Raw genomic sequence first — 57671 nt, forward strand, 5'->3', positions numbered from 1 at the left:
TGAGAGATTTATTACCTTGTTCAATAAAAGACCCGGCGGCCGCTGCCGGGAGCAATCCTCCCATCACGGTAATAGCGCCGTAGCTGAAGAAGAGGAAAAACATGTTGATGATTGACCCGATAAGCGCGATCGGTATCAGAACAATCATCAGAACCAGAACGCCAACTGTTTCACTACCAACAACGGCACCGGTTCCTCCGAAGAGTTGCCCCATACCATCCTCAAATGTTCCGCCAGATATTTGCTGGACAAGCCACGGCGATACCATGTCAGAAACCTGCAGCAAAATCGTTATTGTAGCTAAACCGGCACCGGAGAAAAAGATCACACGTAGAATCGCAAACGCTCCGGTGATTGTTGCCTCTCGGCTCCGGCGAATAAGAATCGTGGGCAGGAAGATGGCCATTGAAATCATTCCAACAAAAGGAACAAACGCCTTGGTATAAAACATGATGCGTTCGGCCGGGGCAGCTCCACTCTCACCGATCAAGCTTGGTGATGGTACGCTCAACCACCATGCACCTACACCCTTGATCGCTTCGGTGAGGCCTTGAACCATTGCGCCGACAATGGTAGCAAGGACACTGCCCGCAGCAGCTCCAGCGATATCACCGATCCAATCGAAAAGACCGTAAATGACCACTATTACTCCCACCCGTCTTGGGCGCTGGGTCCCCATGGAACAAAAGGTGCTCCGGGAGAAAAGACACCGCCGTGCATCCAATCTTCGGATGTGGCAGGAACGATTCGCCAATCATCCTCTGACCAGGTCAAACGCACACTAACAAAAAAACGGTTATCCATACTTTTATTGAGGACACTTTCATACACCACCTCGATCACCGCTTCGTCCGGAGAATAGGACGCAACGGTGTAGCCGATTGGTTCTACCGCTTTTGTCGCCTGTGTATCAGTGCCAGGACGCTCATGATTCAAAATTGCGGTAACTTTTTTTGCTAACCGATCTGTGAGGTCTCCGGGCACTAACGCGTAGCTGAGTAGAGCAGGAGTACGTGTGGTGGGGGCGTCGACGTTCAGGTTCGATGTGTAGTGGGATGCTGCAACTAATGCTCCTGTCATGGTGTGGGAAAAACCCACGGTTGATCCTTCGTGGCTGAGGCATGGACCAGCCCCAGCCACCCGGGGAACAGGGAAAAACCCGATAATCTCCCACCCTGACGTATTCGGAGGATCACTCGAAATATCGGTTGCTGTGTCGTTCCGGCAGGAGGACGATACAGCAGCTGGGGTAGGTGTGGTTGTTTGGTGTGCTGTGGGAGGTGCTGGGATGCTGTGTGACTCCGGAGGAGTACCTGCCACAACACGCACAGTAACCGCGATCACAGCAAATAATGTAATACCCACGAACATGCCGATGAGTAACCCTTTTGTGCGGTTGCGTTGGGCACCCGTGAGATCTTCAGGATGCTTGACTGCGTTAATGTTTTGCGACCAAAAGCCTGATTTTTTCTTTGCCATGCTTTCCTTCACAGAAGTGGGAGTCTTAAATGTATGAGGGTCTCTAGGGAGCTATTGCATTCCAGATTGCGCCAGAAGCCCCCAGAATGATCGCTAAAATAAGTGGCCATGCTGGGGCTTCGGCATCAACTTCTGCATTTTTCTTTCGTGCTCGTGCTGCTGCAACGAGTCCGCCAATAAAAAATAGAAACAGAATGAATCCGGCGCCCCATAAAGCCCAAGTCACAATGGTGTCGAGGTTTTCTAATCCAGGTGGTCTCGCTCCTTGGAGGTTGCTGTAGTCAGCTCGAACAATTTTTATGAGAAATGTGGACAATGTTTTATTCCTTATCTTTTCTGGGCGATCTTGTTGATCGCGGTGATTGTGCGTGTGAGGCGCACAGATCGAACTGTGAGGTCGCTATCGGGTTCTCGCCACGATGGTTCATACGGAATGGAGAATGATCGAGGAAACATTCGTCCAATACCGGAAGCGAGCCTCACAGTGGCTTTTGAGAGGTCGGGACGATCATGTACAAACACGATTGCAACGGGTTGGTAGTGTGTGCGGGATTGTGCCAATGCGATCCCTAAGGTTTTGGCGCGCGCTAACCCCAATCCATGAGTAGCTGCAACATAAATGATTCGGCCACCACGTAAGGGTGTGGAAAGCATGCTGTCCACAATGAGAGGATCAGTGAGCTGTGCGAGAGTGGATACTCCGGCGCCGCCGGACGTTCCCACGAGCCACACGGTTCCGTGGAGACTGACCCGGTGCGGGGGTGTGGGAACATTCACGGAGGGAGTCTCAATATGTCCCAGGGTCGACGGGTCTAACACTCCGTTGATACTGAGTGCACCTCCCAGAATGGGGTCGTCTTCAAGGGTCTCGATGGCGACGGGCTCTGGGGGAGGTATTACAAAGGGATTATTGATACTCATGACTGCGTTTCCTCACGTGGTACAAGTGCGTAATATGCACTTTGAGAACCTTCAGACGAGCCACGAACAAACGCAGCACCATCCGGAAAAATAAGAAGGGGAACTGGTGCGTTAGGTTCCATCGGAACCGTTTCACCGTCTAAAGAAATCCGCACCCGATTGGATGCACGTTCATTTGAGCTCCACCCAAATCCTCCGGCTAACGCCAGAGGACCAGAGGGCGAGACCACGGTGCGAACGGTGGACAGCTCCATGAGAACCCGCCCAGTGGTGACAAGAACCCCGTCAGAAGAAAACTCCGTAAGATTCACCGCATCATTGGGCACACGGTGGGTACCAACAAAAGCCAAAGAATCATCAACATGGTGCACGCTAAGAACAGTCGTGGTGGAATCGGTTGGATCTGTCCATGCTGAAAGGACGTAATCATGGCTGATACCCAGGATACCGGTCAAGCTTCCTACCCCCGAGGGGGTAGGAAGCTTGACCGGTTCGGGGAGTTCAGCTTTATCACTTCGAAGGAACCACACGTTCTGCGTAACAAGGTTTACCGCCACAATATCGCTGCCCCGTGCAGTAACAATGGATGCTCCGGCTGGAATCATGCGCAATTCCCATGTGTTGAGTGTGAATATGTAGGCTCGTTGGCCAGGGAACTCTACATAAATACCGGAATCGGCTAAAACTACCCGACCTCGGCCTTTGGGTACGTCATGGGCTGTAAAGTTTTTGCCGTCAGGGTCGATGAGGCCCAATGTGGTGGTACCGTCCGTAGCAGCCACGCGTGGCTCGTGATCAATGGTGGTAACGTGCAGAAACCGAATAGGGAAGGACGTTGTTTTTTCCCAGAGAGTGAAACCGGTTGCAGGATCTATACCACGTATCTGATCACCTGATGTCATGACGAGAACCGAATCAACTAGTACGGGAGAGGGGCGTTGATCAGTAGGAGCAGGAGTAGTCCATGTTGCGTAGGTATCCCACCCTGGCGGGGCAAAAACTGGAAGTTGTGTCGCATCGGGAGTCGGTGGCGCTGTGGCGACCGGAGCCTTAGGAACCCGAGAGTTTTCTGCCCACCAGTATGCACCAGCACCGGTCACACCTAGTGATAGCGCGATGATAGCCCCAACGATAACGTAACGACGATTCCTGCGTGGTGCTTCTGGCTCTGGAATTGCATCTAGAGTGCCTGCGTCTGCATCAACGACCATATCGTAGGCAGTGTCTGCAAAAATACCCTGTACTCGGCACAGGTCCAGACCCAGGTTTTGGCACGCATGGACGGTAGCGTTCGCTATCAGGGTTTGAGTGCTCAAATCACTTCGCGGAATGATGTGTGAAACTTGGTGCCCATCATCCAGTAATACGGTTCCGTCATCCTGGTATGTCAGGGTGATAACCGGCCAGGCAGGAGGGATCCGTGGTATGGCCATATGTCACCACCCACCGTTCGGTGGATACAGATACCCGGTTGGCTGTGACGCCGGGATTGTGCGTGTGTGGTACGAATTATCTACTCGACCAGATGAATCAGGCCAGTTATACTCCTCAATAAAAACAGTTCCGTCCTCATTGACCGCCTGCACATACGCTACGTGGCCATATCCGGCAATATCAAACCACGCGATCGCGCCTGGACGTGGGGTATCTCCCTTTGGCCATCCATGAAATGACCACGCACTGCCCCAAAGCTTGCCGTGCCCGCCGGTGGGGGTGAGATCTTTCCATACCCACTTCCACGGGGCAGCTGTCACGCCAGCATCACGATTGATCCGCCAAGCTACAAAATCGGTGCAATTTCCGTAGTAATATCCCAGGGGGCTGAGTCCGGCAGACTCTTTTGTTCCCTTGTATGGGTAATCATCTCCTGGTTCTTGTGTTGTACCCGCACATGAATCCGTAGTTCCTGAAAGAGTGGCAACGATTGACACCGCCGTATCCCACGATTTGGCATAGTGTAAGGGATTCGCATTACGCTGCACCCGATGAGCTGCTTCCGTAGGCTCTAGGTTTTGCCACCCGTCGACCCCTTGTAATCGCTCAAAGAAGAGCCGGGCACTGGTACGAGGATCCATACGCTCTTCGAGTGTGCCCCAGGAATTGCGCTGCTGAAATAGACCACGTGAATCAGGGCCCACCTGGTCACCGTAGCCAAGGACACGCAATGATGACTCACCGATTGCCGTCATCACCCCGATTTTTTGGCCGTGAGATCCCAACCCCATCTCGTGAGCAACATTCATAATGTGTGCAGCGTTTGTTAGCTGCTCTTGGCTATACCCGTGAGCTTCCTCGGGAAGAGAACTCACGGGTATAGCCCGAGTGTCTTCTGTGGAGCATGCGGCCCCGTCGGCGCTGGAAGAGAAAAAGAGCACGATAATCAGAAATATCGATAGTAAGAGTACGATAACGCCTGCGAGAACACTGCCGAGAGAAGTAGTTTCCATTACCACCCCTCCGGTGGGAGTACAGCTGATACCAGCCACGGGTGCTCCGTGCTTTCTCGTAGGAGGTTTACCGTGTACGGTCCAATATTGGTTGGCACACTCACGATGGCAGTGAGGTCAGTGCCTCCCACTATCTCTACCTGGCCGTCGACCCGTGAAACAGGGATGGTTTCGGTATCGATATAGCTGTACGACTCACGAATGCGTGATGTCAAATACGGAGAAATCTCACTAAACCACACGTTTGTGGGAATACCCGGCCGTGCGAAAAGGTGCATGAACCTCTCCGCAAAATCCATAACTGGGATGATCTCAGACTCAGCCAATGCGACAGGCTCAGCCGCACCAGGACCTGGGCTAAGCTCACCCGGGGGAATGGGAGTGCTGCCAGATGAAAAGGGAGGTTGCGGGGGAAGAGCGCTAGAGGTCGCGGAAACGTCCGTTACAGGCTCCGGCGCTGAAGCGCACGCAGAAACACACAACAACACAACCGCGAGAGGTGCAGATACAAGATGTGCAACACGGGTACTCATGCCGCATCACCTCCACTTTGAATTGCTAAATGATTTGCGCGCAGGAACCATAAATCAGCTGATGGTTTAAGCCCCAGGACATGTCCCCGCACAATAACGGGTAAACAGTCTGTAGCCGCTTGCACAGCGATTTCCAACAGATGAGAATCCTCAATCATGACCCACCAACAGGTGTTAATCCCGTTCACCCTCATACCCACGGTCAATAACGCAAACGTATCTGTAGGTTCCTGTACAAGGCTGATGGCATCTCCACATATTTGTGACTCAGACGACATGAGCTTTTTATCTTCCCCTCGCAGAGGCCTATTGACACGGGTCACACACTTTCCTTTCCAGAGCTTTCGTAGGTAATGGGTTCGAGCGAGCTATCTAAGAGTTCATAAACCACTTCTTTTGTAGAAGTGCACAAAAAATATGAGGAAAGCCACAGAAAAAATGATTTATGAACTGCTCGCTCTGGTTTCCGAACCCGTTATAGGCGAGGGAAAGCCTATTTCCCAGTACCTAGACCCTCCTTAGGTGCTTCCCCAAAGGCCCGACCTGCCTCACTCGCAGCGGGGCCACAGGAAGGAAGGACAGTGCACAAACAAAACGGAAATTCGTACCCACCAGACAAAGGAACTGTGCGTCTCATGACACACACTCCGCGGAAAATTCTTAAAAAAATATTTATACGACCACCCGGCACCCTGCCGATGCGTGGTCATTTTGATCAAATTCGTGCACGGCAGAAAGGTCGCATAACACAATGAAACAAAAGCCAAAAGTCCCAAAGATAAAAACTTTGTTCCGGCATAGTACACACGCTGGGAAAAAGAATCTTAAGGACAAGATTAAATCTGTCGCTGCGGCAACGGTAATTGGAGCGGTGCTAGCGGGAGGAAGCATCGTGGGAACAAGCATGCCTGCACACGCGGCTACTACGGGCCCCGGCATCGGGTCGCCTCGCGCTGACGGGAGCGGCTGGGTTGGGGCCTGGGACGTGAATGGTGTGCTGACGTTGTGTATTGAGGTGGGTGCCCCCTCGCCCCTGGGAGCACAAACCGATGGTGGGTGGCACGGTACCATTCCTGCGTACAATCTTTCGGGATGGTCAGGCAGCCTGACGTGGACGGTGAATCAGCCCGCTTTATCTGGAAATGATGTGGGCGTGATTAACGTGCTCGCTGGGTCTTTGAGCCGTACTGATGGGTATCGCAATGCCGTTCTCCAGGTCGCTGCGTGGCTTGTACGGGGTGGCACAGGAAATCCTGACCAGTTGATTAATCAAAAAATTCAGGACGCTGGCGGGTCGCCCGCACAGGTTCGCCAGGATGCACAGAATGAAATTGCTGCTGCTCGAAACGCGGTAGCGGCTGGTGGAAGCACGACAGCCCCCGCTGCAATCCCTCAGCCTGCTCTCGTGTCCGGTAAGAATGACCCCTGGCATGGCTATATTGATCTGCCCGCCGGATACGATTCTTTCACACTGAATAACGCGGTTTTTGATGCAACCGGCACCGCGACACTGACCGCACCTGGTGGTGGTCGAGTAACCTGGACAGGCACCCCGCCGGAGGGCCTGAAAGAATACACGGTCACAATTAACGGCACATATAACCGGGCAGTATGGGAAAACCGCATCAGGCTCTTTCCCGCCGCCACCCCGCTTCAACAGCTCCTTGTAGCGGGAGAACCTACCCGAGTGCAGGGATCTAACTCTAACTACAACTACGACCCTTTCCCGCTGGTGTTCAAGCCTGCTGCGGAAACAAACGTGGTGAATGTCTTTATTGAGAAGGGGCAACAGCTCTGTGACGTAATACGCCCCACTGTGCGGGGAGATGTCCCACACCTGAGAAATATTTTAGGTCAGTGGGTACCGGTGCCTCATCACCTGCGGGCGTATGGGCCCCTCCTTTCCGAACCTATTTTCAACCAGGCCGGACCCCCTCCAGGCACACCCTTTTTTGACGAACTGAAATTTGTGACACGAACAGATTCTGACCCCACACTGACGGATTATCGTGAGTGCTTTAGCAAGCCGGTGGAAGAAACCGGGTACTACACGATCACGGATACTATTACGAGAGCTGAAGCTTCCCCCGCCGCGCAGACGATGATTGATCCAGATGATGGCGACTTCTATAGTGGCTACGGCATCAAGGCGGAAACATCGATTGTGCCTACCCGTATTGAGGGTGAATCACAGGTATCAAAAATCACTGCCGAGCTCTTTGAAGAGGTCACTGACTCGTTCCGCATGGTGCTGCTTGATGGTGGCTGGTTGCGTGACTCAAACGGCGACCGGATCCCGCTTAACCTGCGTCGTGACTCGTATTACGTCCCAGGAGTAACTAGTGCTGATCAGATCGGTATCCACGACACAGTTCCGGCAGGCACAGAGCTCTATGATACGGAGCTGATATCCGGAGTGACAGACCTGAACGAAGCAAAATCCGCGTTCCGGATGCCGGTCAAACCCGAGGGCTGCGTGGTGAATGTGTGGCGGATCCAAGACAGTGATCAAGGCCAATACGCCGGGTTTTTCACTCCGTTCTCGGACAAGTTCGGGTTGCCCTCAGAAACGACGTGTTTGGAGCCGTTCTCAGCCCACACGGTCGCGGAGGCACAGGCCCCGGTACACGGCACCGTGAAAGACCTCTTTATTACGGAAAACGATCTGCCCGCAGAGGTGAAGGCTGAGCTGACATGGGAGGTTTCGCAAATCCCTGTGGATGGTCATGCCAAGATCGATGCGGAGGGAAACCCGCTAGTGACCGCTACCGGGGAGGTAGAACGCTTTACATCGGACGAGGTTCAAACCCGCGAATACTGCCAAATCAACCCGCTATTCACCACGGAAGATAACCCCATCACGGTGGAAAAAGCTGGAACCTACCCGGGTAGCGAATTTACCTCCCGCACCCCGGCCGCCATCCAATGGGTCGGCGTCCTGACAGTGGCTGACCCACGTGACGGAAAGCGAGAGGTCCTGTGGCGAGATGACTGCCGAAATCCTGCTGAGCAATCACGGTTTGATAATCCTGTGATTACTACTGAAGCTCGGCAAGACGTTTGGGCGGGTGATCCGCTGATTGATGCTGCTATTGCGTCAGGAATCCTAACCGGTATCCAGTATGACATTGGCTTTGACCTCTACCGTGTCCCGAAAGACACCATCGAGCTTGCTCAAGCGTGTGTCCCAGAAAATAAGGTTTGGTCGCTCGACCAGCCCATCAGGGTGGACCGAGACGGGCGATACGAATTTACTGAGGAAAAAGCACACATCGCGGAAGCCGGGTGGACCTACATGTTTACTCATACCGGTACACATGTAGAAACTGGTGACGTGATCTCCACAGGTGAGTGCGGTATCGCATCCGAAACAGTAAAAGACGTCAAAGCACGGCCCGAGCCCCCGGCTGAGCCGCTAGCCATGACCGGTGCCGCGGGGACGCCGGTCATTTGGGTAGCGGTCAGTCTTCTCCTCCTGGGAGGAGGTGGTATAGCACTAGCAGCAGTACGCCGACGTAACACAATATAAACCCCTTCACAGGTAAGGTGGGTGTCAAGAAATAATCTTGACACCCACTTTTTGTTTCTAAAGCTCCGGGCTAGTCTTTTTCTTCAACTTGCAGGAATCGTGCATTCGAACAGAAATGACCCGCGTAGTTGTCGGCGGCTATAGTAAGCACATCGCTCTCGCCAGAGCCGTCACACCCTTTCATGGGGCATGCCCAGAGGTAGACCTTGTTATGATGCTTGATCACGCCGTTAGATACATATTTACTGGCATCCCAGACCAGCCAGACGTGATCGTTGTATTGGTTTGTAGTGGTGATGCCGTGTGCGCCGTCAACAGTACGTGTGAGAGAGGATGTGGTTGAGAACGGTTCATACCGCCTGACCCAGAGATCTAGCAGCTGGTTGGCGTAGATCGCATCGCCTGCTAGGTGCGCCTCCCATATAACGTGTGCAGCTGTTTCAGCAGCTAGTTTTTTCGATGTTCTTGGATGAGGGAGGTGATACACAGGCATTTTTCCCAGTCCTCGTGATGGTAACCGCTGCATCGATTATCGGGACAGCCACACACATCACCAAACCACTGGGAACCGTGGCCGTGGATCTTCGCCCAGTCTTTGGGTGTAAGACCATGGTTGGCGAGTTCTGCCTGGGCAGCAAGGCTGAGGTTCATCAGCCTTCTCCTCCACTATTTCGTGTGATTGACATCATAATTTGTCTCTACCAGGGCTCGGAGCAGCCTAACTGCTGGTAGGTCCATGCGCCGGGGCCGCCGCTAATTGTGACGATGTACGGGATTCCCATGGCCTGGAAGTGGACGGTTCCGCCTCCTCCTCCTTGTTGATACTGTCCTCTAATTGTGGGGGAGGTTCCAGCAGGGCATGCACCGACAAGTCCGGGCCCTACCGGTGTGCTTGCGGGAAGGCTAGCAGGCCCGCCTCCGCCGCCTGTGCCCGGAGTGGAAGAACCTCCACCGCTTCCGCCTGAGCTGCCCCCAGGGGTGGGTGCGGTTCCGCCGCCGCCGTTTCCACTAGATGAGCCTCCTGATCTCGGCTTCGGCGCTGTCGGAGTGCCACCTGTACTAGGGCGTTGGGGGTTAAATCGCGGGTTTGGTTTTTGTGTTCCGTCTGGTGCGGTGTAAGCTGGCGCATTTTGAGCTGCGGCCGCTGCTGCGGCTGCTCGCTCAACTTCTGCGGTATGAGCTGCGACGCGGGCGGTAATCGTTTCAACGTACGCCGTGTATGCATCTAAAAGCGCCGTGACGTTTTCGGGATTTGGGTCTGTGTCGGCAGTGATCAGCTCGGTTGATTCAATACTGCTCAGTGCAGCAAGAATGGCTTCATGCGTTGCTGCATCGGCAGAGGTAGTAGCCTCCAATGTTTGCTGGGCTACTGCTCTTATATTACCGGTGGCGGTCACCAGAACTGGGCCGACTGCGGTCCATGCATCCCGGGTGGAATTAGTTCGTGAGTGAAGGTTTGCCCGATTCTCTTCCGTGGCCTTGATCTGATCTGAAACCTTTTGTGAGCGGGATTGCAGCGATTCAATTTCGGAGTCACTTATCTTATCGTCTACTACTGGTTTTATGAGTTCCGGGGCGGTTTCTTCCGCCATGCGTAGAGGATCATTTGTTGCGGTGAGTGCAGCCAGCTCGGCTTCCGTGCCGAGAGATTCAGTGAGTGGAGGAAGAAGAGCAGTGAGTGCCTCACGATCACTCTGAGCCACAGCGGCCTCCGCTGCTGCGATCACGGTTATGGCTGCTGCTTTGCCTCGTCCGTCAGCGAGTGCTTGCTCCAACGCGAGATTCGCCGTATTGACATCGTCCACACTTTTGGCTTCCGATGTGAGTTTTTGATTCAGGGTGTGGAGGGTTGACCTGTACAGGGCTGTGCGATTTGCATCAGCAATCGCGACCCCTGCCGCGGTTCCTGTGCCCGCAAGAACGACACTTCCTGCAATGAGTATTGCTATCACGCGTCCACGCGTAAAAAATCTATTTTTATCCACAATGATTCCTTTGATTGTCTTTCTACTAATAAATACTACTAGCAGCATTACTGATGACTTAAAGGACACAGTAGCAACATAATTGACAATTAGTCAACAATATGGATATGTGCTCTAGTCTGGTTGTTATGGATGACGTCGTAGAGATAGTGCGCGCTCATGTGCATGAACGGATGTATGGGAGGTTTCGGTCAAAAGCTGCTGTCGCGCGGGCTATGGATCTGGATCCAACAGAGTTTCATCGCAAACTCAATGGTCAGCGAGCTTGGTACTTACGAGATGTGATTGTTCTAGCGCGGGTGCTCGACACCACGGTGGGATGGTTGATCGGGGAAAATGAGAGTGGTCGGGGTGGTGAAGGTCTCGGCGGAGTGAATAAAGCTTCGCCCCGTTAACGTGGTGGGAGAAATTAGGAAGGCCCTGGGATAACTCTCGATAAAGTACTTAATTCCAGGGCCGCACAAGAGCTCCATACTAGGTAAGAGTCTCCGCCTCTTCTTGAGTTTCGACGTTGGTTTTACGTAGAACGTGTGCGTGCATAACCCACAGGCCGACACGTTTCCAGTACCCCGCATCAGCAAGAAGTGGATGATTCTTCCAGCGCTGTGCCCCGGCAAGAGCTAGGGCAATCACGGATGAAAGCCCAATCAAGATACCGTAAAAGGGTGATGACTCAGGACCCCAAATCGTAATACTCACACCGATGACGAGTACCACGCAGGTGGCAATAGCGGGCACAGTTTGCGTAGTTGGTAACGTGAGGTAAGCAATCAGCACTCCCACGCTGAGACCAAATAGGCTAGCAATAATGCACAGCAGCACAGTGTTCCTCCCTGTTAGCGACAATCACCGTCTTTATAAACCATTGCGAGGGGCACAGGTACAATAGAGATAAACAGACATTTCTTGGCTGACTGGGCAATGTTAGCCTGAGTGAAAAAGTAAGCACCGGCTGCGCCGCATGCGCCAGCAAGGGGCGGCGAAAACTTCGCCAACGCGCCACATATTCCGGTTGCGCCGCCTGCCGCAGCAAGACCTTTAGTTTCAGCTCGGTTGAATTTTGCACCCCATGCCGCCGCATACCAGTTCCACTGAGGATCCGCTACTACGGGATAAACCGTATCACGGGTGGGAATCACTACTTGCACAAGAGCGTCACCGCGTATCTCATAGCGTGTTTCAACCTCTCTTCCGTTTGCGTCACGAGCCCACGCATCTCCTACGCTGAAGGCGGTGAAGTCTCCAGCAGCGTTGAGGCCAACAGCCCACAGTGAGCCGTCTTCAGAAAATACCAATTGAAATTCCTCTCCAATCGCATAACTGAATTCATGTGCCGCTGAGGGAGTATTGATAACTGTCTGAACTCTCACTGATCCGTTATGCATAGCTTGAATAGCAGCGTCTACCTGGCTGTCAGACGACTTGTACACGACAGTTCCATCAGAGGCAACCTGCCCACTCTGTAAACCCAGATTCTGCGGCAGGATAATATTTAGCTTTGTTTCGTCACCTCCCGTAAGTTGCAGGGGATCAGTAGGATCTGACGGGATATTCACCTCGCTGCCATTATTCGCTTCCCAGGTTTGACCATCTATTTCTTTTACCTGCACCACATCACCCTGATGAGGGGCAACCTGATCAATAAGTTGAGCGATATCATCGCTAAACGGTGAACTAGCTGTGGCGGAACTCGTAGTAGCTACAATAAGCATAAAAGATGCGGCCAACGCAGTAACGCATGGGAACATGATCAACTTCTTCATCAAACAAAACTCCTTCAAAATATCAACATCGATTTTCGGGGGTTACTAAAACTTAGCAGACGCGAAAGAAAGATTAAAGGGTAGCTGCTCTGAGCGCATCACTCCGAGTCGGTGAGGCTGACGAAAATGTAGTTTCTTACTCAGCTTTTTCTTCGTAGTGCGTTGGTAGGATCATCCTACGTTTTGGGCGGTTAGAACGTTTAGAACGGCCAAAAAAGAGGACAGAGCCCCGGAAAATCAACATTCCCTAGTTGAGCCAGGGAGTAAATAGGGGTTCAAATCCCTCCGTCTCCGCCACTGTGATGAGTCGCGACTGAAGCGTACTGGGTTTTGTTCCGTCATTGGGTTTCGTCATACCCGTGTTCTCACGGGCTGATATGTTTCAGCATAGTACGCTGTTTCGACCTCGACCGGGGTACGGTAATCGAGCGCTTCATGGAGACGTTGGTTGTTCCACCACCACACGTATTCCAGGGTAGCGAGTTCAACTTCCTCGACCGTTTTCCAGGGTCCTTGCCTGCGAATCAGTTCAGCCTTGTAGAGCCCGTTCACGGTCTCTGCGAGGGGCGTTATCGTAGCTGTCGCCAACGCTCCCTGTCGAGGGTATCGCGCCGAGCTCACGTACTCGTTCGGTGTAGACCACAGACATGTAATTCGACCCGTGACCCGAGTGCTGCCTGACCCCACCTAAATCACCGCCAGTATTCCAAGCAGCCATATCGAGTGCCTGTAACGGGAGTTCTTCTGTCTTCAAGGTCGAGGCGACACTCCAACCAACGATCTTGCGGGCGAACACGTCAGTGATGAACGCAACATACGCAAACCCAGACCACGTCGCGACATAGGTGATATCCGCAACCCACAGGCACCGTGGCGCGGCCGCAGCGAACGCACGATTCACCAGATCTCTAGGAAGGCCTTGTGCACGGTCGCTTCTCGTTGTGAATGCTTTAGCGCGGCGAGTAACGCCCTGAACTCCAGCAAGGCGCATGAGTCTGTTCGTCTGATCACGACCAATCTCCCAGCCCTCACGCTTCATCAATGCGTGCATCTTCCGTGCCCCGTAGACGCCATAGTTCACGGTGTGGAGCCGACGAATTTCAGGTACCAGCAGTTCATCGCGTAACTGCCGCGCTGACGGTATTCGTTGTTTCGCTGCCCGATACCCGCGGGAAGTAATAAATCCACGAACTGCCGCACGCAGGGTGCGACAGAGGAACTCAACCCCGAAATGATCACGGTATTGATCAATGAACCGGATCATTTCGTTCGTGGCTGATCGAGTTCCTTCGCGAAAAATATGCTCGCAGCTTTGAGTACTTCATTCGCTTTCTTCAACTCCGCAACCTCACGCCGTAAACGCCGGTTTTCTTCAGCGACATCGGTCGTGATGCCAGGTCTGCTGCCGGTATCGATCTGGGTTTGGCGATACCACCTCCGAAGAGTGTCCGGGGCTACACCCAAAAGCCCACCGATATGCCCAGTTACCGCGTGAAGACTCGTATACTCAGGCATCGCCTCCACGATCATACGCAACGCCCGCTCACGGAACTGCGCATCATATTGTTTAGTCATAGTATTCCTATCCTTATACAAAGACCGGAACAAAACCCAGTACGCTTCACCTGCCGACAGTAGTGATAACTACTCGCCCCGATCTTCAGCAGTTGCAACAGAATCTTCAACGGAAACGTGAGGCGAAGAGTTTCAATGATCTGGGTCTTGTGAAGGTTTGACAGTTGTCCCGGGATGACGCCCTCGTCTTTTTTTACGAGTCCGAGTTCTCGTTCGAGCACCGCTTTCTCAACCAGGAGTTCAGCCGTTAGTCTCCTCAACTCAGTGATGTCATCGGGCAGGGATCGTTCAAGACTAGCGCGGGTGGGAAGCCCGTCAGCCTGTTTCTGTTCGCGTCTACTCATGAGCCCCCGGTCTCCGTGCTCTCGCCAGCGTTTCAATTTCCCGACCGAGCAGGCTGCGCTCAAAACCCTCTACCTGATAACCCGGTCACTTGACCCTACCGGGGATGGTAGGGCACGCAGGGTACAGTTGTGGAAGCCTGCGTTAAACGTGTTCGCGATTACCTTCGCTAACCGTTTCGAGCAGACCATTAACTAACAACGAACGACCGGCCTCACACACCGATAATCAGACACTCCCATCTCAGGGTGTTTCAGCGTGCAATACGGTAACGGTTGATCGTGAAACCTTGAGGGGAAACGACGAGAATTCGTAGTGTGTGTAGATCAAAACTGAGGCTTTGGGTGGTTTCGAACGATCCGTGTATATTGCTTACAGGCAGTGGGCCGTGTGAGAGTGCGTTAGAGCCGGTGGCTTTATCCTGTAGTGAGAGAGCCGCATATATGTTCTCAGTGGAGCCTTGTGGGAGGATCTCTATTTTTCCATCGGTCGTCACTGACTCTACATAGAACTTTACATTTGGTGGTGTTCCAACGGAAATATACCGTGGGCCGCAAGTGACACAATTCCCAGCGACTACTGTTGGGCCTCCTGTATATGAAATTGTTCCCGCACTAACTGATAGAAGTGACCCGCATCGAACGCAGGTCTCGCCTGTTTTTATTGGCTCAAGCATCGCCATTCCCTCGATAATGTCTTCTAGCCTGTAGTCAAGGAAAGGATGAAATGCTGACACAATTCGTGCGCTAGCAAGTTTGTTGAGTCGAGCAGCAAGTCTAAGCTGTTGCTGTCCCGTGCTATCTCCAGAAAGGACTCTTGCTCTGCGCCAGGAATGAAATAAGAGAAGCAAGTTGCGAAGTCCATTACGAACTTCCTTCAGGAGGTGCTGTGCTCCATCGGTTTCTCGTGAGCGCTCATTCAGCGAATCTAGTATAAGAGAATATGTCTGAGACAGAGCCAGTGCGTCACCAAGAATCTTTTCTGCGTTTAACGCATCTTCTGTGATGTCTTTGAGGATGAGCTGGGAAGGAACTGCCTGCTCGATGAATACCGTTTTTTCCGTGGCTGCAACACTTCCTTGAGTGTGACCTTCAATCTCGTAGAATCTCCCCGGAACTGTGCTTTCTGGTAGTCGTCTTACATTATGGCGGTGAGTTCTCAGGTTTGCAGTGACGGGATCCCCGAGCAATAACCAGGGGCGCGCACCGCGAAAACGCGGTGCGGAAAGCGTGTTCAAAAAATTGCACGCGGCTATCAAACCTTCTTCGGAAGCGATCAGAAACGCTAAACGTACTTCGTCACTCGTCAGGGGGACGGTACGGTCGTTGCATATAACTGTACGTACGGAACTGCTCGCAATCATAGACAGAGCGGCACTTGCCTGATTTGAATAGTGCTCCCTTCCTGCCGAAAAGCCGCTGCAAGAAAGAAAAAGTATTTCTTCAGCAGCAAGATCGCTAAAATTTCTAAAGCGACCCCCTGCGTGTCCTGCACGCTTGCAGTAGTTCTGATTACAGTCAGGGAAAGTAGTAACTTCCGATTTTACCTGACCGCAAAGTACGGTATTTCGTAAGTTTGCATGAGCACCTTCGCCGTGTGCATGCAAGCAGAGAATGCGCCAAGCGCGAGTCAAATCTGAGTGGTTGATCTGTTGTGGGTAGGGTAGGGTCTGAGTTTGATAACCCTTTATCTGCACGATAGAGCCATAGAGTTCATCAAGCAGAAGATCGCCGGAGGAAGAGCTTTTTGGACTGACCTGACGAGCGAGAAAGGCTTTGAGCTCTTGGGGAGACTGTGCCGTAGCTATGCCGCAACTGCCTGTGAATGATGTTGTAAGGTGATTGAGAAAGGGTCTTTTAAATAAATCGGGTTTACCAATAATAAAGGCGTTATTTGTCTGATGTGAGGTTAGCTCGCTGAGTCTATATAATTTCCGTTCCTCAAAATTTTCTAAATATTTAATAGCAATTTCCCAATAGTCTTTATCAGAATAGATTGGAACGTCGCGAGACTGGAGTGGCTTTGCTGCTTGAAGAGGAGAAGAGTTAGTCATGATCGTCTGAGCTGAGGTAGGTGATGGTAATAGACTTCCTACGAAATTGTCCTGTTCCTGGTGGCTCCACAGCGTGCCACGAATTCTCGGTCGGAGCGAAAAGTACTGAACTTCGGTAGGTCGGTTCAATTCGTTTGACAGTCGTAGCAGCATCGGCTGACCGGAGCAACGCGAGATGCCCACCATGTTCAGGAACCCAGTCAGGCGACAGGTACAAAATTTGAGTGAGCTTCTTTTCGGGTTTGTCAACATGGGGTGAGAGCCAATCACCCTCACCATAACTCCACGCATCCACCCGCACCACAAGTGATTTCACATCAGCGTCAAAAGCTGTAGATAACGCAGAGCGATAGTGAGGGGAATCGACCGCATCAAGAAGCGCGGATGTCGCTGGAGCATCGGCTGTTTCGTTCCGTTGTAAACGTGTAGTTCGGAAGCTATAAGTCTTATCACCGTTGTCGCGTCGAGCGCGTTCCAAGCGGCTGTCGAATACTTCGCGAACTAGTTGTGATGCGAATTGATCGGGGAGCACTTCCATAACCTGTCTGTGTGGCCACGGATCCCGAGAAAGGTTCGTGTTTTGGATCTGTGTAACCATCCAGTCAACGAGGGAATCAAAAGCGGTTGTAGACATTATGTGCCGTTCCTCCTTGGCTCGTTAGAAAACTCACATACTTCAAGAACTCGTGCAAGCAGGGTATCGGCGTTGTTAACCTGCCCTAAAAAGTAAGGGTGCTCAGGAGCAACCGCGCGGGGGATGTCATCGTGTCTGATCATCTGTAACGCCCAGTAACCGTGGCGAAGTGGACCAAGTATGTCTGGTTCGATCCTGTCTCCAACAAACAAGGTTTGATTTGGTTCGGCACCTATTTGCTTAAGTTCACGATACATGCGCTCGTTAGGTTTGAGTGCTCCAACTCTTGAGGAAGAAATGATGCCGATGGGAGCCGGAATAGAAGTGCCAATTTTATTTACAAACTTTTCGATCACGTCTGGTGAGGAATTTGAGCATACCGCCCATTTAAATCCAAGCTGTGTAAGCGTGTAAATCATTGGTATTACATCGTTATAGAGGGTAACGTTGCGATGTCGTTCGGCTTTTTCACATAGCTTTAGTATGGAACGTTGGTTTTCAATTTTTGCAATATTCATTGTTGTAATTATGCGGTTGCGTCGTAAGGTCCAAAAAGTCTCATCGTTGAGAGCTTGTGGTGCGAGTTCTTCGCCATCGGTTCCATCAATAAGTGCGATGAGCTCAGCCAGGCATAGTTTTTCTTGAATTGGTGATCGAGCCCAGACCACGTGTGCAGCACTGGGAACTGAATTCGAAGACCAATGACACAGAGTCTGGAACAGATCAAAAACAATCACTTCAAAGGCTGGCATGCGCACTCTCATCCCACATCACGGTAAGCATGTACTAAAACGGTGGTGCGATAGGACGGGCACAAATCAGTGATCGGAGCCACCTCATGCCAGGAGTCTAGGGAACGTGCAAAAGCAACCCCTGTTCCTTGAAAGGGGTAAGCTTTGCAGGTTGGCTTCACTGTGTCTGCTGACTCGTATAGACGAAGATCTCCACCCCAACTCTCTCGCCAGTCAGGGCTGAAATAGTAGATAGCTGAAAATACTTTATCGGGACCGTCTGTGTGGCGAGACATCCAGTTTGATGCGCCGTATGCGGCCAAGCGAACTTCAACCTCGGTGATCTCGTTCGAGTCCACTCCAAGGTCATTTGCTATGCGTTGGGTATTGGTGTCGTCCCCTAAAATACGTACAAGAGATGCCCAATCTTCCGGTAGTTGGGTAGATAAGCCTGACGATTTTCGATACGCTTCGAGCATCCGTGTGCTGTACGTCTTGTCGCTTCCATTGTTCCTTGATGTGTGATCGAGCAGGTCTACTGGAAAAGACGAGAGTGAGCTTGGCGGCTCGAAAGCTATATGTATGTGGGCGAATGGGTCGGTGTGTAGGGTATGTGAGATCATTTTTGTTCCTTCCACGCTCCTGTCAGCTCTGAGATAAGCTGTCCCATGATCTGATCTAAAGCAATTGAAAACCGAATGCTTGTGTGCCAATTGAGTGCAGTATTGACTTTTGTTCGAATGCCTAGTTGTAATAGGTGTTGTGCGATACGTTCGGCCTTTTCTTGTGTAAGAAATACGTGAAGGAAATTAGCTTCGGACGTGGGAACTTCCATACCGATACTGAGGAGTTCTTGGCGGACCTTGTCGCGTTCTTGTGTGATGTCATTCCAGATTGGCTCGTATTGCGAGTAAGACGCGAAACACTGCCTCATCAAATCCAGTGCATGCTGACTCACTCCATTTTCGATACCCGCCACAGCTAAGTGCGATATGTTTTCGGGTGCTCCCGTCACTATTGCAGCACGTGCTGCTGCAAGGCCAAAAGCTTTCGAGGATGTAAATACTGTATTCAGTGACGACATAATCTGCTTGAGATCGTGTCGAGGAGCAAAGAACGGAGCATAACAAAGGTCGACGACAAGTTCTGAACCTTGCTCCCGACACCGTGCGTCTAGTGCAAAGAGTTCGTCGACTGAGAAGCTCCCGTGCGCTACAGGAGCATTCGGCCAGGTCACCGCTACGATTGTTTGAGCTCCTATTCGCGAGACAAGATGCTCAAAGTCCTTTTCGCGTTCACCAGAAATCACAACCGTGTCAAAAGGAAGGTTGTAGAGGGTTGCGGCTTGTTTCCAGGCTGGATACGCAGGGGATAGGTACAGTAACTTTTTAAAACCACGTGACTGTGCAACCCCGACGATTGCCCGTATGGCCGCATCGGATCCGGGTGAGAAGATTAACTGCTCCTCGGGTCTGCCGATAAAAGCTGCAATCTCAGTGGCGGCCTGGGAGTGAACGGGATAAAAGTTAAGGGGAGTAACTCGGGGGTTAAAGAGCGTGTGTAAATTTGAAAGCTGTGGATGTTGAAGCTCGTTAGAGCCAAGATTTATGCCCGACCTCACACCGCGGCGTTCAAAAGATAAAAGCTCGAAATCTGGAATGGTGTAAGAGGGTGAGTGTGGATTCAAACTCGTTCCATCACATTCTGAGGGATTTTATTCATGACGGAAGTGACGTGGGGATCTACACCGAAGAAAAACTCGTACCACGGGTATTGTTTATTACTACGCTCATTGCTGGAGAAACCCAAAAGCTGTCGATTAAATCGCCATAGATCCTCTTTGTGCTGACATCTTCGTAACTCATCCAGGTCGGCATATACAGTAGGGCGTACTCGTGCGCCCACTTCTTGTGCTGCTTTGACTGTCGCACGGGTTCCTTCAAGTGTGGTTCCAGGGAGCCCCACCATGATAAAAAAGTTTAGCTCGATGCCAAACTCATGAGCGTTGTTATTGAGCTCTTCGAAGCGCATAATCTCAGTCCGTTTTTTCCTGGGAAGAGTTTCCAAGCCGCCGGGTTCAAGAGTCTCTAACCCTACGCTTATCCTGACGCAGCCTGACTCAGCCATTCTTTTCATAAGCTCCGCATCCAGATGGGGGATGGCGGTGGCGCACTTCCAGGGAAGATTACAGGATGAGCGTTCCATCTCCGCACAGAACTCCAGCGTCCATTTCCTATCAAAGGTGAAAGTGGGTGCATAGAACGAGACGTAGTCGAACGGTCTAGTTTCTACGGCTGTTTCGATGTAGTCAACTATTCTTTTGGCGCTCAAGCGGCGATCACGCAAACCCTGTACGGTTGGTACTTCACAAAAAGAGCAGTTGATGGGGCAACCTCGCCCCACGGGGACAACTAATTCGCGTCGCTCGGGGATTCCGCAAAACTTATTTTGATCCCTTGAATACAATCGATCATAGTCATGATATGGAATTTCAGACACATCAGGTAGCGGCCAGGTTCCGGGCAAAAACCTACGTCCCGCAGAAGCCTTGATCCAATGAGTGCCGTCTCGAACATCTATACCGACTAATTGTGTGGGTGATTGCTCACTCAGCATCCAAGAGACATACTCGTAAAACCCTAGCTCAACATCGCCACCAGTGACGATACCGTCAAGGTCGAACTGTCGAAATACGAGGGGAGCTTCCATGCTGAGCCGACCTCCCGTGATGACGTGGCAACCGGGCGCGAGCGAGCGAATATACTCAATAAAACGATCCAGATTATCGACCGTGTCAAAATCATTAATGATAATTACGAGATCGGGAGAGCTTTGATAGATCTGTTCTCCGATCTCTTTCCACGTCAGATTAAGCAAGCCAAACTCTGCGGAAGTAAGATCAATTTCTGGAAATTCTGATCGAAGCATTTCGGATGTCGTGTAAACAGTCAAGTGGTGACCCGCATTAAAGTAGCTTGGTACGTGTGGAGGCCAGACGACCAGGACTTTCATATTTTGTCCTCCAATATATATGTAATAAATGCTTTTTTAGCTAGGTTATTTCGGGCCTGGAAGTCTAGATAGGTTTCATCGCGCCTGGTAAGGATTTCTTCGAGCCAATCTGGCCTCGTGTCGAGCAGGGAAAACGTTTCTTGTGCTTCTCGTACCCGCACGGATAGAGGCGCCCCAAAGCCTTTGAGTAGATTGTCTATGACTATGCCTGTGCGGTCTCTTCCAAGCTGGCACATAATAACAAGATCGAAACCCTCAAGAAGGAGTTCCCGAGCCTTTAAGTAAACCGGTTCAGAAAGAACTTTTAACTGTTGGTAGTGAGATAAAAACACATTTTCATCTCGATGAATCCTTGGAATTGCAGCGAAATCAGGGTCGTTTAGAGAGTACCGAAGTGTTTGACAGTTTGTTCGCTTGTGTCTGATTTCGTTTGATTTTCGTAGGTCGATAATATAGCCAAGAAACGGCAGTGGAAGCGTAGGCAAGCTATCAGTTCCTGCAGCTGCGCGGTACAGGACCCCTTGGTGATCGTTTGCTCTGGTTCCGCTTATGGGTATTTTTCTAGCGAATTTCAAAGTATCTAAAGTTTTCACTGCGCTTTAGCCCCAATGACGCGAAGAAACTGTGCAATTGCCATAGTTGCGTATGAGCCAGAGGGCAAAAAGAAACTTATCGTTGCGCAGTATTTTCCAGGATGCAGGGAATCTTCTTTGGGGGCTTCAAGATGGAAAAGCGTGTTTACACGTACGGCTCGTTCTTGATGAAGCGCAGTTGGTGAACTATTGACTAAACGTACGGTTGTGTAGGGGGAGGCCAGGGGTAAAGACGCAAAATTATCTTCCTGTGGGAAGCTGTATTCAATACCGTCCCTGTATACTTTTTCAACAGGTGATATCTCCCGTAATCTGTCTGCGACTGATGAGTTCCAGAGGAAAGAATAATGTGCAGACCGATAGAAACTAGTAATACGTTGGTCCAGGGAGTCAAAAAAGTCAACAGCAGTTCCTGTATGCTGCTGTGCCGCCAGAGCTTCCGCTGATCCCGAGGCTGCTACTAACGGGAGAGCATTATCAAACTCTTTGTCTTGAAGATATTTTCCGATTAAATGTGTTTGTGATGGTCCCGTTGGAACACCAAATCTTTGAGTATCGTAATAATTAATAAATTCAAAATGACGCTTTGATTCTGTTGGCCAGTAGGCCAAGTCGCTCTCGGCGATGTTTCGAACCGTAATGTTAAAACTGTTGCCAAAGAGGTCTCCTACGCTAATTGGCTCGCGGCTCGTTCCTATAAAGGTCACCCGAAGATACTTATCCTGGTCAGTGAAAAGCTCATCTTTGTGTAGTGTGGAGGTCTCGGGAATACTGAAATACTGATGGGTGATTGCGTTTTCATCTTTGAGTCCGGCATACCCAATTTTTTCACGACCTATATTGAGGGCATCGGCGATAAACCCTATCGCCTGGAAGGTGGTCAAATTACGTTTTGATACAAGGAAAATGTTGTAGCGAGAATCAAGGCTGCTGATTTGTTTGTTGGCGCTTGTTCTAGATTCCAGATGAAACCGTGGCGTTTCATGCACAACAAAATCTTCAGGTGTTGTTTTCAGTGCGGCGTCTGCAAGGGGTGGAGTGAATTCTGGTGGTATTCCAATAATTGAATCAGGAGTAGGACTCACGTTATATACCTATCGTCGTTGATGGTTCTGGCTTAGGAACTCACCTTAATCTGGTTAAGATTTTGCACACGTATGCCCAGAGGTTTTAGACTTACACAATGCCATCATATAATATCAAAGGGGGAAAACCTTTGATAGGGGCTGTCCAACCAGAAGGCTTTAAACATGCTTTTGTAACCGTTCTTGCGGCTTCGTTCCTTGGTCAGCATGACGTTACAATCGCTGGGGCTCCAACGACACAGCTAGAAGCAAGTACTCTTTTAACGTTGCTCGAGGCTGTTGGGGCATCTGTTTCAGTAAAAGATGATAAGGTCTCGCTTGGAATTAATCAGGTCTCAGGGAGTTTCCCTCAACCCTTATACCAATCAATCCACGGTAGTCTCTATCTCGTCCCTGGTCTGCTCGCACACACGGGAGAAGTGACAATGCACCCCGCAGGTGGGTGCGCCATAGGTAATGGTGTTGCCGGAGGGCGTCCAATGAGTCACTATTTTGAAGTGTTAAGGCGATATGGTGCAATAGTGGACGTAACGACTGGCTCAGTCCGGATGCCTGTCGGAGGTCTTCGTGGCACCGTAATTGACCTGGTTGATTTCGTAGACGATCCCCAACTTATGACCGGGCCTTTGTATTCAGGTGCAACTAAGTTTGCGATCCTTTGCGCAGCGATCTCTAGTGGTGTTTCAATAATTCGGAGCGCGTATCCTAAAGCTGACGTGACAGAGATGGTTCGAACGCTTCAACTTTTAGGGGCAGATATCGAAATAGATAGTGAGCAGGATATCATGCGCATCCAATCAGGCAGTCTGCTTTCCGAGCGCCGTAATGTTGTCCATCATCTCATTTCAGATCCGATGCAGACGCTTACTTGGCTAGTAGCTGGTGTTATGACGGGAGGGGATGTTCATATTGATGCTCATGATGTCCGCATTCTCAGACAGAGCATGCAGGCAGAATGTGAAGCTCTCACGAGAATGGGCTTTGAGATCCACGAGTCAGCTAGAAGTCTCTCGATTGCCAATGGTGCTCGACCCATTAAAGGGATTGACCTTAAGATTCACTCACGTGGCGTGTTTAGTGATGCGCAACCAATTTTTGCGTTACTTATGACAAAACTGTCTGGCTTTTCGACCATTATCGACACAGTTTGGCGGCGACGTTATGAGTATGTGCAAGGCCTTAACGCATTGGGGGGTAGTATACGAAAGACTTCATCCGGCATTCGTATTGCTGGAGGGTACCCTCCGTCCATATCAGATGTTAGGGTCACTGGAACTGATTTGAGAGCTGCTGTCTCATTGGTTCTTGCTGGAACAGCTATTAACGGTACTACTATGGTTTATGGAGTTGAGCATCTTGATCGGGGTTTTACGAATTTTGCATCGGTCCTTGAATCTTTAGGTGGTTCGGTGACTCGAGAGGGCTTTGAGTGAAAGTTCGAAGAATTCTTGTACTCGGCTCTCCAGGGGTTGGGAAAACTACTATCTCCCGCCTGCTATCAAATAGATTAAGAATTCCGTACATTTCCCTTGATGATGAGTATTGGCAAGCTGATTGGGAGCGTCCATCATGCCAGGAGTGGAGCAAAACGCTTAAGGCCATTACAGAGCGTTCGTCGTGGGTTATAGATGGAAATCATGCACGAACCCTTACAGTACGTGCAAGCAGGGCGGAAGTCGCAGTAATTGTTTCAGCACCGGCGCTGCTTTGCTGTTACCGAATATTGTATCGAGTAGTCCGTATACGCCGAGGGGAATATAGCTTGGCACCCAAACGTGTCGCTGCTCAATTAGAGGTCGGTGTAAAAACCTCAGCAAGTAAAGACCTTTTTGAGCTCCTTGTGCTTGCTTTGCGTTTCCAGAAGAAGACTCTTCCGGAGGTTCTTGGTGTGCTTGCTGACAGTGGAGTTCGAATTGTGCGGGTAACTTATAAGACTAGTGATCAGGAGATAGAGCGTTTATTACGGGGATAATCTACAGGGTTTTGGGCCGCATTCGTAGAAGAGCTGATCCTAGAGTGCAGAGAACTGCAACTTCTCCGATTGCAGCAACCCATAGCGCTGCTGGAATACCAAGCTTTTCCCCGATAAAAGAGATAATCAGGGCGCCGAGCGGCAGGCTGCTCATTATTGCGACTCGGGCGCTTGCGTTTACCTTTCCCAGAGCTCCCGGAGGCGTGAGTTTTTGTCGAAGGGTTACGAGGGCAATGTTGATGATCGGGGTTCCATAGCCGATCAAAACTTGTGCGGCAAGCAGAGTAGCCAGTGGGATGCTGGTCCAAGCTGAGAGTGCCAGCAGAATCGTTCCCAAAGCCATTGATGTAAGCCCGAGAGCGACACACTGACCCTCGTGAAATTTTTTAGACCAATATGGGTAGGTTGCTGCTCCACAGAATGCACCAACACCTAAAAGTGCGACGCTAATACCAAGTATTGTGGGATTATAACCCAGCGTGCGTGTCACAAAAAGCACAAAGAGCGCGCTTGCTCCTGCTACAAAAATATTCAAGAATGCCCCGGATGTCACAACTAGTCGAATCTGGCGTGATTGCCAGACGAGTCGAAGTCCGGATAGTACGTCTTCAAAGATTTTTGGATTAGGTGAGTCTTTTTCCGTAGGAGGTTGGGGGAGGATCCTGTAGCGCCCCGGTAAAAAGAGCAGTGCGACAAGGGCGATCAAAAAGGTGACTGAATTTATTGAAATGAGGTATTCAGGTTTGTAGGCGGTGGCGAGTACTCCTCCAAGAAGTGGGCCTGCGAGTTGTGCGATGGAGCGGATAAGTTCCAAACGGCTGTTTGCTAGGCCAAGGAGGTCTGTCGATACGAGGTCCGGAACGTAGGTTTGGTATGCAATATCAAAGAATACGTTACATATCCCAACGAAAAACGCAATAATTATCAGGGCAGGAATTGTGAGTTGATTTATAAAAGCCAGTATAGGAATTATAGTAATTAGGATACCCCGTACCACATTGCAGATCACCATAATTACCCAGCGGCTGGTGCGATCCACGATCGTTCCGGCTAGAAGACCAAAGATGATGATGGGCAGCCAGCCGGCTGCGCTGAGTACACCGATCATGAACTCACCGGAGTGCAACGTGAGAACAGCGATGATGGGTATCATCATAGAAGCGATCTGAGTGCCAAAAAGTGACAAAGATTCCCCTGCAAGTACAATGCGGAAGACTCCGGGTAGCCTTAATCTCTTTGGGATTTCCTCAGGAGTGTTTGGATCCCCCATTTGTGGGGGAGTAGGAATTGTCATACTTCACTTTGCTTATCGTAACAGGGCTGATCTCTGCGACGTTTTCTTGACGCGCGTGAGTACCCGCCAGGACGATCACTTTCCCTTATACTCATTGCTGTTGTAAACGTGGAAACACTATGAGCTTTTGTGAAGGTATGTTTAAATAGCGATGTGGTCAGCATTTGCCGGGGAAACGGATGGAGAGCGGCTATAGGATACGACGACCTAAACCGCACAGGTTCATCTGTACGACGAAATCTGATATTTAAAAGAATTGGACCGTGCCACCAGTCTGTTTCAGTGATACCGTCAAGAACATCATAGGTAAGAGGGTTAGCGAAGTTGGGCACCGGACGGGTTAACGTGCACCATTCTGGGTCAGATGTACACACGAGGCCTGTCCACAATTGCACGTAGCCAGGTTCTGGCAAGGCAACTATAGCAGGGACGCTTTCTGTTCCTTTAACTGTGCAGCTAAAAGCTTGAGAACTATTTGCCATGTGTCCGAGTAGTAAATTGTTGGCTGGGAGCCATTGGTTCGCCTCCCCGTGCAACCACAGCAAATCATTCCCATTCCAAACTAGACTAAAGTCACATGGGGGATAGAGCCACCACCCCTGACCAGAGGCTAATCTGAACGGTTCGCAATGCGCTGCAGCGCGAAAAGGGGCTGTTCCCCCAACGCTAGTGTCTGCTATGCGTAGTTGTTCATGGTTAGTTTTCACAAAGCTTTCGAAAGCGTGTGTCGGCATTGACTTCCTTTTGCTAGAACGATAAATGTAAAACTAATACTAGTTAGTTGCTGTAGGTAGCTCATCAAAGTTCTCGCTTGGCCTCACTTCCATGATGAGGCCAAGCGAGATTTATAGAGAACGTGGCACGTTTACCAACCGGCACCATGCGTATTGCCACGGTAGCTTCGAATTTCGGCAATTAGCTCTGCGATTTCTTCATCTTGTTTATCGAGATCGTGCATTTGCTTTACACCTCCTCACAGTTCATTGTGTTATTTTGACAATTTTAGTGATTTTTTATAATTTATGTAAGCGGGTCTGCTGCATGTTTGGGTGACATCTGATCTGGCTTGCTTATGGAGGTAAGCCTGGAAGGATGGCATCATGCCTCAGCCTTATCCGAAAGAGTTCCGTGACGATGTTGTGCGCGTCGTACGGAGCTGTGAACCTGGTATCACGATCAAGCAGATCGCGGAAGACTTCGGTGTTCACCCCATGACAGTACATACTTGGATGCGTCGTGCACTGGTCGACGAGGGAACAGCATCGGACCAGTCTCGTGCTGAAGAAGTCGAGAGCCGTGAGCTACGAAAACGAATTCGTCTACTCGAGCAAGAGAACGAGATATTACGACGAGCAGCAGCATATTTATCACAAGCAAACCTACCGGGAAAAGACTCTACCCGCTCGTGACTGAGCTCGCTGTGACAGGGATTCCTGTGACGGTGACGTGCAGCAGACCCCTCGGTTTGCATTAGAGATTGCAATCCCGGCGTATATCCCACCGCCAGTTATTGCTAAGCCGCCAGCAAGAAGAATCGCTAAGAGTTTTTTATGTTTAAATTCAAATAATTTATCTTTTATCATTTTTTACCCCTAAGTTTTCTTTTTGTCAAAAAGCTTTGCTTTTATGTTCTTGCGGTCTCTTGTAAAGGTCAATATGTAATGTAGGTCTTCCGGTTGGCCTAAATGACACATTAGCAATACTATTGATAAATAGTCAATATTGCCGAAAAGTGTCGTATGCTGGTGGGATGACTGAGGTTGGAGAAGTTCTGCGCGCTCGTGTGCATGAGCGGATGTATGGACGTTTCCGGTCGAATGCGGCGATTGCGCGTGCTTTAGGGATGGATCCGAGTGAGTTCCACCGAAAGATTCACGGTCAGCGACCGTGGTTTTTGCGTGACGTTGTGGCCCTAGCCGAGCAGCTTGAAACTACAGTGGGGTGGTTGATTGGTGAAACCGATAAGCCATAATTTTTGCCCTAAAATTCTTATGTGTCAATCACATTAAATCTTTAGTCTGCAATACTATGGCCATTCGCGGTTTTGAGGAGGTTCATAGGGCGCAAATCGTTGGTAGGATCATCCTACATTTTGGGCGCTCTTATCGTTTAGAACGGCTAAAACGGCTAAAAAATAGCTTAAAAAGTCAGAAAATCCAGGGTTCCCTACGGAATTGAGAGTGCACGTCAGGTTCAAATCCCTCCGTCTCCGCCAATCTAGCACCGGAAATCAACCTTTTTGAGCCTGGTGGTCAGACGGAATTGTGATTTAGCAGTGAATGCGGCGATTGGGGCCAGCATGAAGGCCGAGAACTATGTTCGCCGAACACGGTTGAGGTGGGGAACGCTTTGAAAGCGAAGCCTCAGATCGCCGCGTGGCTCTTCGGATTTTGGCGGGGTGTTTAGTGTTTTGTTGTATGTCTGGCGTGGCTATGCACGTATAAAGAACGAGGGTATCGCAGTCTTGAAGTGTGACCATCAAAAACACAAATACCCTCGTCCATACCGATCCTACTCGTATTCTCCACACACTCGTGGGGTTGAAGAAGATTCGAGTACTCGCGTACCAACGCACAGGCCCCCGTGTGGAACTCGTGATCGAGCTAGCCCGGGTGAACCCGGTATGCCCGTCGTGTAACACTCGTGGGCGTATCAAAGACCGTCCCATCGTGCGTTATACCGATCTCCCCGCGTTCGGAACAAAGATCACACTCGCGTGGCGTAAACACCGACTCTGGTGCCCGTCCCCGCAGTGTCCACGACACACCTGGACACTCACCGATCACCGAATCGCAGCCAAGAGTTGTCTGCTCACCACGCGATGCGCGAAATGGGTGACTGAGCAAGTCGGACACGGTCGGGCAATATCAGATGTTGACCGCAAACTCGGCCTCGGTAACCGGTCAGAAGCATTCTGACGAGATTGTACGAAAGGGGTAGCATCAATCAAAATGTGTCGTTGCGGCGGTTTTGGGCGATGGTTGCGTCGATGAGGGTTGCTGCCGCCCGGCGAGCGTGTATTGCGGCTTTGGGGGTGCCGGCGATAGCGGCAGTTGTTTGCGCACCTTCGGCTAGGAGCGCGAGCTGAGCGGCAAGTTCATGTGCTAGAGCAGTATTTGGAACAACATCAGCTGCGAGAGGGATCACGGATTCTTGGAATGATTGCTTGTGTTGCTTAGCGGCGGCGGAGACCGCAGAGGAGGTTGCACCGAGTTCGCCGAAAGCGTTGATGAAGCCGCAACCGCGAAAACCGGTGTCACTGAACCAGGATTCGAGGAAGTCGTACATTGCCAGGAGTTTGTCACGGGGGGTTGTTGCAGCATCGACCGCTAAAGTGATGCCATGTTCCCAAATAGTGTGCCGTTCACCTAGAACAGCCACTATAAGTTTGTCTTTGCCTGGGAATTCGGCGTAGAGCCGTTTGAGCGATACCTCCGCAACGGTACGGATCTCGTCCATGCCAACGGCTTGAATGCCTCTGCTGTAGAAGAGTTCGTCAGCCGTTTTGATAATGCGGGTTCGAACATCATCGGTGGTCGGTTGGGAGGTTGTTTCCGGCATGAGGTGTTCCATTTCTGGGTTTTTCTCGGCGCAGCTTGCGCTGAGAACAATCGTTCTCTATATTTATAATAACCAAGAGAACGATCGTTCTCGCTCAATCTGGAAGGATCATGTGTTATGGGCATAATTACGGTAGGCATCGAGAATAGCCTTGATATTACGCTGCACTATGAAGACAAAGGATCGGGTCAGCCGATCGTGCTGATACACGGCTTTCCGCTCGATGGCAATTCATGGGAAGGTCAGGTTCCCGTGCTTCTTGATGCTGGGTACCGCGTTATCACCTACGACCGCCGAGGGTTCGGACGGTCGTCGCAGCCATCCACCGGGTACGATTACGATACATTTGCTGCTGATCTCAACACGCTCATCGAGACCCTCGATCTGAGGGATGCGATTCTTGTGGGTTTCTCGATGGGTACCGGTGAGATCGCGCGTTACCTTTCGACATATGGGTCAGAGCGTATTGAGAAGGTAGCATTCCTTGCCTCGCTCGAACCGTTCTTGGCAATCACTGACGACAATCTCGATGGGGCCGCGCCGATGTCTTTCTTCGAGGAAATCGCCGATACCGTCAAGCAGGATCGCTACTCCTACTTCACGAATTTTTACCACGAATTTTACAATCTCGAAGAAAATCTCGGAACTCGAATCAGCGAAGAAGCGGTACGAAACTCCTGGAAAGTAGCCGCTGGTTCCGGACCGATCGCTTCCGCTGCGGCACCACTCACCTGGCCGACCGATTTTCGCCAAGACATTCCCAAGATAGATATTCCCGCACTCATCGTGCACGGAACGGCCGACAATATTCTGCCAATTGATGCGACCGGACGTCGATTCCGCGCAGCTCTACCAACAGCAAAGTATGTTGAAATCGAGGGTGCACCTCACGGCCTGCTTACAACACACAAAACCGAGATTAACAAAGTTTTACTCGACTGGCTTGTCGAGTAAAACAGGTAGGGACGTCCAGATCGCGATCAGCGTTTGGTCGTCCGTTTTCCCCGGCAATAGGGAGTGTGCGCTGGGACCGATTGTGTAACACGTAACACAGGCGGTGAAATGGTTCGGAGTCGTGAGGAAACCCCGAATGCGAATATACGGGAAGTACCGCACTAGTAGGGTCTTGGGTGGTCTTACAGTGTTTGTAACACAGCCACACACTCGCGGCTCGGTCGAATCGGCGTACGGGGGCCCGGATTACGACCTTATGATCGGCTAAACCAAGGGAGACCATTTTGGGTGTTCGTGATCTGTGGGTTGCCGTCCGCGGTAACACCAGCTGGCAGTTCATTGAGTATGGGTCCCACAATGGATCATGTCCTTGAGCTCACGGCTGAGGGGTTATTTTTGCACTCAACCACCTTACGGCACCGTCCTTGACCTCGGAGAGGTGACTGGATGTGTGCTGCATACGGATCGTGGGTCGCGGTTTCGCAGCGGGAAACTACAGTGTGTTCTTACGAGTCACGGGATGATTGGCTCGGTGGGACGTGTGGGTGCTGCTGGGGGTAACGTGGTGATGGAATCGTTCTTTAGTGCGCTTCAGAAGAACATTTTGAATCGTCGAGCCTGGTATACCCGGGAAGAGTTGGGGGTCGCGATCGTGATTTGGATTAAGCGTGCCTATCATCGACGGCGTAGACAGGCGCGGCTTTGTTGTTTGACACCGGTCGAGTATGAAGCCATCATGAATAAATAGGTCGCACTCGCTGCCTGACAAAACTGTCACCTAAATGTGCACCAGACCCATCTCTTCGAAATGCGCTTGTGTCTTTCGGTGGTCAATCCTCGCACGGTTAACGAGAGCACCATCTCACAGGTTCCACCTAAACAGCGTTTACGCTCGGGTGCGATCATGGGTTTAAATGATGCTTCCCGATCCCTGGGAACGTCAATCTTGACTGGACCGATCTCGGTGAGCACGGTTTTTGCTCGGGTTCCGTTGCGGTGATTTGTCCTGGTGGGGGTATCACCAGGTTAGTGACCGAGGTGTTCAGTCAGTTCTGCTTCGAGCGCGGATTCCAACACAGTTTTAGTTGGGGCTCGAGAGTAACCCGCCGGGACCTACCAGGCTGACGCCTTGTTCCTGGGCCTGCGCTAAAAGCTGGGCTGCGAGTTCTTTCTGATCAATGATTTCTCCGGCCACTGGATCAATCATCTTGTTATCCGACACGGTATCGGTAATCGTGGTCATAGTCTTTATTCCTTATGGATCAGACCGACCTACCCAACGTTAATCAGACAAGACCCCGAGGCAAAGGCCCCTGTTTGTTATCCCGCAGCGTATTGACTCCGGCGGACATTGTTATTCCTGTGCCAAGGATAGCTCAGAAGGGCGTGGTCTGTTTTCTTTGTATAGGTTTAGGTGGATAATGATAATCTATTCAAATAATGTATATTGCGATAGTTTGATTAGGTCTTTTATTGAAAAGGAAAGTCATGTTGAGAAAGATATACCAGCTTATAGGCGTGGGAGCGCTCGGTGTTCTTGTTGTCGGGATGTTCTTCGGGGTATCGTCTGCACGTGCTAATGATGTGGTTATGCCTAAGGCACAGGTAGCTGATATGCGGGATGTCTCGGCCGATCTGGTGCAGATAAGTGACGATAATTTTAGGGCGTGTATTCACAACGCCCTTGATAAAGGCGAAAACGATGTTATTACGCTGCAGGAGGCAAAAAACCTGGATAGGTTGAGCTGTAGAGGCGCGGGTATTAAAAGCGTTAAAGGGATTGAAGGGTTTACAAATCTCACGGACTTGTATTTGAATTTTAATCAGATTATTGATATAACTCCGTTGGCTGGGTTGGAAAATCTTACGGACCTGTATCTGACTGTTAACCAGATTGTTGATGTTGCTCCGTTGGCTGGGTTGAAGAACCTTGCGAAGGTATGTTTGTCTGGTAATCAGATTGTTGATATAACTCCGTTGGCTGGGTTGGAAAACCTTGCGAAGCTATATTTGTCTGGTAATCAGATTGTTGATGTTGCTCCGTTGGCTGGGTTGGAAAACCTTGCGAAGCTATATTTGTCTGGTAATCAGATTGTTGATGTTGCTCCGTTGGCTGGGTTGAAGAACCTTGCGAAGGTATGTTTGTCTGGTAATCAGATTGTTGATGTTGCTCCGTTGGCTGGGTTGGAAAACCTTGGAGTTCTGGATTTGCGTGATAATCAGATTGTTGATGTTGCTCCGTTGGCTGGGTTGGAAAACCTTGGAGTTCTGGATTTGCGTGATAATCAGATTGTTGATGTTGCTCCGTTGGCTGGGTTGGAAAACCTTGGAGTTCTGATTTTACAGAAGAACCGGGTTGTTGATGTTGCCGCATGATCCAAGGTAACGATGCAGAGTCCTCCGCTTGATATACATCTGCTATAGAAATTTTTGGGAGCCCACATAGTGGCGGGATTTACGTGACTGTTGAGCGAACCCCGTCGCTACAGTGGGGTCCCAGGACGCTGCCTGATTCCCAGTGCCTAAACTCTTCTCATGAATTAACTCTTTAGGGTCATATCATGGATAGATAACCGGTAGTGAATCTGATGTGTGTTCACGTTTTGCCTCTGATAAGGCGGCGTTTCTTGTGTTCCCGAGAAAGGTGCTGTCATGACCTAAGATGCTGCTGAGCCGGGAAGTAGATCCACGCACACACTGTTTCGAGACTGGCTCACGTATGTTTGTCGTAGGGGAGCTTGCGGGTAACCATCCGCTGATTTATTCTGGTGTCCATTTTCGTCGCATCTGTGAGGTCAACCAGGTGATCAACGGGTCATGTCGCATCCGGTGGGGCTGAGGCGAACGAGTGCGACGAATCATCGCGTTGTGGGTGTGCCTGGCTTGCGAGATGAGATGGTCGTGAGGGTTTCTGGTTTTGATTTTGTTCCGGGAATGTGTGTGAAGATTCGCATGATCGTGTTCCGGTTGCCAGAAACGACGCGTGATCTCTCGGCTAATCGTAGAGCGGTGAACACCAAACTCACTGCTGGGTTGAGCATAAGATACTTGATGATCCAGAAGTTTCTTGATCATGATTCTGGCATCAAGCGTGAGATGGCGGTAATGTGTGCAAAAGAAACCACAGCCCTTCGGTAATGGTCTAGACAACTAACTTACACTCTAGTGTTGCACTTCCATTTAGAAGTCAGATGTTCTATATTTTTCTTTGCTCGCAATCTAAGATTGTTCGGGGTTGACGGGACTTTAGCTTCTTTACCTGCACAGGAATCAGATTGGCGATGTTTCTTCTTCTATACCCGCTGGTGGCCCTGGGGACAGAGATTTGGGGATACGGGTAAAGGATCGTTTTGCCTTCTATCGAGGTGGGTACTGATCAGCAGGACCCCGTTATTTGGTGTAGTGCTAGGTCTGACCTGGTTCCTGTGAGCACGCAGAGTGGTCCCACTGAGGTCTCTCCCTGCGGGTTAGGGTGGACGTACACGGCCAGTGATCCGAATGTTTTGGCTGGAACTGGGATAACGCTATTAACCCGCGTTCACAGTGACTTTTTCCGCGGAGATAGCTCAGGACTCAATATCACCCATTAACCCTGGTCTCTGTCCTGGCTCAACCCCGGGTATCCTCCCGGATCTGAGTGTGGGTTTGGGGCAGGGTGGTGATGGGGGCTTGTGTGGTGGCAAACGTGCAAATACCGGTGCTCCCGATGTGTTGCTATTTGGTGTTTGAGGCGGAGCGATTGCTCTTGTCGCCACGGTATCGTGTGGGCAACGCAGACAAATTCGGTGGGAAGTGTAGCGTTCTTGTTCCAATTCTTGCACATTATGCTCTAAAATTATTTGAAAATGACATATTGCTGATGGATTTTATCCAGAGCTTAAGTTTTTCTTGAGTGGTGAATATCACTGTAAACATTGGAAGTAATGTATGAAAATAATGAGTCGTTTTGTGTTGGCGGGAGTATTTATTGTCACTACCACAGCGGGGATGCTGGTTTGTGCGTCGTCGGCGAGTGCTGTCGACGTTGTGATTCCCGACGCAAGTTTTAAAGCGTGTATCAATGAGAGGCTTGGACAAGCTCCGGATGCTGCCATCACGGTGAACCAGGCAGAATCGTTAGATGCCCTAGAGTGCCACGCAAAGGGGATTGTAAGTATTGAGGGGATTCAGTCCTTTACGAACCTTACATACCTCATGCTGGGAAATAACCAGATCAATAACGTTGCTCCTTTGGCAGCACTGAGCCGCCTCGATGCCTTGTCCCTAGCCGGTAATCAGATTAGTGACATCGCTCCGTTAGCAGGGTTGAATAATCTTTTTGGCTTGTTCCTAGGCAACAATCAGATTAGCGATGTTAGTTCGCTCGTGCCGCTGGAAAACCTCGAGCAACTGTCTCTGGCGCATAACCAGATTAGTGACATCGCTCCGTTAGCGGAACTGACAAATCTGGGATTTTTGTTCCTGGACAATAACCAGATTAGCGATCTCGCTCCGTTGGCGCATCTGGTAAACCTCCGGAGCCTGTTTCTCAACGATAATCTGGTGAGTGACGTTACCCCGTTGGCAAATCTAGGGGCCCTCGAGTTTCTGTGGCTGTACAGCAATCAGATTAGTGATGTGTCTTCGCTTTACCCGGCGGCCATCCGGGGTACAGAGATACGAGGACGAGAGCAAACAATTACTCTTCCCCCTATTTCCGCGGGTGTTGTTCAGGAAACTCCCCTCATCGGGTACAGCGGTAGGTTTGATCGGGTTCCAGTAAGCCCGCAGAGCGGTTCGGCAGAGATTCTCCCCGGCGGATTATCGTGGACTTACACAACTAGCGGTTCGAATACTCTGACCTGGGAGTGGGTGAACACTATTAACCCACCGCAGACGATAGCCTTTTCCGGTCAGATAGTGCAGGAATCAACACCGTCCATACCTCCGAGCCCGAACGTTTTGCCGGAGCCGAATATTATTCCAGGACAACCCGGTGCCAACGGCAGTGGCCAGCTTGCCAACACCGGTATTGCTGATCCGTTACCGTCGGGTATTTTGAGCGGTGCGTTGGCTCTTGCGGGCGTGGTGCTGTGGGCGTCCCGACTGAGGGCACGTCGATAAAACAAAAGTCTCAAGTAATTCAACAAACCTTCAGGTTCTGAGGGTAATATTGTCGATTATATAGGTGCGTGTGGGTTGGGGAACCCGGGTTTTACGAGTTATCTTATTGTCTTTGCGTGGGGGTGTTTGAGACATGGCCAGAATTTCTGGTTCAGGTTATGAACTGAAGGTTATCGACAGGGCAGCCACGACTGTGTTTTCTGGGCGCTTTCGTTGGTTGGGACGGGTGTTGGGTGTTTTTGTGGCGGCCACGGTGGCGCTGGTGATGCTGGGGGTAGCCCCGGCCAGTGCGGCCATCCCAAATATCCCAAACATATGGTTCGCCGATGTTTCTGGGTACAAGGGTAATTACCCCACTCAGGTGGCTTTTAGTCCCGATGGAAAAATTGCCTACAGCACCAACGGGCTAACGAACTCCGTATCGGTAATTGACGCGGTAACACACAAGCAGATAAAGCATGTCCAGGGCTTTACGGGGGACGCTCCATACGGCGTAGCGTTCACTCCCGATGGAAAAACCGCATACGTCGCCAACCAATTTAGTAATTCGGTTACCGTGATCGATACGACCTATCACGCTCAGGTGCAGGAGGTCAAAGGCTTTGTGGGAGAGCGACCCACAAACCTGGAAATAAGCCCGGATGGGCGGTTTGCCTACGTTGGCAATATGAGCAGCAACTCGGTTTCTGTGATTGATGTGGCCGAGCACGCTCAGGTGGGCGAGGTGAAGAACTTGGCGGTGAGGTCACCGCTGGGGATCGCCTTTAGCCCCGATGGGAGTACCGCCTACATCGGCAACCGGGATCACAACAATGGTGGTGTCGCTGTGGTGGATGTGGGTACTCATACTCAGACCGCTACTGTTTCTAACTACACCGGGAGAACGCCGTCAGGAATGGCATTTACACCGGACGGCAAATTTGCGTACATCACCTCCTACGGCGTCAGAGGCCAGGTGGCTGTGGTGGACGCTACTACTCACGAGCAGGTGGGGACTATTGCGGGACTCTACACGGTGTTCACGAGTGAGGTGGCATTCAGCCCCGACGGGGACACTGCCTATATTGCTAGTTTTATAGACAAATCCGTTCTGGTGGTGGATGTTCCCACCCACACGCAGAAAAGCATGATTACCGGTCTTTCCTACTCCCCGACCGACGTGGCGGTCAACCCTGACGGAAGTGCTGCCTACGTCACTTCTTTTGCGGTGTCGGTTATTAGCGGCCCCCACACCGCACCGCGGGTGACACATCAACCGACTGATGTAACCGCGGAGGTGGGAGAAGAAGTAGAGTTTGTGGCAACGGCTCGTGCCCTACCCGCGCCGACGGTGCGGTGGCAGATTGCAGAGGCAGGAAGCGAAATTTTCACTGACGTCCCCGGGGAAGCTTCGGATACGATGCGCGTTACGGTGAGCGAGGATGATAATGGAAGCCACTATCGAGCCCGTTTCAGTAACGATCTTGGTGTGGTGACTACCGCACCGGCCGTCCTGAACGTCGCTTCTACACCGGAGATTCCACCCGGAGGTAATCCGGAGCAACCGGGCGCTGTGGAGCCAAACCCAATTCCCGAGGGGGCAACCCCGGAGACTATACCGGAGAACGGTCCGATGGCACTGGGATTCCCGAGTGAGGCCTCGCCTGAGGATACAAAGAACGGGCTAGCGATGACCGGGTTTGAGGGGGCAACGTTGTTCTCTTTTGTGGCGATCATCCTTCTAACGACCGGTGCTCTGGTTGTGATGCTTGCACGGCGACAGCCCAGCGCTGCAAAACGAAGGGTCTAAGCTTTCTGGGAGGCGGCACCCGCAGGTCCCGGGGACGGCCGAGGACCGGTGCCTTTGTGGCGACCCGTCACAAAGTACATCAGCACCACAAGCAGTAGCGTGGGGACGCCAACAATTAGCGTCATCCGAAACTCTTCCGTAAAAATTGTGGTGACCATGGTTGCGAACATAAGAAAAGCGCCGAGCAGAGTTCCCACGGGAAAGCCCGGCATTCTGAAGCTGAGTCTTTTGCCCTCGGCTGTGAGCCGCCGCCGAAAAAACCAGTGCGTTATAAAGACAACCATCCAGGTGAACATCGCGCCGAATAGCGAGATAGCAATCATGGTCACAACTGCCTGATCAGGAATTAGTATGCTGACCACCGTGGCAACGGCGATGCCCGCCGTTGACGCAAGAAGGGCGTTTACGGGGGCGCCGTTTTTTCTCACTCGACCGAGGAATCGCGGAGCATCCCCCGCGCGTGACAGGCTGAACATCATGCGGGTGGAAATATAAAGCTGACTGTTCATGGCGGAGAGCGCCGCAACGATCACGATAAAGTTGAGCACGCTACCCGCGTAGGGAATTCCCACAAACTCCATGACGGTCACAAACGGACTCCCACCCGCCAGAAGTTGTGCGGTGGGAACGATCGCCACGATCAGGGTGATTGTGAGAACATAAAAAATTATCAGGCGCAGGACGGTAGCTTTAAACGCCTTGCGTACAGCCTGATCCGGATCCTTGGCCTCACCCGCTGCCACAGCGATCATCTCGATACCCAGGTAGCTAAAGATCGACACAATAACCGCAAACCACATTCCGGTGAATCCGTTGGCAAAAAATCCCGCACCTTCAAAAAGGTTATGAAAGCCTGCCCCCGGTTCTTGATCGTCAAAAATAACAAAGATCCCCACCACGATAAAGGCCAGGATGGCAAAAACTTTGATGCTGGAGAACCAATATTCTAGTGTTCCAAACGTCTTAACGTTCAGGGCATTTACGAAGATGAGTGCTCCGGCAAAGATCACCACCCAGATCCAAGACGGAACATGAGGGAACCAAAATCCCATGTATTCACCGATTGCTGTCACCTCCGTTCCTACGGCGAGAACAACGCACGACCAATACAGGTAACGTACGAGATAGCCCATGAGGGGCCCTATGTAATATTCGGCATAGGCTCCAAAGGACCCAGAGGTTGAGTGTGTGATCGTCATTTCGGCGAGACATCCCATGAGTAAGAACGCAATAAAACCACCGATGATGTAGCTCAAAATAACGCTGGGGCCGGCCAAACCGATTGCAAACTTGCTCCCGAGAAAGAGACCTGTTCCTATTGCCCCGCCCAGGGCAATCATGCCCATTTGTCTGGAGGTGAGTCGAGGGTTGAGGCCTTGCTCTCGGGCTTGGATATCGCTGAAATCGCTCACAATAACCTCCCTGTCGATAACTCTTATGGGCCGATGTCTTTGTTTTTTGCCCGCTCCTCGATGTGTCTAACGCAGAGGGGTATCTCACAGCGTAATACCATTGGATCGTCATGGTTCCTAATAACACCCTTTTGGGCAAGAGTTGATAGCCGCGGTAGTTATTCGGAAGCTCAAACTTACACAGTTTTGACTATCCGGAAATTCACGTGATAATGAGCAAAGGCTAAAATTGGCGTGGCTTCTCGGCGTCTGGCGAGAAAGTTTCTGGTTGTGATTTCACATTGAGGTGCTTTGTAAGGTAGTATCGTTCTTGGCTCAAAATGAGCCGGCAAAGCATGCGCCCGTAGCTCAGCTGGATAGAGCGTCTGACTACGGATCAGAAGGCCAGGGGTTCGAATCCCTTCGGGCGCACATTTTTGATGAGTCGGGATATAGCTTACGCGTGATTTACAAATCATCTCCTGTGTGGGTGAAATCATGTGCCGGTTTTTGCTGGTCGCTTACCCGATGGTTTTGGGCACTGTCTTGGTGAGACTCCCCTTGGCTTGCGGAACGGGCTTAACAGGGAAAGCTGGGCTTGGACTATCCGAGTGGTGCGAGAGGGTCCTCTGCTGTTGCGGGTTCCTCTCGCACCGTATCGGCAAGTGAATTAGAGTCGTGCAGAGATGGCGCGCGCGACCTCTTCGCCCGTGCGAACTGCTCCGTCGAAGAAACCAGCCCAGCGATCCGCCATCTCGGTTCCTGCCCAATAAATGCGACCGACCGGGGCAGTGAGCACATCGCCGAAGTTGCTCCACAATCCGGGGGGCATGAACGCGGCAAAGGCACCTCCGGCCCAGGGGTCGCGAGGCCAGTCGGCCTCGTCGTAGGTCACGGGTGAGAGCGCTTCTTCTCCGAGGTAGTTGGCGAAGTCTCCGAGAACGGCCGCGCGGCGATCTTCGTCGGAGAGCTCGGACCAGCGGCCATAGCGGTTCCCCACGACAAACGTGGCAAGAACCCCAACACCCGTAGTGGGGTCAGAGCTATCAGCAATGAGCTCAATCCACTTTTGGTTCCCAAAGCCGTAGCCGGAGAGTCCTTTTTCTCGCCAGAAGGGGCGATCATATGAGACAAGAACCTTTGCGCAGGTTCCCATGGGAACGCGTTGCATAAGTTGTTCGCGTCGGGCCGGAAGTGGTGGGTGATAGGAGATGTGGCCGGCGAGGTGCGGGGGCATCGCAAGTACCACAAACTTGGCCCGGTGCGTCGCGTGTGTGGTGGTAACCTCAACGCCGGAAGGGCTGTGCGTGATATCGCGTACCTGCTCACCCAGGCGGACGGAGTTTGTGAGCTCTGCGGCGATCAGTGCGGGAACCTGTCCTGCACCCCCGTGAATGAGGTCTTCTTCTGGGTCCTCCTGCTGTGCGGCGCTCTTTTGGCCCCAGAGTGCGTGCAGAAGAGAGATCTGGTTGGGCTCCGCCGGTCCGAGGTAACCCACCGCTCGGGTCATGTAGGAAAGGTACCAGTTTCCAAACGCGGTTTTTGTGTTGTCGTGAATCCAGCGAGCGAAGGTGTCACTATCAAGGCGTGGGTTATCGCCCTCATTGCCTGGATGGCCGTCGGGAAGTGTCTTGGCGAGTCGGGTGAATTTCTGCCAGGCCTGGTTGGCATCGTGCCATTCCTCAGCGCTGATCTCTCCGGGCGCTCCTGTCGGTTGCTCGGGGAATGTCCCCGCGAACTCGTAGCGGTCATCGCCCCAGAGCATAACACTATTGCCGAGGAGGGGAGAGGGAAAGCGTGGCAGATTGTACTCGTCAAGCAATCTTAAGAAACGGTCCTGTGTGGGGCCTACCCACTGCCCACCCAAGTCTATCCACTGTCCCGAGGGGAGAAACTTGCCCACCATTCTTCCGCCCAGTCGCTCCTGGGCTTCTATTACTAGAACATTGTGTCCACGACGTTGCAGGTCGCGGGCGGTCACCAAGCCTGCCAGACCCGCGCCCACCACTACACAGTCGTATTCTGTTGTGCCGTATGTGTTCTTACTCATATGATTTGCTTCCCTGGGGTTCGAGGAGACAGGAATTTATCAGGATTAATTATTATTTTCTCCTTAAATATTACCGCAACTACGGTGATTTCTCAGGCTGTGTATGGGTGATCTTTGTGTATTTGATGCGGAATTATTGTGAGCGTGGTGCGTGACTAACACGTTTTAATGGGCCATAACGGTATAGTCATTATTAATTATATTTTTTATAAGTGCCCCAATTACTTGTGGTTTGACGGCGCAGCCAAAACTATGAGTGTGGGGTCGCTGCTTGTTATATGGCGACAGTGTGAGTTGTCGTATTGGTGTTAATGAATGGAGGATATTGCAGATGAGTGCTGCAATTAATGCGTTGAGGCTGGCTCAGGAGCGTGCGATGAAGGTTCGCCCCGGGGTAGGTGGATTTCCCGTCCTTGCGGAGGTTCTTTACCGTGCAGGAGTTTACCGTAATGAGTGGTTTCTTCCCGGTGCACAGAGCTTGTATTTTACGGAACTCGGCGTGGTGGTTCAACAGGGAGAGCCGGTGATCCGTGGGCTTGCAGATGTGCCTGTCTTTGATCAGGAGGAACTGGTACGAGTGCTCAGACGTGACCAGGCGGGAAAGACGACGTTTCCCGAGTTCTTAGAGGGTGCCTGGGGAGCCGGAGTGGTTCACTACATCGTGGATTTTCCCGCTCGGATTGTTACCTACCTGGGTAGCGATGGTCAAAAATATGTTGAATCTTATCCCGAGGTGTCTCTCGACTAACGTGTTTAGCGTCTTGGTGTTGGCATCGTCGACGCGGTGCAGGCTCCGACCGTAGGGCTCTTTTACCCACCTTCGTGGTGTAGTATTTTTCCACACACTCCGCCAGGGGAAGCCCGTGCGCTAGAGTGTAGGTGAGTTGCGCTGTTGAGTGAAGCGCTCTCCCGTAATAAGTTCTTGAATAATCAGCGAAGATAATAAAAGAGGTTAAACGTCATGATCACAAAGCGAACGCTTCCACGCGTTTTCTAGCTACTCTGAGCGGTGTTGCAGCCCTGGCTCTTATCGCCGCAGGCTGCTCTAACGACTCTTCGCGGGGGGGGGGGGGGGGGTAATAGCCTCATTGTCGGTACTACCGATAAAGTTGTCAGCCTTGATCCCGCGGGTGCGTACGACAATGCTTCTTTTGTCGTGATGAATCAGGTGTATCCTTTTCTTCTGAACACACCGCTGGGGAGTCCGGATGTTCAACCGGATATCGCTGTCTCCGCTGAGTTCACCTCACCAACCGAGTACACCGTTGTTCTTAAAGAGGGCCTCACCTTTGCAAACGGCAATGACCTCACCTCCGAGGACGTTAAATTTACGTTTGATCGGCAGCTAGCGATTAACGACCCTGAGGGGCCGGCATCCCTTCTCTATAACACTGGAGAGTGTTTCCGCTCCCGACGACACCACAGTTGTTTTTACGCTTAAAGAGGCCAACGATCAGATCTTCCCTCAGGTTCTCTCCAGCCCCGCGGGACCGATAATTGACAAAGACGTCTTCCCCGCAGACAAAATTCTGAGTGATGACGAAATCGTTCAGGAAAAGCCCTTTGCGGGTCAATACATCATCACCAGCTACCAGAAGAACACCCTGATCGGATACGAGAGCAACCCCAACTATCAGGGACTGCTGGGAGCCCCCAAAACTGATGTGGTCAATACTCGCTACTACACCAGTGCCCCCAACCTGAAGCTTGATATTCAGGAGGGAAACATTGACGTGGCTTTTCGTAGCCTCTCTCCCACGGACATCGAAGATTTGCGAAATAACGATAGTGTGAACGTGGTGGACGGCCCGGGTGGTGAGATCCGCTACATCGTGTTCAACTTCAATACTCAACCGTACGGTGCGTCAACACCCGAGGCCGACTCGGCAAAGGCGCTTGCGGTGCGTCAGGCCGTTGCCGACCTGATCGACCGTGACGAAATTGCCCAGGATGTCTACAAGGAAACCTACACCCCTCTCTACTCTTACGTGGCAAGCGGGTTGACCGGGGCGAACGAGTCTCTGAAAGAGCTGTACGGTGACAAGCAGGGTGGTCCCGATGCGGCAGTGGCCAAGGCGCGTCTTGAGGCGGCAGGGGTGCAGATTCCGGTAGAGCTGAGTCTGCAGTACAGCAACGACCACTATGGCCCATCGTCCGGCGACGAGTATGCCCTTATCAAAGATCAGCTAGAGGCCGACGGCCTCTTTTCGGTTGACCTGCAAACAACGGAGTGGGTGCAGTACTCTAAAGATCGCACCTCAGATGTCTACCCCGCCTATCAGCTCGGCTGGTTTCCCGACTACTCCGACTCTGATAGCTACCTCACCCCCTTCTTCCTCACGGATAATTTCCTGATGAACCACTACGACAATCCCGAGGTAAACAACCTTATTGTTCAGCAAGCCACTACGGCCGATCGCGACGCACGCGTTGCCCTCATTGAGCAGATCCAGAAGAGCGTTGCGGCTGATCTCTCGACCGTTCCGTATCTCCAGGGTGATCAGGTTGCTATCACGGGAACCGATGTTCTTGGTGCGGCGGACACCCTCGACGCGTCGTTTAAGTTCCGCTACGGAGCCCTCTCCAAGAACTAATCGCCGGATAAGCGGTTGATACGGGGTAGGCGGTTTTTGGGAGTTACCGCCCACCCCAAATACGAGAACATACACGTTCAGACCGGAATGGAACCCATGTCTTCAGATCACTCGGGCACGGTGGCAACCACGGTTCAGCCACCACAAAAGCCCGTAAAAACAACAAAGAATCACGGGCTTGGCAGATATATTATTGTGCGGGCACTCCTCATCATCCCCACCATTTTTATTCTGGTCACCGTTGTTTTTTTTGCTGATGCGTGCCACGGGTGACCCGCTCACCGCGGCACTCGGGGGGCGCCTCTCCAGCGATCAGCTTGCGGAGCGTATCCACGCGGCCGGTTATGATCGGCCCCTCATCGTGCAGTACTTGGAATACCTGGGGCAGGTTTTTACGGGTGACTTTGGAACCACCCTCAGCGATAATCAACCGGTCACGCAGGTGCTTCTCACCTACGGGCTGGCAACGGTGGAGCTTGCCTTTTACGCCCTCATCGTTGCCCTCATCGTGGGGATTCCCCTGGGCATGCTCGCGGCATATCGGCGCGATCGGTTCACGGACGCGGGTCTACGGATCTTTGCCATCCTCTGCTACGCAACTCCGGTTTTCTTTGCCGGGCTGTTATTAAAGCTGATTTTTTCAGTGTGGCTGAAGGCGCTGCCCGTCGCGGGACGTGCCTCTACCTCCGCCGAGCTCCACATGCAGATGCTGCCCAACAAGACGGGGATATACCTCATCGATGCGATACAGACGGGCAACTCCGCAATCATCGCCGACGTGGTGCTGCACGCCGTCCTACCGGGAATCGCCCTGGGGCTTCTCACTGCGGGGGTGTTTCTCCGCCTGGTACGCACCAATATGATCAGCACGCTTACAACGGAATATGTTGGTGCGGCAAGGTCTCGGGGAGTGGTAGAGTTTCGCCTGGTGCGTAAACACGCCTATCGGCCGGCCCTAATCCCCATTATTACCGTGATGGGAATGCAAATTGCGATGTTGCTGGGTGGTGCTGTGCTCACCGAAACCACATTTGAGTGGAAGGGGCTGGGGTTCCAACTCGCTCAGTACCTGCAAGCCCGTGACTTTGTTGCGGTTCAGGGGATTGTTGCACTCCTTGCGGTTGTAGTGGCTGTGACCAATTTTTTGGTTGACATCATCGCGGCGCTTATCGATCCGAGAGTGAGGTACTAGCGTGTCTCTTTCCCCATCGCAGACAGACGCTGTTTCTGTTCCGTCGTCACAGCCCGCAAAGCCCTCCTTATTTCTGCGCCTCCCGGTGATTCGCCAGTTCGTGCAGAGCATGGGGTGGCAGAGGGTTATGCTGCTCGTAGGTCTCAGCCTCACGGGAGTCTTTGTGCTGACGGCTCTTTTTGCGCCGATCATCGCGCCCTACGGGTTCGCTCAGAGGCGGGACGCCGCAGGAACTTTTGGGCCGCAACAGCCGCCCAGCCCCGAACACATCTGGGGGACAACCGTTGGTGGGTATGACGTTTTTTCCCGCGTGATCTGGGGTGCACAGACAGCACTGCTGGTCATCGTGGTTGCCGTTATCCTCTCGCTCTTTCTCGGGGTTTTTCTGGGGCTGGTATCCGGTTATTTTGGCGGATGGTTTGATCGAATTCTTGTGGTGCTGTGCGACGCCATCTATGCTTTCCCGTCGTTGCTGCTCGCTATCGTGATGTCGATTGTTATTAGCGGTGGACAGTCCAGCATGTGGGGTGGGATTTTTGCCGCCGCTATTTCCATCACCGTGGTGTTTGTGCCCCAGTATTTCCGTGTGATCCGAGCCGAAACCGTGCGTATTAAGACCGAAGCGTACGTTGAGTCTGCGCGTGTTGTTGGTGCGAGCAGCCCACGAATCATGTTCCGCCACGTCTTGCGTAACGCCACCCGCACCCTGCCCCTGATCTTTACGCTTAACTCGTCAGAGGCGATCCTCACCCTTGCAGGACTCGGTTTTCTTGGTTTTGGAATTGAACCAACGGCCGCAGCGGAATGGGGCTACGACCTGAACAAATCGATTTCGGACGTTTCCACCGGTATCTGGTGGACCGCGCTTTTCCCCGGTCTTGCGATTGTTCTTGTGGTGTTGGGCATCACCCTGGTGGGTGAAAGCCTCAACGACCTGGCCGATCCGCGGCTGCGGGGTCGCCGTGCCGTTAAACGGGCGATTGGTCGCAGATCCCCGCTATCTCAGGTTAGTAGCTCCTCTGGGAATAAAGGCCGGGATCCCGTGCAGCACGGGGAGCACAATCTCTCCAACCATAGAGACGATGATCTTCCTGATCACAGGGGTGACGATCCTTCCCGCTACAGGGGTGACGGTAGCGACGCATCGGAAAATAAAGCATCCGCTAGAGAAAACAGTCGAGAGAACGGGGAGCGGTCATGACACAGCCCACCACACCCAACGCGGCTGATGCCTTCGGGGTCGAGCGTGGATCCACCGAAAAAGATATCGTGTCGATCTCTCATCTTTCGGTTTCTTTTGCAACCGATATGGGGGAGGTCACGGCGGTTGACGATGTGTCGTTGGCCGTGCGTTCGGGGGAAATCCTGGCGGTTGTGGGGGAGAGCGGCAGTGGTAAAACCGTCACCGCCAAGACCATTCTGGGGCTGCTCCCTGAAACGGCTACGACTGCGGGCGCGGTCTTATTGCACAATCGTGAGAAAAACATCACCTCTGACGTGATTACACTCAGCAAGAAGAGGTTACGGGAGATTCGCGGAAGTGATGTTTCGATGGTGTTTCAGGAACCCTCTACCGCGCTGAACCCCGTATACACGGTCGGCTGGCAGATAGCCGAGGGAATCCGCGCCCACACGAGGGTGAGCAGAAAAGAGGCGAGGGAACAAGTCATTGAGATTATGCGTCGAGTGGGCATCCCAGAGCCCGAGGAGCGCGTGGACTATTACCCGCACCAATTTTCGGGGGGACAAAAACAGCGCATCATCATTGCGATGGCCCTCGTGCTCAACCCTGGCCTGATCGTTGCCGACGAGCCCACCACAGCCCTCGACGTGACCGTGCAGGCTGAAATTCTTGATCTGCTTCGCCGCTGCCGGGACGAGTTTGGTGCCGCCATTGTGCTCATTACACACAATATGGGGGTTGTTGCCGACCTGGCGGATCGTGTTGCGGTGATGTATCGCGGGGAACTGGTGGAGCAGGCGGGGGTGAAAGAACTTTTTGCCTCTCCGCGGGAGCAATACACACGTGAGCTATTGGCCGCGGTACCCAAGATCGGGGTCGGGCCCGCGCTCGCCGCGGAACGAGCAGCCGCCCGTGAGCCGGGGTGGAACGAAAAACCGCCCCTCGTGGTTGCGCGCGACCTGCACATAGAGTTTCCGGGACGCCTGGGACGTAGCGGCTTTGTGGCGGTTGATGGAATCAGTTTTGAGATCCGACGCGGAGAGGTTCTGGGTCTGGTGGGCGAGTCGGGTTCGGGTAAAACCACGACGGGACGAGCGATAGCCGGGCTGAACCGGGTGACGGGCGGTTCTCTCCGTGTGCTCGGATACGAGATGCGGGGGATGCGTGAGAGAGCGTTTAAGAAGTTCCGTAAAGATATTGGATTTGTATTCCAAGACCCCGCTTCAAGCTTTAACCCTCTGCTTACGGTAGCTGAGTGTGTTGCGGAGCCCCTGGTGGTTCACGGTAGAGCTGCGCACGCATCGGATGCCCGGTCCAGGGTGAACGATCTCTTGGAAGCGGTGCAACTTCCGCGTTCCTACGGCGATCGTTACCCGCACGAATTGAGCGGTGGTCAGCGGCAGCGGGCAAGCCTGGCGCGTGCTCTCGCTCTAGAACCGCAGCTTCTGATTGCCGATGAGCCAACCTCGGCCCTAGACGTATCGGTGCAGGCCCGTGTGTTAGAGCTCTTCTCCGAGCTGCAGAGAGAGCTCGGCTTTGCCTGCCTCTTTATTAGTCACGACCTCGCCGTTGTTGACCTACTCGCCGACCGGATCGCGGTTCTGTATCACGGTAAGCTGGTGGAGGAGGGGCCGGGTTCCCAGGTGCTGGTACATCCGCACCATCCCTACACCCAGCGGCTCTTGGCCTCTCTTCCGGTTCCAGATCCGGTTCTCCAGGCCGCGAGGCGAGAAAAACTGCGGGCCCTGTCTGAATGATCCGAGCGTGGCCGCGGGCCGACTGTATTGCCCCGGTGGCGGAGCGCGGAGCTAGGCGGGTATCAATCCCAAAGCTTTCACCGCATTGTGCTCCTCGAGGAGTTCGTTCACGGACGCCTCAATACGTTCTCGAGAGAAGAGATCAATCGTAAGCCCCTGAACTATCTTCCACGAACCGTCGACGCTGCGAGCCGGAAACGAGGAGACTATCCCCTCGGGAATTCCATACGAGCCGTCGGAGGGGAGCGCCACAGAGGTCCAGCGCTGAGGGGTGCCGGATATCCAATCACGCATGTGGTCAATGGCGGCGTTAGCCGCGCTCGCTGCTGAGGAAGAGCCTCGTGTGTTGATGATCTCTGCTCCTCGCTGCGCCACGCGACGAATGTATTCTCCCCGAGCCCACAGCGGATCTAGCGTGTCGAGTGCCGGTGCGTTGGATATGGTTGCGTGGCTCAGATCGGGGTATTGTGTGGCGGAGTGATTTCCCCACACCGTGATTCCGTTGATTTCGGAGACATGTACCCGTGCTTCCTGGGCAAGAATGCCGATGGCTCGATTGTGGTCAAGGCGAGTGAGTGCGGTGAAACGCTCGGGGGGTACGTCGGGAGCATTGTGCTGGGCGATGAGAGCGTTTGTGTTGGCGGGGTTTCCCACAACGATTACGCGGATGTTATCGTCTGCGTGATCGTTAATCGCCCGGCCCTGGGGCCCAAAGATACCACCGTTCGCCTGGAGTAGGTCTGCTCTCTCCATGCCCGCTGTGCGGGGGCGTGCACCCACAAGAAAGGCTACGCTGGCTCCCTCAAAGGCTGCGTTTGGATCCGTGAAAATATCAACGCTGTGCAGCAGGGGAAACGCGCAATCGGTGAGTTCGAGGGCGACTCCTTCGGCGGCTTGAAGCCCCTGTGGGACTTCAAGTAGTCTCAGCCTGACGGACTGTTGCGACCCGAGGAGAGCACCGGAGGCTATGCGGAAGAGGGCGGCGTAGCCAATTTGCCCTCCGGCTCCTGTGAGGGTGATGGTTACTGGTTGTGCACTCATGGATTTAGTATAGGTAGTCTGCACACTGCCGGGGAATTGGCCGGGTTGCGATGGAGTTGCACCGGTTATCAATCTATTCGGGAGCATCACGGTCGCGGCAGTTGGGCGTGTGATCGCCCGTAGAAGTTGGGTTGCGCGCAGAGGCAAGAGATAAGCATGATAGATGCCGGTTGGTATTATTGATTCATCCCGTGTCTTCTACTTCACGGGGTACTTCCTTGCCCAGATCCATGTGCAAAAGCGCGATTCTGACAGCTCTCCAATGCGGAATTCAGGCTCGCTAGGATGGTATTGACTCGGCCACGTGGACACCTTGCGATGCTGCCCACGAGTAACCCCAATGGCTCATGGCGTTGATGAGCGGTCGTAATGTCTCACCCAGCGGCGTGAGAGCGTATTCGACTCTTGGCGGAACCTCGGGGAAGACGGTTCGACGTACCAGGCCGTCTCCCTCAAGTTCGCGTAGCTGTCTAGTAAGAACGCGGTCAGTGATGTCACCAACTTCGCGGCGCAGCTCTCCGTAGCGAAGTGTGCGGTCAAGTAGCAGTTCGACAATCGTGAGCTTCCAGGCCCCACCGACGACGCTTACTGTTACCTCAACTGGACAGACACTGAGCGCGTGTCGAATTGATTCTCGCATAACACTATCCAATCTGTAAGTATTTGACAATAAAGTGCATACTTACGTCTTCGTCATTTGCATGCTTGAATCGTTACATGCCTTCCTGCGAAACACCAGAGCAAGCTGTGGGGTGTCGACTGCGTATGCTGGTGGTGTTCTTTCTTATTCCTGGTGTCGCGATGGCATCGTGGGTTACTCGAACACCGACGATCCGGGATGAGATCGGGCCTTCGTTTGCTGAGATGGCCATAGCGCTTTTCGGCCTGTCACCAAGTTCGCTTCTCGGAGTACTGGGGTCGAGGCGGCTTGTTGCTCGGTTTGGCACGAAATGTACATCGGTGATCGGTCTCTGGTTCGCTGTCGCATCGCTCGTGATGATTCCTGTAGGCAACGTCTGTGGTAGCGCTGTTGTCGTTGCAACAGGACTCGGCCTGTTTGGCCTTGGTATGGGAATATGTGAAATTGCCATCAATATCGACGGTGCAGAGGTCGAACGTCTTTTGGGGCGTTTAGTGATGTACGTCTTGCAGGTTAGCTACAGTCTGGGCCTATTGATAGGTGCTCGCGCCGGATTCGGTTTGAATGCGTTAAACGTTCCGGTTTCTCTGCATCTGCCTGTCCTTGCAGGCGCTATCGTGCCAGCCATCTTCGTCTTTCAGCAAGATATTTCTCGCAAGCTTAGTGTCCGTCACGTCAACGATGAGCACAATGTCTCCCATTCAAGTGCGTGGCGTGATTATAGGTTATTTCTCATTGGTCTTCTTCTAACTGACTATTTCACCTCTTTATTCCGTACATCTTTATTCCGTACATCTGAAACCCAAGGAGATAATCATGTCCATTTCATCCGGTATCAACGACGTCCCCTTCTCTGTTGGTGTTGACTCAGTCGTTCTCGAACCAGAGCTCACCTTTCCTGGTGAGGTTCTTGAAGGCGACCCGAGGATGACGATTGGTGAGATTTGGGAGTCTGCAGACCGCACCCAGTGGCGCGGTATCTGGCAGGTCGAGCCGGGGAAGTTCACCTGGACATTCCCCGGAGACGAGTTTTTCGTAGTGACCTCCGGTCACGCCACCGTCGAACGTGAGAATGGTGAACCGCTAGAGCTGGTTGCCGGGATGGTCGCCATTTTCAACCCAGGAGACGTCACCACTTGGACAGTGCACGAAACTCTTCGCAAGGCACTGCATCTCGGCGGCCTCCCCGAGACTGCCTGATCACTGCACACGTTCCGACTAAAGACAGGAAGCGCAACGTAGAAATGTCCACTAAACACGTCCTCGTAGTCTGGGAGCACCCTCGTACAAACTCACTCACCTCAGCAATTGCGGGTGACGTCATTGCAGAACCCACCGTCAAAGGTCTAGAAGTTGATGTACTTGACCTCTATCGTGACTGTTTCAATCCCGTGCGGGCGACGGGATCAGAACGGTGTTACGAGCTCATCGGGGGATGAGCGAGAGTCGCATGAAGCGAGCCGCGGAATGGTTCCTCACACTGAGAAGAAGACACACTCGACCGGTCATCCACTATCTTGTGCGATAAGCCCCTCTTTTAATACCAAGAAAGGAGCCGGGGAATGTTCCCCGACTCCCATCCTGCACCAAGAGGGTCTTGCAATCACTAATCGCTGATAACACTTTAAGCGTTCAACGTCCCACAAGAATATAACAGAATCATAACGGACACCAGTTATGGTCTTGTGATCTATCGATTTTCTCAGGGACCTCTCGGTTAGTGAGGAGCTTGGGGGTAAGACGTTGGAATCATCCCGAAGTAGGATGCCTCTGGTACGTTTGATTGATGTGGGGCAGGGTTCCCCGATGCTGAACTTAGTACTATGAATCTCTACGCACCTGAACCAGCAGTCCAGGGTTCTGAGGCCCAGGCATCTAACCCAGCAAACATTGTATTCACCGGAATTGTCTCAATTGATGTAACCGATGTGTTCGGAGTGAACAATCCGGTACCCGAGTGACCGGGCAGGTTTTCACCGTATAAAACCGTGTGAAGAACGAGCAGACAGCGGGATAGGATTCTGGTCTCTTGAGGAGGAAAACTAGAACAGATCTGGGCTGGGGGTGCTGCTGTGTCGGATTGATACGTCCGCGTGGCGGTCAAATCGATAACCTACGCCACGAACCGTGCGAACGATGTCTTGGTAGTCCCCCAGCTTAACTCGCAGGCGTCGTACGTGAACATCAATGGTTCGTTCGCTGGGAATCTCCTCGTCTTTTGCATCGTCCCACAGCCCACTAATAAGTTCGTGGCGTTCTATCGTTTGGCCCTCGCGAAGCACCAAGAACTGAATTAGTTCAAACTCTTTGTAGGTGAGTGAGACGGGATTGTTATCGAGCAACAAGCGTTTGCGGGAGAGATCGATGACAACACCGTCACGGGCGCGATCCAGATCGAGATCAACCTCGGGCTTGCGGTGGCGGGCAACTGCTGCCGGATCGCCGAGAGCAAGCCTCACAACGTCAACATCGCGACCACCCGTTTGTTCTGGGGCCAGTGCAACTGCCGCATAGGTTTCTGACCCGGGTGCAATGTGGGCGGTGAGCTGCTTGAGAGCCTCAACAATCGCCCCGAGGGAGGTTTCTGCGTCTGCGGCTTTATCTTCGTCAAAGCCGACATAGAAGGCAAATCCCCTGGCTTCCGTTCCGGCGGGTACTGCACGGATGTTGGGGGTTGCTGGGGCGGGTGATGCGAGGTCGGGACGGGCGGAAGCTATGCTTTGTGGGCGGAAAGCCCTGGTTTTTTCGTGGGTGTGTGAAGTGGTCTGGGTGGTTGTGGTGATGAGTGACATGAGAAATCCTTAGAGGATGTGTTGAGACCGTTGCCTGGGTACTACGGAGTAACCACACGGTGCTCAGGTGCTGTGCGAGAACGATATCTCGAGAAGGGGCAGCGTAACGCTGGACGCTAGATGCGTGGGGGTTCTCTTGTTTCCACCGCAGATCGGATGATACCGAAGGGGGAGTGTGAACCGGCAGCTGGGTAAGAGAGTTAGCTGCACATTCGACAACACGGAACAACGTTACCGGCCATCATCATGCCGGCAGTCCTGGGGGCCGCCGGGGCGATCAGGGCATACACGTTGTCAGTCATGAATGATAGTAAACCCAATATGTCGCTGTGTGTCAAGGGTTATGTTGCGTTGGCCTCGGTGGTGTAAGGATTTTTATTGCCTCATCGTTCTGTAATTCCGCGTAAAAACAGGGCTTTTGTCTGTTTTATGCTGGAAAAGTATTTTTAGAAATTGCTTCTGGGGGAAGGGGTTTCGAGGTGTGACGGGTAGCTTTACGGCAAGAGGACGGGGTGTAGCCGAGACCTGGGTCATCGTTGATGAAAGTTGTACCCCGATTGATGATGCCACGGTGCCCGGTCGCTGGTGCCGAGGCTTAGCTGACGGCGTTGAAAGACGCCCGGTCGCTGCTGCCGACGCTCAGCCCACGGTGTTGAACGATGCGTGAATGACGATGCCGAAGCCTAATCGATGGTGCCGTAGAGGCGGTCCCCCGCGTCGCCCAAGCCGGGAACGATGTAACCGTGCTCATTAAGGCGCTCGTCAACGGCACCCAGAACGAGCGTTACGTTACGACCCTCGGTCGTTTTACGAAGCCTCTCGATTCCCTCAGGGGCGGCTAGTACGCACACGGCAGTGACATCGTCTGCGCCGCGATCGAAGAGAAATTGAACGGCTGCCGCTAGTGACCCGCCCGTGGCAAGCATGGGATCAAGAACGTAGCACTGGCGGCCCTCGAGATTTTCGGGTAGCCGCTCCGCATAGGTGAGTGGCTGAAACGTAGTTTCATCCCGAGCCATCCCTAGGAAGCCCACCTCGGCGGTGGGCAGCAGCTTGACCATTCCCTCAAGCATCCCCAAGCCGGCCCGGAGAATTGGCACGACCAGGGGAACAGGGTGCGCGAGACGTACTCCCACGGTTTTACGTACGGGGGTTTCGACCTCGATCTCTTCGACGATAACTTCGCGCGTGGCTTCGTAAGCCAGGAGGGTAACAATCTCCTCGATCAGTGCCCGAAACGTGGGTTGTGCTGTGTCTTTGTCACGGAGAACCGTGAGCTTGTGTGTGATCAATGGGTGGTCTGCAACAAAAACTCGCATAGAGTAAATCTAGTAGATTTTTTCCCTCGAGTTGATCAGCACACACAATTGGTATGGAAGAGGTTGCCGTGTCTCAGCCTGGAATAGCGGTGAGCCGTAGGTATCGAGGGTGGATGCTCGAGGCGTTGGAGGAGGCCAAACGCGCACTTGTCACGGGTGATGTTCCCGTTGGTGCCCTGATTTTTGATGTAAACGGTGTGCTGATTGGCTCCGGGCGCAATATGCGCCAGGGCACATACGACCCAACCGCTCACGCAGAAGTTGTGGCGATCAAGCAGGCCGCACAGCATGTGCAAGATCGTGTCCTTGAGGGCTGCACTCTTGTGGTCACCCTGGAGCCGTGTGTCATGTGTGCGGGGGCAATCGCTACTGCGCGTATTCCTACGGTGGTTTTTGGTGCCTGGGATGAGAAGGCTGGTGCTGCGGGTAGCGTTTATGACGTGCTCCGTGATCGTCGTTTACCGCATCGCTCTGAGGTTATTGCGGGTGTAGAAGAAGACGCTAGTGCTGCTCTGCTCCGAGAGTTCTTTGCGGGGCAGCGCTAGCCGTTTTCTGAGCCGAGAGTTGAGCGGTTATTCAATCGGGCGAACTCGTGTGAGAGCTGCTGCCGTTCCCAGGGCAATAAACATGCCTGCCAGATACCAGGAGGCCGTGTTCTTCTCTGTTCCGGTGTTTGCAAGGTGCCCGGGCCCGCCTGCCGTGGTGAGCGCTTGGGGAGCGCTTGGCGGTGGGTCTACGGGTGTGGAGGGAACGGGGGCGGCTGCGACCGTGATGCTGTATTCTCGGGTTGCTTCCGGTTCTATCCCATTGGTAGCAACGACCGTGAAGGTGTATGTTCCGGGTTGTACGGTGGGGATGATGGTTCCGGTGAGGGCTCCGGTTGCTCCGTCGAGGCTGAGTCCGCTGGGAACGCTTGAGGCTCCGGGGGTTGTTGCCGCGGTGTTTGTTCCGAGGGCAAAGCTGATTGTGGGTGTGGGGTACCCGGTTGTAACAAACGTATAGCTGGTGTACGCGGCCCCGGCGGCCCCGGTTGCCAGTGCTGCGGGGGCGAGTGTGGGTGCGAGCGGCAGGGCAAGAACCGAAACTGAATTGCCGGGGTAATTCGCAACGTACGCTTTATCTCCGCCGGGTGCGATTGCAATTCCTAGGCCACCCTGCCCACTATAACCCGTTACGGTACCAATTTGTGTGTGGTCGGAGACGCGGATGATGGCTACGCCTCCCTCGCTGTAGTTGGTGACGTAAGCTGTGGTTTGGTCTGGTGAAAATGCTACAAACTCGGGGTAGACTCCGACGCTGTCAATTGTGGTGACTTGGCTGTGACTTGAAGCGTTGATAACCGAAACAGAGCCACTGGTGGTGTTGGCAACATACGCAATGCTGCCATCCGATGAAAAGGTCACGCCCTCGGGGTAATTCTGGTCGTAACAAGCGACCTCTCCCGTCTGCGTGTGCGTGGTCACGTCAATAATGGCGATGTAGTCATTGGTGAGGCCTATGCTGGTAACGTAAGCCTTACTTCCGTCTGGTGTAAAAGCCACGTCATTGGGAGCGCTTTCAACATCAAAATTGTGAACCGTTGCAATTTGTGTATGATCGGACACCCTAATGACAGAGATGGTGCCACCACTGTAATTAGTAACATAGGCATACTGTCCATCGGGAGTAAAAGCTACGCCCCAGGGATTTGTTCCGGTGTAGCCAGTAACTAGCTGGGTTTGCTTGTTTTGAGTGAGGTCGATAACGGATACTGTGCCACTGCTCCAGTTGGTGACGTAGACATACCGTTCGTCGGGGGAAATTGCTATCTGTTCTGGGCTATTCCCTGCGTAATCGGTGATATCCCCGGTTATTGTGTTGTCGGCAACGTTGATGATAGAGACAGAGTTGCTGCTCTCGTTGGTGACATAAGCAGTGGCCCCATCGGAGGTGAAGGCTACACCCACGGGGCCGAGGCGGCCCGTATATCCCTGTACAGTGCCTATTTCTTGAGCAAGAGGGGGAAGAGCTAAAGCACTTTGTGCTCCTAGCGGGACAAGTGCCACGGAAAGGAAGGTTGCGAGGATGCTGACTTTTCTCACGCAGAACTTTTTTGCGCCATTTATTGAATTATACGAAATGTTAATTTCAGTACCTCGCTATAGTAAACAATGCAGTCATTTTGTGTTAGCTTACAAATCTTATTGATTGGCGAAAAGAGCTTTTTTGTTCATTTTGTTCCAGTGGTGTGGAAAAATGAGGGCCAGTATGATCTAACGAACTGAGCGAATCCGCTTTAAGAGGGCTGTGGCGCCGAGAGTAATGAGTATCGCCGCTAGATAACCGGTCATGTTATTTTCCCCGCCGCTGTTTGCAAGTACTCCTGGCATTCCTGTTGCGGGCGGTTGGGATTTTTGTGTTGGATTCGCGGGACTGGGCGGCGCGGCCAGAACGGTGAGGCTGTACTCTCGGGCTGCGTTTGGCTCTACCCCGTTGGCGGCAATAACCGTGAAGGTGTAGGTTCCGGGTTGAACAGCGTTGAGGATCGTGCCGGTGAGAAATCCGTTTGTGTCCAGGGTGAGGCCGCCGGGCACGCTCGCATTCCCTGGAACTGTTGCCACGGTATTAGTGCCGAGAGAGAAGCCTATCGCGGCGGTCGGGAATCCGGTTGTTGTAAATGTAAAACCGGAGTAGGCTGCTCCGACTGTGCCGCTTGTTGGTTGTGTTGGATTGAGCGTAGGCGCGGTTGGCAGGCTAAGAACCGCGATTGAATTACTCTCAAAGTTAGCAACATAGGCAGTGCTTCTCTGTGGGTTGATCGCAATTCCTACCGGACCCAGCTGGTTGTAGTTTGTGACCAGGCCAATTTGGGTGTTACTGCTGACCTCGACGATAGATACAGAAGCGCTGTTGTCGTTGGTGATGTAGGCGGTGGTTCCGTCAGTGGAGAAAGCTACGGCCCAGGGCGTCAGCTCAGCGTAACCGATGACCCTACCGCTTTCGGTGCCTGTGGCGACGTTGATAATGGAGACAGAGGAATTCCCGGAATTGGTGACATAGGCGACCTGTCCGCTGGGCGAAAATTTCACGTCCCAGGGCCCCGTGCCCGTGTAGCCGACAATGTCTTCCGTTCGTGTGCCCGAGGCAACATCAATGACTGAGACGGCGTTGCTGCCTATACTGACGACGTATGCGATGGTTCCGTCGGGCGAAAAAGCCACGTTCCGGGGTGCTTCATAGGTGTAGTTTGCAACGGAACCAATCTGTTTGTGACCAACCGTATCGATAATGGAGATTGTGCCGTTGCCCGAGTTGGTAACATACGCGATATTTTCGGTCGGAGAGAACGCAACACCAGAAGGGGCCACCCCAAGGTAGTCTGTGACCGTTGCGATTTGCGTGTGGGTGGCCACATTGATCACGGAGATAGAGTTGCTGGCTATGTTGGTAACGTAGGCAACGGTTCCGCTTGGTGAAAACGTTAGGTTCCAGGGTTCGACTCCGGTGTAGTCTTTGACTCTTCCTGTCTCTGTGTTGGAGGCGAGATCAATGATCGAGACCGATCCGCTACCCGAGTTGGTCACGTAGGCGGTGTTTCCATCGGGTGCTATGGTCACCCCCAGGGGTCCGAGTCCGATGTGGTCTGCTATGATTCCTGTTTGCCCGGCGAGAGGGGTTGTGGCCGAGGCGCTTTGTTCCCCTAGAGGCAGGACGAGTAGGGATAATGTTGTTATGAGAGCATAGATAAACCTTGGGAAGCGTTTCTGCGCTCCAAATAATCTGTGATTTAAGGTACTAATTTTGCGACCTCTCTCACTAATCAATAGTGCATTTTCTGGTTTAGTTAGTCATTGACAACTATTTGGCCGCCGTGCGCCGTGCCACGATTGCTATGGCTCCGAGGACAACCAATATGCCGGCCAGATAATGGATGCTGTGATTTTGGACACCGCTGTTTGCCAGTTCTCCTGGCATACCAACTGTGGGGGTTGGTGCTGGCGGGTTTGGGGCGGCAAGAACGGTGAGGCTATAGCTTTGGAGCGCGTTCGGCTCGGCGCCGTTACTGGCAACAATCACAAAGTTGTACGTTCCGGGTTGCACCGTGGAGAGTATGGTGCCGGAGAGAACCCCCTCCGTGTCGAGGCTTAATCCGCTGGGTACGCTTGCGTTTCCGGGGACTGTTGCCGCGGTGTTTGTGCCCGCGGCAAAGCTTGTTATCGGGGCGGGGAAACCCGTTGTTGTAAAGGTAAATCCAGTATAGGTTGCTCCGGCAGTACCGTTTACAGGTTGCGCTGTATTGAGTGTGGGTGGGACCGGTAGGCTCAGAACCGAGATTGAATCGTTTCCGGGGTTGGCGACGTAGGCCGTGGGGTTTAGT

49 protein-coding genes, 1 tRNA gene and 5 pseudogenes (2 of these 55 only partly in view) are annotated in these 57671 nt (G+C 52.5%); 22 read left to right on the top strand and 33 right to left on the bottom strand.

The window, feature by feature from the left end:
• The 7 genes in view from FrondiHNR_RS01230 to FrondiHNR_RS01260 are tightly spaced (at most 43 nt apart) and all read right to left on the bottom strand, a layout consistent with a single transcriptional unit that may run on beyond the window.
• On the bottom strand, nt 1-643 hold the 5' end (the start) of the coding sequence (locus FrondiHNR_RS01230; RefSeq protein WP_279353443.1) for a hypothetical protein. Its footprint begins 746 nt before the window's first position; the window shows 643 of its 1389 coding nt (coding positions 1-643); the start codon lies at nt 641-643; its stop codon lies off the left edge, out of view.
• Nucleotides 644-645: 2 nt separating this feature from the next.
• Nucleotides 646-1479 (bottom strand): hypothetical protein, encoded by an 834-nt coding sequence (locus FrondiHNR_RS01235; protein WP_279353444.1) that lies wholly within the window; start codon nt 1477-1479, stop codon nt 646-648.
• Between the two features lie 43 nt (nt 1480-1522).
• Entirely contained in the window at nt 1523-1795 is a 273-nt protein-coding gene (locus FrondiHNR_RS01240) for a hypothetical protein (RefSeq protein WP_279353445.1), read from the bottom strand.
• 11 nt (nt 1796-1806) lie between these two features.
• The gene (locus FrondiHNR_RS01245; protein WP_279353446.1) at nt 1807-2400 is read right to left on the bottom strand and encodes a DUF6668 family protein; all 594 of its coding nucleotides are present in this window, start codon (nt 2398-2400) and stop codon (nt 1807-1809) included.
• The gene (locus FrondiHNR_RS01250) at nt 2397-3833 is read right to left on the bottom strand and encodes a hypothetical protein (RefSeq protein WP_279353447.1); all 1437 of its coding nucleotides are present in this window, start codon (nt 3831-3833) and stop codon (nt 2397-2399) included. The genes FrondiHNR_RS01245 and FrondiHNR_RS01250 overlap by 4 nt, the downstream gene beginning before the upstream one ends.
• 3 nt (nt 3834-3836) lie before the next feature.
• Nucleotides 3837-4847, bottom strand: coding sequence for a CHAP domain-containing protein (locus FrondiHNR_RS01255; protein ID WP_279353448.1), 1011 nt, complete (start codon nt 4845-4847; stop codon nt 3837-3839).
• A complete protein-coding gene (locus FrondiHNR_RS01260; RefSeq protein WP_279353449.1) occupies nt 4847-5125 on the bottom strand; it encodes a hypothetical protein in 279 nt (92 codons plus the stop codon). Before FrondiHNR_RS01260 ends, FrondiHNR_RS01255 begins: the two co-directional genes overlap by 1 nt.
• A gap of 1042 nt (nt 5126-6167) precedes the next feature.
• Between FrondiHNR_RS01260 and FrondiHNR_RS01265 the strand changes: the two genes are divergently transcribed.
• Nucleotides 6168-8909: a hypothetical protein gene (locus tag FrondiHNR_RS01265; protein WP_279353450.1), complete on the top strand. Its 2742-nt coding sequence runs from the start codon at nt 6168-6170 to the stop codon at nt 8907-8909.
• Between the two features lie 447 nt (nt 8910-9356).
• On the opposite strand, the gene FrondiHNR_RS01270 is transcribed toward FrondiHNR_RS01265, so the two are convergent.
• The 6 genes and pseudogenes from FrondiHNR_RS01270 to FrondiHNR_RS01295 form a co-directional block, all read right to left on the bottom strand.
• Nucleotides 9357-9560, bottom strand: coding sequence for a hypothetical protein (locus tag FrondiHNR_RS01270; protein WP_279353451.1), 204 nt, complete (start codon nt 9558-9560; stop codon nt 9357-9359).
• A gap of 47 nt (nt 9561-9607) precedes the next feature.
• Nucleotides 9608-10894: a hypothetical protein gene (locus FrondiHNR_RS01275; protein ID WP_279353452.1), complete on the bottom strand. Its 1287-nt coding sequence runs from the start codon at nt 10892-10894 to the stop codon at nt 9608-9610.
• A gap of 474 nt (nt 10895-11368) precedes the next feature.
• Complete coding sequence (locus FrondiHNR_RS01280; protein WP_279353453.1) at nt 11369-11716, bottom strand: hypothetical protein; 348 nt, start codon at nt 11714-11716, stop codon at nt 11369-11371.
• Nucleotides 11717-11730: 14 nt separating this feature from the next.
• Nucleotides 11731-12657 carry a hypothetical protein gene (locus tag FrondiHNR_RS01285; protein WP_279353454.1) on the bottom strand — a complete coding sequence of 309 codons (927 nt, stop codon included), beginning with the start codon at nt 12655-12657 and terminating at the stop codon, nt 11731-11733.
• A 351-nt stretch (nt 12658-13008) separates the two neighbouring features.
• A pseudogene (locus FrondiHNR_RS01290) lies at nt 13009-14232 on the bottom strand (IS3 family transposase).
• Complete coding sequence (locus FrondiHNR_RS01295) at nt 14229-14576, bottom strand: hypothetical protein (RefSeq protein ID WP_279353455.1); 348 nt, start codon at nt 14574-14576, stop codon at nt 14229-14231. Before FrondiHNR_RS01295 ends, FrondiHNR_RS01290 begins: the two are co-directional and overlap by 4 nt.
• Before the next feature lie 22 nt (nt 14577-14598).
• Here FrondiHNR_RS01295 and FrondiHNR_RS01300 point away from each other — a divergent pair.
• Nucleotides 14599-14772: pseudogene (locus FrondiHNR_RS01300) on the top strand (IS256 family transposase); the annotation flags it as partial.
• A 55-nt stretch (nt 14773-14827) separates the two neighbouring features.
• Here the strand turns inward: FrondiHNR_RS01300 and FrondiHNR_RS01305 are convergent.
• The 7 genes from FrondiHNR_RS01305 to truD all read right to left on the bottom strand — a co-directional run bounded on the left by FrondiHNR_RS01305 (nt 14828) and on the right by truD (nt 22682).
• A complete protein-coding gene (locus FrondiHNR_RS01305) occupies nt 14828-16627 on the bottom strand; it encodes a hypothetical protein (RefSeq protein ID WP_279353456.1) in 1800 nt (599 codons plus the stop codon).
• Complete coding sequence (locus FrondiHNR_RS01310; protein ID WP_279353457.1) at nt 16620-17261, bottom strand: 2OG-Fe(II) oxygenase; 642 nt, start codon at nt 17259-17261, stop codon at nt 16620-16622. The genes FrondiHNR_RS01305 and FrondiHNR_RS01310 overlap by 8 nt, the downstream gene beginning before the upstream one ends.
• On the bottom strand, nt 17261-18013 hold the full coding sequence (locus tag FrondiHNR_RS01315) for an HAD family hydrolase (protein ID WP_279353458.1): 753 nt from the start codon (nt 18011-18013) through the stop codon (nt 17261-17263). The genes FrondiHNR_RS01310 and FrondiHNR_RS01315 overlap by 1 nt, the downstream gene beginning before the upstream one ends.
• Nucleotides 18014-18611: 598 nt before the next feature.
• On the bottom strand, nt 18612-19679 hold the full coding sequence (locus FrondiHNR_RS01320) for an aminotransferase class I/II-fold pyridoxal phosphate-dependent enzyme (protein ID WP_279353459.1): 1068 nt from the start codon (nt 19677-19679) through the stop codon (nt 18612-18614).
• Complete coding sequence (locus FrondiHNR_RS01325) at nt 19676-21004, bottom strand: radical SAM protein (protein ID WP_279353460.1); 1329 nt, start codon at nt 21002-21004, stop codon at nt 19676-19678. The genes FrondiHNR_RS01320 and FrondiHNR_RS01325 overlap by 4 nt, the downstream gene beginning before the upstream one ends.
• Nucleotides 21001-21597, bottom strand: a complete 597-nt coding sequence (locus tag FrondiHNR_RS01330; protein WP_279353461.1) for a tyrosine-protein phosphatase — start codon at nt 21595-21597, stop codon at nt 21001-21003. The genes FrondiHNR_RS01325 and FrondiHNR_RS01330 overlap by 4 nt, the downstream gene beginning before the upstream one ends.
• The gene (truD, locus tag FrondiHNR_RS01335; protein ID WP_279353462.1) at nt 21594-22682 is read right to left on the bottom strand and encodes a tRNA pseudouridine(13) synthase TruD; all 1089 of its coding nucleotides are present in this window, start codon (nt 22680-22682) and stop codon (nt 21594-21596) included. Before truD ends, FrondiHNR_RS01330 begins: the two co-directional genes overlap by 4 nt.
• A 98-nt stretch (nt 22683-22780) precedes the next feature.
• Here truD and FrondiHNR_RS01340 point away from each other — a divergent pair, with 98 nt between their 5' ends.
• On the top strand, nt 22781-24115 hold the full coding sequence (locus FrondiHNR_RS01340; protein WP_279353463.1) for a hypothetical protein: 1335 nt from the start codon (nt 22781-22783) through the stop codon (nt 24113-24115).
• A gap of 329 nt (nt 24116-24444) precedes the next feature.
• Nucleotides 24445-24654, top strand: a complete 210-nt coding sequence (locus FrondiHNR_RS01345) for a hypothetical protein (RefSeq protein ID WP_279353464.1) — start codon at nt 24445-24447, stop codon at nt 24652-24654.
• 1 nt (nt 24655) lies between these two features.
• On the opposite strand, the gene FrondiHNR_RS01350 is transcribed toward FrondiHNR_RS01345, so the two are convergent.
• Nucleotides 24656-25948, bottom strand: a complete 1293-nt coding sequence (locus FrondiHNR_RS01350; protein ID WP_347567112.1) for an MFS transporter — start codon at nt 25946-25948, stop codon at nt 24656-24658.
• A 1100-nt stretch (nt 25949-27048) separates the two neighbouring features.
• On the opposite strand from FrondiHNR_RS01350, the gene FrondiHNR_RS01355 reads away from it, so the two are divergent.
• Both FrondiHNR_RS01355 and FrondiHNR_RS01360 read left to right on the top strand, forming a co-directional pair.
• A complete protein-coding gene (locus FrondiHNR_RS01355) occupies nt 27049-27357 on the top strand; it encodes a transposase (protein ID WP_279353465.1) in 309 nt (102 codons plus the stop codon).
• Between the two features lie 341 nt (nt 27358-27698).
• Nucleotides 27699-27920 carry a helix-turn-helix domain-containing protein gene (locus tag FrondiHNR_RS01360; RefSeq protein ID WP_279353466.1) on the top strand — a complete coding sequence of 74 codons (222 nt, stop codon included), beginning with the start codon at nt 27699-27701 and terminating at the stop codon, nt 27918-27920.
• 974 nt (nt 27921-28894) lie between these two features.
• Here the strand turns inward: FrondiHNR_RS01360 and FrondiHNR_RS01365 are convergent.
• The gene (locus FrondiHNR_RS01365) at nt 28895-29509 is read right to left on the bottom strand and encodes a TetR/AcrR family transcriptional regulator (protein WP_279353467.1); all 615 of its coding nucleotides are present in this window, start codon (nt 29507-29509) and stop codon (nt 28895-28897) included.
• A 117-nt stretch (nt 29510-29626) separates the two neighbouring features.
• Between FrondiHNR_RS01365 and FrondiHNR_RS01370 the strand changes: the two genes are divergently transcribed.
• Together FrondiHNR_RS01370 and FrondiHNR_RS01375 are read left to right on the top strand one after the other, a co-directional pair.
• Nucleotides 29627-30463: an alpha/beta hydrolase gene (locus FrondiHNR_RS01370; RefSeq protein ID WP_279353468.1), complete on the top strand. Its 837-nt coding sequence runs from the start codon at nt 29627-29629 to the stop codon at nt 30461-30463.
• Nucleotides 30464-30914: 451 nt separating this feature from the next.
• Nucleotides 30915-31211: pseudogene (locus FrondiHNR_RS01375) on the top strand (IS3 family transposase); the annotation flags it as partial.
• Between the two features lie 26 nt (nt 31212-31237).
• Here FrondiHNR_RS01375 and FrondiHNR_RS01380 read toward each other — a convergent pair.
• Together FrondiHNR_RS01380 and FrondiHNR_RS01385 are read right to left on the bottom strand one after the other, a co-directional pair.
• Nucleotides 31238-31435, bottom strand: a complete 198-nt coding sequence (locus FrondiHNR_RS01380) for a transposase (RefSeq protein WP_279353469.1) — start codon at nt 31433-31435, stop codon at nt 31238-31240.
• Nucleotides 31436-31544: 109 nt separating this feature from the next.
• The gene (locus tag FrondiHNR_RS01385; RefSeq protein WP_279353470.1) at nt 31545-31706 is read right to left on the bottom strand and encodes a hypothetical protein; all 162 of its coding nucleotides are present in this window, start codon (nt 31704-31706) and stop codon (nt 31545-31547) included.
• A 245-nt stretch (nt 31707-31951) separates the two neighbouring features.
• Between FrondiHNR_RS01385 and FrondiHNR_RS01390 the strand changes: the two genes are divergently transcribed.
• The 3 genes from FrondiHNR_RS01390 (at nt 31952) to FrondiHNR_RS01400 (ending at nt 37355) form a co-directional block, all read left to right on the top strand.
• The gene (locus FrondiHNR_RS01390) at nt 31952-32839 is read left to right on the top strand and encodes a leucine-rich repeat domain-containing protein (protein WP_279353471.1); all 888 of its coding nucleotides are present in this window, start codon (nt 31952-31954) and stop codon (nt 32837-32839) included.
• A gap of 1551 nt (nt 32840-34390) precedes the next feature.
• Nucleotides 34391-35566 carry a leucine-rich repeat domain-containing protein gene (locus FrondiHNR_RS01395; protein ID WP_279353472.1) on the top strand — a complete coding sequence of 392 codons (1176 nt, stop codon included), beginning with the start codon at nt 34391-34393 and terminating at the stop codon, nt 35564-35566.
• Between the two features lie 133 nt (nt 35567-35699).
• Nucleotides 35700-37355 (top strand): beta-propeller fold lactonase family protein, encoded by a 1656-nt coding sequence (locus FrondiHNR_RS01400; RefSeq protein WP_279353473.1) that lies wholly within the window; start codon nt 35700-35702, stop codon nt 37353-37355.
• Here the strand turns inward: FrondiHNR_RS01400 and FrondiHNR_RS01405 are convergent.
• On the bottom strand, nt 37352-38767 hold the full coding sequence (locus FrondiHNR_RS01405) for an amino acid permease (RefSeq protein ID WP_279353474.1): 1416 nt from the start codon (nt 38765-38767) through the stop codon (nt 37352-37354). The genes FrondiHNR_RS01400 and FrondiHNR_RS01405 overlap by 4 nt on opposite strands.
• Nucleotides 38768-39104: 337 nt before the next feature.
• On the opposite strand from FrondiHNR_RS01405, the gene FrondiHNR_RS01410 reads away from it, so the two are divergent.
• A tRNA-Arg gene (locus tag FrondiHNR_RS01410) sits at nt 39105-39178 on the top strand.
• A 238-nt stretch (nt 39179-39416) separates the two neighbouring features.
• Here FrondiHNR_RS01410 and FrondiHNR_RS01415 read toward each other — a convergent pair.
• Complete coding sequence (locus FrondiHNR_RS01415; protein WP_279353475.1) at nt 39417-40796, bottom strand: flavin monoamine oxidase family protein; 1380 nt, start codon at nt 40794-40796, stop codon at nt 39417-39419.
• Between the two features lie 331 nt (nt 40797-41127).
• Here FrondiHNR_RS01415 and FrondiHNR_RS01420 point away from each other — a divergent pair, with 331 nt between their 5' ends.
• The 5 genes and pseudogenes from FrondiHNR_RS01420 (at nt 41128) to FrondiHNR_RS01440 (ending at nt 47522) form a co-directional block, all read left to right on the top strand.
• The gene (locus FrondiHNR_RS01420; protein ID WP_279353476.1) at nt 41128-41544 is read left to right on the top strand and encodes a DUF1398 family protein; all 417 of its coding nucleotides are present in this window, start codon (nt 41128-41130) and stop codon (nt 41542-41544) included.
• A gap of 281 nt (nt 41545-41825) precedes the next feature.
• Nucleotides 41826-43390, top strand: a pseudogene (locus FrondiHNR_RS01425) (ABC transporter substrate-binding protein).
• Nucleotides 43391-43510: 120 nt separating this feature from the next.
• Nucleotides 43511-44582, top strand: a pseudogene (locus FrondiHNR_RS01430) (ABC transporter permease).
• 109 nt (nt 44583-44691) lie between these two features.
• Entirely contained in the window at nt 44692-45783 is a 1092-nt protein-coding gene (locus FrondiHNR_RS01435) for an ABC transporter permease (protein ID WP_279354440.1), read from the top strand.
• A complete protein-coding gene (locus tag FrondiHNR_RS01440) occupies nt 45780-47522 on the top strand; it encodes an ABC transporter ATP-binding protein (RefSeq protein WP_279353477.1) in 1743 nt (580 codons plus the stop codon). Before FrondiHNR_RS01435 ends, FrondiHNR_RS01440 begins: the two co-directional genes overlap by 4 nt.
• Before the next feature lie 51 nt (nt 47523-47573).
• Here the strand turns inward: FrondiHNR_RS01440 and FrondiHNR_RS01445 are convergent, their stop codons facing one another.
• Both FrondiHNR_RS01445 and FrondiHNR_RS01450 read right to left on the bottom strand, forming a co-directional pair.
• Nucleotides 47574-48563 (bottom strand): malate dehydrogenase, encoded by a 990-nt coding sequence (locus tag FrondiHNR_RS01445; RefSeq protein WP_279353478.1) that lies wholly within the window; start codon nt 48561-48563, stop codon nt 47574-47576.
• Nucleotides 48564-48843: 280 nt separating this feature from the next.
• The gene (locus FrondiHNR_RS01450; protein WP_279353479.1) at nt 48844-49203 is read right to left on the bottom strand and encodes a helix-turn-helix domain-containing protein; all 360 of its coding nucleotides are present in this window, start codon (nt 49201-49203) and stop codon (nt 48844-48846) included.
• A gap of 125 nt (nt 49204-49328) precedes the next feature.
• On the opposite strand from FrondiHNR_RS01450, the gene FrondiHNR_RS01455 reads away from it, so the two are divergent.
• From FrondiHNR_RS01455 to FrondiHNR_RS01465, 3 genes are read left to right on the top strand one after another with little or no spacing between them, the layout of a single operon-like run.
• Nucleotides 49329-50069: a hypothetical protein gene (locus FrondiHNR_RS01455; protein WP_279353480.1), complete on the top strand. Its 741-nt coding sequence runs from the start codon at nt 49329-49331 to the stop codon at nt 50067-50069.
• Entirely contained in the window at nt 50020-50403 is a 384-nt protein-coding gene (locus tag FrondiHNR_RS01460; protein ID WP_279353481.1) for a cupin domain-containing protein, read from the top strand. The genes FrondiHNR_RS01455 and FrondiHNR_RS01460 overlap by 50 nt, the downstream gene beginning before the upstream one ends.
• Nucleotides 50404-50447: 44 nt before the next feature.
• On the top strand, nt 50448-50642 hold the full coding sequence (locus tag FrondiHNR_RS01465) for an NAD(P)H-dependent oxidoreductase (RefSeq protein WP_279353482.1): 195 nt from the start codon (nt 50448-50450) through the stop codon (nt 50640-50642).
• A 603-nt stretch (nt 50643-51245) separates the two neighbouring features.
• Here the strand turns inward: FrondiHNR_RS01465 and FrondiHNR_RS01470 are convergent.
• Nucleotides 51246-51995 (bottom strand): winged helix-turn-helix domain-containing protein, encoded by a 750-nt coding sequence (locus FrondiHNR_RS01470; protein ID WP_279353483.1) that lies wholly within the window; start codon nt 51993-51995, stop codon nt 51246-51248.
• A 481-nt stretch (nt 51996-52476) separates the two neighbouring features.
• Between FrondiHNR_RS01470 and FrondiHNR_RS01475 the strand changes: the two genes are divergently transcribed.
• Nucleotides 52477-52662, top strand: a complete 186-nt coding sequence (locus tag FrondiHNR_RS01475) for a hypothetical protein (protein WP_279353484.1) — start codon at nt 52477-52479, stop codon at nt 52660-52662.
• 16 nt (nt 52663-52678) lie between these two features.
• Here the strand turns inward: FrondiHNR_RS01475 and upp are convergent, their stop codons facing one another.
• The gene (gene upp, locus FrondiHNR_RS01480) at nt 52679-53314 is read right to left on the bottom strand and encodes a uracil phosphoribosyltransferase (RefSeq protein WP_279353485.1); all 636 of its coding nucleotides are present in this window, start codon (nt 53312-53314) and stop codon (nt 52679-52681) included.
• A 113-nt stretch (nt 53315-53427) separates the two neighbouring features.
• On the opposite strand from upp, the gene FrondiHNR_RS01485 reads away from it, so the two are divergent.
• On the top strand, nt 53428-53859 hold the full coding sequence (locus FrondiHNR_RS01485; RefSeq protein WP_279354441.1) for a nucleoside deaminase: 432 nt from the start codon (nt 53428-53430) through the stop codon (nt 53857-53859).
• A 27-nt stretch (nt 53860-53886) separates the two neighbouring features.
• On the opposite strand, the gene FrondiHNR_RS01490 is transcribed toward FrondiHNR_RS01485, so the two are convergent.
• From FrondiHNR_RS01490 to FrondiHNR_RS01500, 3 genes are all read right to left on the bottom strand, one after another.
• Nucleotides 53887-55395, bottom strand: a complete 1509-nt coding sequence (locus tag FrondiHNR_RS01490; RefSeq protein ID WP_279353486.1) for a beta-propeller fold lactonase family protein — start codon at nt 55393-55395, stop codon at nt 53887-53889.
• Nucleotides 55396-55566: 171 nt separating this feature from the next.
• Entirely contained in the window at nt 55567-56910 is a 1344-nt protein-coding gene (locus FrondiHNR_RS01495) for a YncE family protein (RefSeq protein WP_279353487.1), read from the bottom strand.
• A gap of 241 nt (nt 56911-57151) precedes the next feature.
• Nucleotides 57152-57671, bottom strand: partial view of a beta-propeller fold lactonase family protein gene (locus FrondiHNR_RS01500; RefSeq protein WP_279353488.1) — the end only. Its footprint extends 932 nt past the window's final position; 520 of the gene's 1452 nt are visible here — the last part of the coding sequence; its start codon lies beyond the right edge, outside the window; it ends in the stop codon at nt 57152-57154.

It is taken from the genome of Lysinibacter sp. HNR, from assembly GCF_029760935.1.
Lineage (GTDB): Bacteria > Actinomycetota > Actinomycetes > Actinomycetales > Microbacteriaceae > HNR.

Excerpts from the sequence above, each read along its gene's own strand:
- FrondiHNR_RS01235 (WP_279353444.1), bottom strand. The coding sequence starts at position 1,479 with ATGGCAAAGAAAAAATCAGGCTTTTGGTCGCAAAACATTAACGCAGTC.
- FrondiHNR_RS01245 (WP_279353446.1), bottom strand. The coding sequence starts at position 2,400 with ATGAGTATCAATAATCCCTTTGTAATACCTCCCCCAGAGCCCGTCGCC.
- FrondiHNR_RS01250 (WP_279353447.1), bottom strand. The coding sequence starts at position 3,833 with ATGGCCATACCACGGATCCCTCCTGCCTGGCCGGTTATCACCCTGACA.
- FrondiHNR_RS01255 (WP_279353448.1), bottom strand. The coding sequence starts at position 4,847 with ATGGAAACTACTTCTCTCGGCAGTGTTCTCGCAGGCGTTATCGTACTC.
- FrondiHNR_RS01260 (WP_279353449.1), bottom strand. The coding sequence starts at position 5,125 with ATGCACCTTTTCGCACGGCCGGGTATTCCCACAAACGTGTGGTTTAGT.
- FrondiHNR_RS01270 (WP_279353451.1), bottom strand. The coding sequence starts at position 9,560 with ATGAACCTCAGCCTTGCTGCCCAGGCAGAACTCGCCAACCATGGTCTT.
- FrondiHNR_RS01285 (WP_279353454.1), bottom strand. The coding sequence starts at position 12,657 with ATGAAGAAGTTGATCATGTTCCCATGCGTTACTGCGTTGGCCGCATCT.
- FrondiHNR_RS01295 (WP_279353455.1), bottom strand. The coding sequence starts at position 14,576 with ATGAGTAGACGCGAACAGAAACAGGCTGACGGGCTTCCCACCCGCGCT.
- FrondiHNR_RS01305 (WP_279353456.1), bottom strand. The coding sequence starts at position 16,627 with ATGACTAACTCTTCTCCTCTTCAAGCAGCAAAGCCACTCCAGTCTCGC.
- FrondiHNR_RS01310 (WP_279353457.1), bottom strand. The coding sequence starts at position 17,261 with ATGTCTACAACCGCTTTTGATTCCCTCGTTGACTGGATGGTTACACAG.
- FrondiHNR_RS01315 (WP_279353458.1), bottom strand. The coding sequence starts at position 18,013 with ATGCCAGCCTTTGAAGTGATTGTTTTTGATCTGTTCCAGACTCTGTGT.
- FrondiHNR_RS01325 (WP_279353460.1), bottom strand. The coding sequence starts at position 21,004 with ATGAAAGTCCTGGTCGTCTGGCCTCCACACGTACCAAGCTACTTTAAT.
- FrondiHNR_RS01340 (WP_279353463.1), top strand. The coding sequence starts at position 22,781 with ATGCCATCATATAATATCAAAGGGGGAAAACCTTTGATAGGGGCTGTC.
- FrondiHNR_RS01350 (WP_347567112.1), bottom strand. The coding sequence starts at position 25,948 with ATGACAATTCCTACTCCCCCACAAATGGGGGATCCAAACACTCCTGAG.
- FrondiHNR_RS01355 (WP_279353465.1), top strand. The coding sequence starts at position 27,049 with ATGCCTCAGCCTTATCCGAAAGAGTTCCGTGACGATGTTGTGCGCGTC.
- FrondiHNR_RS01360 (WP_279353466.1), top strand. The coding sequence starts at position 27,699 with ATGACTGAGGTTGGAGAAGTTCTGCGCGCTCGTGTGCATGAGCGGATG.
- FrondiHNR_RS01365 (WP_279353467.1), bottom strand. The coding sequence starts at position 29,509 with ATGCCGGAAACAACCTCCCAACCGACCACCGATGATGTTCGAACCCGC.
- FrondiHNR_RS01370 (WP_279353468.1), top strand. The coding sequence starts at position 29,627 with ATGGGCATAATTACGGTAGGCATCGAGAATAGCCTTGATATTACGCTG.
- FrondiHNR_RS01385 (WP_279353470.1), bottom strand. The coding sequence starts at position 31,706 with ATGACCACGATTACCGATACCGTGTCGGATAACAAGATGATTGATCCA.
- FrondiHNR_RS01390 (WP_279353471.1), top strand. The coding sequence starts at position 31,952 with ATGTTGAGAAAGATATACCAGCTTATAGGCGTGGGAGCGCTCGGTGTT.
- FrondiHNR_RS01395 (WP_279353472.1), top strand. The coding sequence starts at position 34,391 with ATGAAAATAATGAGTCGTTTTGTGTTGGCGGGAGTATTTATTGTCACT.
- FrondiHNR_RS01400 (WP_279353473.1), top strand. The coding sequence starts at position 35,700 with ATGGCCAGAATTTCTGGTTCAGGTTATGAACTGAAGGTTATCGACAGG.
- FrondiHNR_RS01415 (WP_279353475.1), bottom strand. The coding sequence starts at position 40,796 with ATGAGTAAGAACACATACGGCACAACAGAATACGACTGTGTAGTGGTG.
- FrondiHNR_RS01420 (WP_279353476.1), top strand. The coding sequence starts at position 41,128 with ATGAGTGCTGCAATTAATGCGTTGAGGCTGGCTCAGGAGCGTGCGATG.
- FrondiHNR_RS01435 (WP_279354440.1), top strand. The coding sequence starts at position 44,692 with ATGGGGTGGCAGAGGGTTATGCTGCTCGTAGGTCTCAGCCTCACGGGA.
- FrondiHNR_RS01440 (WP_279353477.1), top strand. The coding sequence starts at position 45,780 with ATGACACAGCCCACCACACCCAACGCGGCTGATGCCTTCGGGGTCGAG.
- FrondiHNR_RS01445 (WP_279353478.1), bottom strand. The coding sequence starts at position 48,563 with ATGAGTGCACAACCAGTAACCATCACCCTCACAGGAGCCGGAGGGCAA.
- FrondiHNR_RS01450 (WP_279353479.1), bottom strand. The coding sequence starts at position 49,203 with ATGCGAGAATCAATTCGACACGCGCTCAGTGTCTGTCCAGTTGAGGTA.
- FrondiHNR_RS01455 (WP_279353480.1), top strand. The coding sequence starts at position 49,329 with ATGCTGGTGGTGTTCTTTCTTATTCCTGGTGTCGCGATGGCATCGTGG.
- FrondiHNR_RS01460 (WP_279353481.1), top strand. The coding sequence starts at position 50,020 with ATGTCCATTTCATCCGGTATCAACGACGTCCCCTTCTCTGTTGGTGTT.
- FrondiHNR_RS01465 (WP_279353482.1), top strand. The coding sequence starts at position 50,448 with ATGTCCACTAAACACGTCCTCGTAGTCTGGGAGCACCCTCGTACAAAC.
- FrondiHNR_RS01470 (WP_279353483.1), bottom strand. The coding sequence starts at position 51,995 with ATGTCACTCATCACCACAACCACCCAGACCACTTCACACACCCACGAA.
- upp (WP_279353485.1), bottom strand. The coding sequence starts at position 53,314 with ATGCGAGTTTTTGTTGCAGACCACCCATTGATCACACACAAGCTCACG.
- FrondiHNR_RS01485 (WP_279354441.1), top strand. The coding sequence starts at position 53,428 with ATGCTCGAGGCGTTGGAGGAGGCCAAACGCGCACTTGTCACGGGTGAT.